This is a genomic window from Nonomuraea sp. NPDC050547, from assembly GCF_044457345.1.
In the GTDB taxonomy this organism is placed as follows: Bacteria; Actinomycetota; Actinomycetes; order Streptosporangiales; family Streptosporangiaceae; genus Nonomuraea.
Map to the genome: position 1 here is coordinate 225,542 of NZ_JBITGW010000018.1, position 55,012 is coordinate 280,553.

Sequence of the window (55,012 nt, forward strand, 5' to 3'; positions counted from 1 at the left end):
GACCGCGAAGACGCCGTACGTGGCCAGCAGGGGCACGAGGGAGGCGTCGGCGCTCTTGGGGAAGACCTGGACGGAGAAATATGCGGCCAAGGCGGCGTAGGCGTACCAGTCGTACCACTCCACCACGTTGCCGATGCTGGCGGCCATGAGCTGGCGGACACGGCTTCTGGGGATGCCAAGCGGCGACTCAGTCGCAGGTGAGGTTGCCACCAGGGGCTCCTTTGCTTACAGGTCAGGTGGTGCCCTACTGTGCAAGTGGACGACCGAAATAGTCAAACATCCAGAGATTTATTTACAAACCCGACACAGAAACGGTTCTCCATGGACGTTCTCGACCGGCGCCTGATCGCGGCCCTGCAGGTCAGCCCGCGCGCGTCCTGGGGTGAGATCGGCCGGGTGGTCGGTGAGCATGAGCGCACGGTCGCGCGCCGGCTCCAGCGCGTCATCAACGAGGGCATGGTCCGCGTCACCGCGATCTACGACGATCTGCGCACCGGCCACGGCCGTCCGGTCCATCTGCACGTCCAGGTACGGCCCGGCGCCTCGGCCAAGGTGGCGGCGGCGCTGAGCGAGCGCCGCGACACCCGCTCGGTCTACTCCCTCACCGGCGAGGCGGATCTCGGCTGCGAACTGGTCGCCCCGAGCAGGGAGATGCTGCACGACATCGTCTCCTCCGAGGTCACCGAGATCAGCGGCGTCCTGCAGACGCGCACCCAGGTCGTCCTGCACACGTTCACGACCGTGGCCGAGTGGCACGCGCCGTTCCTCACCCCCGAGGAGGTCGCCGAGCTGCGCCCCGTCTACAGCGCGGGGCCGCTGCCCGACCAGGATGGGCTCTCGCCGCTGGAGGAGGAGATCGCCGAGTTGCTGGTCGCCGACGGCCGGGCGGCGTTCACCGCGATCGCCGAGCGGCTGGACGTGTCGCTGCCGACCGCGCGCCGGCGGGCCACCTCCCTGCTCGACCGCAGGCTCCTGCTCATGCGCGCCGAGATCGAGCCGGCGCTGCTCGGCCTGGAGGTCGAGGCGCAGATCTGGCTGAAGGTCCGCCCGCACGGGCTGGACCAGGTCGGCCTGACGCTGGCCGCGCACCCGGACGTGCGCTACTGCGCCGCCACCTCGGGCACCCACTCGGTCATCGTCCAGGTGGTCGCGGCGCACGAGGCCGACCTTTACCGTTTTCTCACGAACGTCGTCGGCCCGATCGACGACGTCACCGACGTCAACGTCACGCTGATCACCCGCGCCCACAAGCGCGGGCACCTCCGCAAGTCCGGTCTGCTCACATTGGAGAGAACATGACGCCCGCTGAGAAGGAAGTAGCCGACCTGTGCGTGGAGCTCATCCGCGTCGACAGCAGCAACTACGGTGACGGCAGCGGTCCCGGCGAGCGGGCCGCCGCCGAAGTGGTCATGGCCAGGCTGGACGAGGTCGGCATCGAGTCCACCTACATCGAGAGCGAGCCGGGCCGCGGCAACGTCGTCACCCGCGTGGAGGGCAGCGACTCCAGCCTGCCCGCGCTGCTGGTCCACGGGCACCTGGACGTCGTGCCGGCCAATGCCGCCGACTGGTCGGTCGACCCGTTCGCCGGCGAGGTGCGCGACGGCTACATCTGGGGCCGTGGCGCGGTGGACATGAAGGACATGGACGCCATGATGCTGGCCGTACTGCGGCAGATGAAGCGCGAGGTCAGGAAGCCCAAGCGTGACATCGTCTTCGCGTGGGTGGCCGACGAGGAGGCCGGCGGCGTCTACGGCGCCAAGCACCTGACCGCCCACCACCCCGAGCTGTTCGAGGGCGTCACCGAGTCGATCAGCGAGGTCGGCGGCTACTCGCTTGAGGTGGACCCGTCGCTGCGGCTCTACCTGATCGAGACGGCCCAGAAGGGCCTGGCCTGGATGAAGCTGATCGCCGACGGCACCGCCGGGCACGGCTCCATGCTCAACTCCGACAACGCCGTCACCGAGGTGGCCAAGGCCGTCGCCAGGATCGGCGCCCACGAGTGGCCGATCACGCTGACGCCGACCGTGCGGACGTTCCTCACCGAGGTGGCCGACGCCTTCCAGATCCCGTTCGACCCGGCGAACCCGCAGAACGTGCTGGACAAGATCGGGCCGCTGGTCCGCTTCGTCGGCGCGACGCTGAGCCACACCTCCAACCCGACCCAGCTCGGCGCCGGCTACAAGTCGAACGTGATCCCCGGCCAGGCCACCGCCGTGGTCGACGGGCGCTTCCTGCCCGGCCACGAGGAGGACTTCTTCAAGACCGTCGACTCGCTGATCGGGGAGAAGGTACGCCGCGAGTTCGTGCATCACGACATCGCGCTGGAAACCACGTTCGACGGGGCGCTGGTCGAGTCGATGATCGCGGCGCTCAAGGCCGAGGACCCGACGGCGCGGGCGGTGCCGTACTGCATGTCGGGCGGGACCGACAACAAGACCTTCTTCGCCGACCTGAACATCCGGGGCTTCGGGTTCGTGCCGCTGCGGCTGCCGAAGGACATGGACTTCGCCGCGATGTTCCACGGCGTGGACGAGCGGGTGCCGGTCGAGGCCCTGCAGTTCGGTGTGAGGGTGCTCGACAGGCTGCTCCTAAACTACTGAGGTGAGCAACGACGCCTACACCCTGGCACAGGACGCCGCCGCCGCGCTGAAGGGCGCGGCGGGCGTCGACACCTTCGACGTGGCCCTCGTGATGGGCTCCGGCTGGGTTCCCGCCGCCGACGCGCTCGGACAGACCGTCACCGAGGTGGCCTTCACCGACCTGCCCGGTTTCGCGCCACCCGCGGTGGCCGGGCACGGCGGCAAGATCCGGGTCGTCCGCACCGACGCGGGACGCCACGCGCTGGTCCTGCTCGGTCGCACGCACCTGTACGAGGGCCGCCCGGTCGACAAGGTGGTCCACGGCATCCGCACGGCCGCCGCGGCCGGGGTGAGGGCGGTCGTGCTCACCAACGCCGCCGGCGGCCTGCGCCCCGAGACGCAGAACGTCGGCGACCCGGTCCTGATCAGCGACCACATCAACATGACCGGCGCCAACCCGCTGACCGGCACGACCTTCCTCGACCTGACCGAGGTCTACAGCAAGCGGCTGCGCGCGCTGGTGCGCGAGATCGACCCGGCCATCGCCGAGGGCGTCTACGTCGCCTTCCGCGGCCCGACCTACGAGACGCCCGCCGAGATCCGCATGCTGCGCACGCTGGGCGGCGATCTGATCGGCATGTCCACCGTCCTGGAGGCGATCACCGCCCGCGAGGCGGGGCTTGAGGTGCTCGGCGTCTCCCTCGTCACCAACCCCGGGGCGGGCCTGGCCGGCGAGCCGCTCAACCACGAAGAGGTGCTCCAGGTCGGCAAGGCCACCGCCGCGCGCATGGGCGGCCTGCTGGCCAAGGTGGTCGACCGGGTATGAGCGACCTGCTGAGGCAGGCCCGCGCGTGGCTGGCCCAGGACCCCGACCCCGACACCCGAGCCGAGCTCTCCGACCTCATCGAGCGCGCCGACCTCGGCACGCTGACGTCCCGCTTCGGCGCCAAGCTCGAGTTCGGTACGGCCGGCCTGCGCGGCGAACTGGGCGCGGGCCCCAACCGCATGAACCGGGTCACGGTCATGCGCGCGGCCGCCGGCCTGGCCGCGGTGCTGGGCCCCGGCAAACACGTGGTCATCGGCTACGACGCCCGCTACAAGTCCGACGTGTTCGCCCGTGACACCGCCGCGGTGCTGACCGGCGCGGGCATCCACGCCTCGCTGCTGCCCCGGCCGCTGCCGACGCCGGTGCTGGCCTTCGCCGTACGCCACCTGGGCGCCGACGCCGGGGTCACGGTGACGGCCAGCCACAACCCGCCCAGGGACAACGGCTACAAGGTCTATTGGAACGACGGCTCCCAGATCGTGCCGCCCGTCGACGGGCAGATCTCCGCGGCGATCGACGCGGTGGGCCGGGTGGACGGGCTGCCGCTGGGCGCGCCGTACGAGGAGAGGGGGCTCGACGCGGCCCCCGGCACCTTCACCGAGCTGGGCGAGGACCTGCTCGACGACTACGTCGAGGCGGTGACCGCGCTGCCGCTGGGCACGGCGCGCACGCTGAAGGTGGCCTACACGCCGCTGCACGGCGTGGGCGCGGGCACGCTGACCGGTGCGTTCCTGGCGGCGGGGTTCGCCAGCCCGATGGCGGTCGAGCAGCAGCGCAACCCCGACCCGGCCTTCCCGACCGTCGCCTTCCCCAACCCGGAGGAGCCGGGGGCGATGGACCTGGCGCTGGCGCTGGCCGGCAAGATCGGCGCGGACCTCGTGCTGGCCAACGACCCCGACGCGGACCGGTGCGCGGTGGGCCTGCCGGTGGGCGACGGCTCGTGGCGGATGCTGACCGGTGACGAGGTGGGCACGCTGCTCGGCGAGTACGTGATCGCCAACACCACCGGCGACCGGCTGGTGGCGACCACGATCGTGTCCTCCACGCTGCTCGGCAAGATCGCCGCGGCGCACGGGGTGCGCTACGCCGAGACGCTGACCGGCTTCAAGTGGATCATGCGGGCCGGAGAGGGCCTGGTCTACGGCTACGAGGAGGCGCTGGGCTACAGCGTCGGCTCCCACGCCGGGCTGCCCGTCCACGACAAGGACGGGATCGGGGCGGCGCTGACCGTGGCCGCGATCGCGGCGGAGGCCAAGCGGGCCGGGCGTACGCTCCTGGACCTGCTGGACGACCAGGCCAGGCGCTACGGCCTGCACGCCACCTCGCAGCTGTCGGTGCGGGTGGAGGACGTGTCGCTGATCTCCGCCGCGATGGCGCGGTTGCGCGCCGAGCCCGCGAAGGAGCTCGGCGGGCGCGTGGTCGAGGGCATCGACGACCTGGCCAAGGGCGAGGGCGGGCTGCCGCCGACCGACGGGCTGCGCTATCGGCTGGCCGGCGGGGCGCGGGTCGTGGTGCGACCCTCCGGCACGGAACCCAAGCTCAAGTGCTACCTCGAAGTGGTGGTGCCGGTCGAGGTCGAGGTGGCGGCGGCCAGGACCAAGGCGGCCGCGGGGCTGGCCGCCCTGGCCGCCGACCTCAAGGTCACGCTGGGTCTTTGAGCCTGAACTGAAGCTCGATCTCCCACTTGTTCATGTCGGGCTGCTCGGCCGGGTTGGTGTGGTAGATCTCCAGGCGCGAACCCCAGTGCTCGCCGTCGGCCTCCCCGGTCATGTCGAAATCGAGGCCGGGGGTGGCACGCAGCTTCTCGATGACCGGGAGGAGCTGGTCGGGGTGGCCGATCTGGCGGACGCTCGCGTAGCGGCCGGCGGGCAGGGTGGCGGCGGCGAAGTCGCCCTCCCCCTCGACCGGCCCGGCCACCGGCACGCCCGCCTCGACGTCCAGTTCGCCCTCCATGTCGATGACGTGGAAGCGGAAGAACGGCGCGCCCTCCATGGCCACGCCCTTCGCGGCCAGCCAGCCGTAGATCTCCGGAATGCGGTCGCCGACCACTCCGAACGTGGTCAGGGTGATGGTCTTGCGGACGGCCACGTAGTGCCGCTCGGGAAATTCGATGATGTCCATGCTCTTACTTACGGTCGGGACCCCCGAAACTCATCGGCAGGTCGTACAACGGGAACAAACGCGGATCCAGATACGTGGTCGTACCCCTGATCAGGCCGCCCGACGTCTCCAGGACCACGATCGCGAACGCCTCCCCGTTCAGGTACTGGCCGAACGTGGTCGGCCCCGCCCGTACCAGCCTGCTGCCCCGGCAGCCTTCCCCGCCCGAGGCGACCAGCACCTCGCGCATGGCCGCCCGGCCCGCCAGCCACCAGGCGAACGGCGGCATCGACTCGACGGCGTCCTCGTGGGTGAGGGCGACCAGCGTGTCCACGTCGAAACGTTCGAACGCGTCCACGTAGCGGGCCAGCAGGTCCTCGTCCACCTCCAGGCGTGGCTCGGCCGTGGCGGGCAGGGCCGTCCTGGCCCGCTGGAGAGCGCTGTTGACCGAGGCCACGCTGGTCTCCAGCAGGTTCGCCACCTCGGCGGCCGACCAGGTCAGCACGTCGCGCAGGATCAGGACCGCCCTCTGCCTGGGTGGGAGGTGCTGGAGCGCGGCCACGAAGGCCAGCCGTACCGACTCGCGGGAGACCGCCAGCTCGGCCGGGTCCATGAGCTGGTCGGGCATCGGGTAGACCCAGCGTTCGTAGGCGATCGGCTCGCCCAGTCCTTCGCCCGGCTCGGCGGCCGGGCCCAGGTCCATGGCGCGGGCCCGGCGCTGGGCGCTGCGGAGCATGTCGATGCAGACGTTGGTGGCGATGCCGTACAGCCAGGGGCGCAGCGCGCCGCGCTCGGGGTCGAACGTCTTCCACGCCCGGGTGAAGGTCTCCTGGACGGCGTCCTCCGCCTCGAAGCCGGAGCCGAGCATGCGGTAGCAGTACCCGGCCAGTTCCTTGCGGTGGCGCTCCAGCTCGACCACGTCAGCGAGTCACCTCGATCTGCAGCTCGGTGACCCATTCGTCGCGGTTTTCCGGGCAGTGGAGAGAGACCTCGCGCGACAGGCCGAGGGCGCGGTAGCCGTTGTCCTCGATCCAGTGGGCGAGAGCCTGCATGGTCGTGCCGACGTGATCCATCGAGCCGGTGTGGATGATCGCGGCGGCGGTCTCGATGCCGGCCAGGTTCAGGAAGCCGACGTCGGCGCCCTCGGAGACCCCCACCTCGACGGCGGCGTGGACCATCACGGTGCCGTCGTCCTCCGGGAGGTAGTAGGCGCAGCCCGGCCCGGTGATCTTGATATCCGCCTCGCAGAGCCGCTTCATCAGCTGGGCGTAGAGCGGCTGGATGACCGGGCCGATGTCCTCGCTGTCGTAGCTGGCCGCCCGGCCGCTGAGCTCGGCGATCCGCATGGGGGCGACCTTCTTGAGCACGACGTCGTCGGTGCGCATGTGCCCTTCCCTCTCTATCGTGCGGAGTCTCGCCTCCACCCCGCGCAACCTGGCCAGATCGGCGCTGATCTGCTCCTCCAGCTGGGCGCGGCGCAGCCGTACCATGCCGTGCAGTTCCTCCGTGCTCACCTTGTCGTCGAGGATCGCACCCACCTGCTCCAGCGTGAACCCGAGGTCCTTGATCGCGACGATCCGGTTGAGCCTGGACAGCTGGGCGGCCTGGTAGGAGCGGTAGCCGGTGGCCGGGTCCACGTGCGCGGGCCTGAGCAGCCCGATCGCGTCGTAGTGGCGCAACATGCGCACCGACACCAGCCCCAGCCTGGCGAAGTCTCCGATGCTGAACATGACGCCCCCAGATGTAGCCCCTCACACGGTGTCAGGGTCAACACTACGATGCCCGCATGCCCCGAACCTCCCTGTTCGTCGTGGTCCTGCTGCTCACGGGGTGCGGGGCCGCGCAGCCCGCCGCCCCCACGCGGACAGACGCCGCGCCGCCCACCGTCCCCACCCGGACGAGCGCCGCGCCGTCGTCGGCGCCGCCCTCCGCGCGCGTGCGGCAGACGTCAGCGCGGCCCGACGACATCGACGGCGACGGCTTCTCCGACCTGGCCTTCCAGGTCCGGATCGCCGACCGCGAGCGCCTGGTCATCCTGTACGGCTCCCGCCGCGGCCTCGACCCGGCGCGACGCACGGTGCTCAGCCGGTTCGTCCCGTGGATCATCGACGGCGGCCTCCACGCCGACCTCGACGGCGACGGCTTCGGCGACGTGCTCGCCTTCGGGGCGGCGGGCGGACTGGACGAGCCGCAGGCGCCCAGCGTGTTCTGGGGCGGCAAGTCCGGCATCGCCGCCGGCGCCGTCCCCACCCCGATCGCGAGGGCGATCGACGGCGGCGACACGCACCGCGCGGTCACCGGCGACTTCGACGGCGACGGCGCGGCCGACGTGGCGATGGCGGTGCTGGACGAGTCCCGGCCCGGACTGGCCCTGCTCTACGGGCCGTTCGACCGCGAGGGGACACCGGCCCGGCGGGTCGTCCGTTCCTCTCCGACCGGCGAGGAATTCTGGCGCATGACGGCCGACCGGATCGGCGCGTGGCCGGGCGGGCTGGTGACCTTCGAGGGCGACGACGGAGAGCAGCAGCCGGGCTGGCTGCTCGCCGGACGCCGGGGCGGGCCCGCCGAGCGGGCGCGCGAGCTCACCCCCGGCATGGCGGCGGCCTTCGGGGACTTCGACGGCGACGGGACCAGAGACCTGGCCGCCGGTGACGACGGCTCGCGCAACGACGAGCCGGGCGAGGAGACGGAGCCGCCCGAGGTGGACCGCACGCTGACCGTCTACTACGGCGACGGGCGCGAAGGCCGCTTCAAGGGTGCCAACGGCCAGGCGATCGCGACCGACCTGAACGGCGACGGCCACGACGACCTGGTCTTCGGCAGGGGGAAAAGCCACACGGACGCGCCGGAGGGCCTCTCGCCCCCGAACGTCCACTGGGGCGGTCCCGGCGGCCTCGGCCCCGGACGGCCTCTGCCCGGAGCGATCGGCACCCCGCTGGCCTCCGGCGACTACGACGGGGATCGCGACGGCGAGGTGGTCCTCATCGCCGAGGGCAAGATCCAGGTGACCGACGGCAGGCGCATCGTGGCATCCTTCGACGTCACCTGAGCCCTCAGGCCCAGCCGCCCTGCTTCCTGCGCGTACGGCGGAGCAGCACCAGAAAGAACGGCCCGCCCAGCAAAGCCGTCAGCACCCCGATCGGCAGTTCCGCCGGCGCCCCGGCGGTCCTGGCGATCAGGTCGGCCAGGACCAGTACGCAGCCTCCGGCCAGCGCGGAGGCGGGCAGAAGGACCCGGTGGCCGGGACCGGCGACCAGCCTGATCAGGTGCGGTACGACCAGGCCGACGAACGAGATGGCCCCGGCCGCGGCCACGGAGGCGCCGGTCAGGAGAGAGGCCAGGAAGATGACGGCCAGCCGTACGCGCTCGGTTTCGACGCCCAGGTGGCGGGCGCCGCGCTCGCCCAGCGCCAGCAGGTCCAGGGAACGCGACAGCAAGGGGGTCAGCGCGAGCCCGGCCACGACGAACGGGGTGACGGCGCCCACCAGCGACCAGGTGGCGCCGCCGAGGGTCCCGAGGTTCCAGAAGGTGATGGAGCGTAGTTGCTGGTCGTCGGCCAGGAAGGTGAAGATGCCCACGATGGCCCAGGCGATGGCGTTGATCGCGATGCCGGTCAGGACGAGGGTGACGACTTCGGTGCGGCCTTGGGTTCTGGCCATGCCGTACACGATGAAGGTGGTGAGGAGGCCGGTGGCGAACGCGCAGACGGCCACCGACCAGTCGCCGAACGTGCTGACGCCGAGGACGATGGCGCCGACCGCGCCGACCGCCGCGCCGGAGGAGACGCCGATGACGCCCGGTTCGGCGAGCGGGTTGCCGAAGACGCCCTGCATGCCCGCGCCCGCCACGGCCAGGGCGGCGCCGACGAGCACCGCGAGCACCACGCGCGGGAAGCGGATCTGCCACAGCACCTCGTGCTCCCCCGGCCCGGCCAGCGCCGCCAGCACCTCGCCGAAGGGCACGTGAACCGCGCCGATCCCCGCCGACGCGACACAAAGCGTGGCGAGCAGCACCGCGAGAGCGGGGATCAGCGCGAGCTTGAGCACCGCGCGGCCGGGACGGGACGCGGCGAACCGCGGTGCCTCAGATGCCCCGTCCCGGCGTGCGGCAACGGTTTCGCGGGAATGGTCCCGCTCGACCGAGGTGTCGGCCTCACGGGAATGGTCCCGCTCGACCGGAGTGTCGGCTTCGTGGGAATGGTCCCGCGACGCCGGGGTTACGGCTTCGCGGGAGCTGTGGGACGCCCGCGAGGCCGCGTTCGAGGTCGTCACCGCTGGTGGAAAGCGGTGACGAGCTTGGCGAGGGCCTGGCCGGTACGCGGGCCCATGCCGAGCAGTTCCAGATCGTCAAGGGCGACCACGCGCCCGTTCTTGGCCGCCGGAGTCTGCGCGACGCCCGGCAGCTTGAGCAGGCCCGCCTCGCCACCGACGGAGTCGAGCCCCATCTTCATGACGAGGATGACGTCGGGCGCCGCCTTCACCATGGACTCGGCGGTGATCGGCTTGAAGCCCTTCACCCCGGCCGCGGTCCCGGCGTCTTCGCCGCCCGCCGCGAGGATCATGGCGTCGGCCCGCGTCCCTGCGCCCCCGAGCTGGTAGGTCTTGGACTGGCCGCGCAGGTAGAGGAAGGCCACGCGCGGCTTCTCGGCTCCGGCCCGCACGCTCGCCTTGGCGGCGTCGATCTCGGCCTTGGTGGCGGCGGCGAGCGCGGCGCCCTTGCCGGGCTCACCCACGGCCTCGGCCACCTGCTCGATCTTGCCCGGCACCTCGTCGACCGAGGCGGCGCCGGTAGGCACCAGGACGATCCGCAACCCGGCCCCCTTCAGCTGTTCGATCACCGGCGGCGGGCCGGCGTCCTCGGTGCCGACGAGCACGGTGGGCTTGAGCGACAGGATGCCCTCGGCGGCCAGCGCCCGCTGGTAGCCGATCCGCGCCTTGCCCTTGGCCTCCGGCAGTCCCATCGCGGACAGGTCCACGCCGACGACCTTGTCGGTCAGGCCGAGCTTGAAGACGATCTCGGCGACGTCGCCGGTGAGCGGGACGATGCGCGCGGACGGCGCGGCGGCCGAGGTGGCGGGGGCGGCCGCGGAGCCTTGCGCGTTTCCGCAGCCCGCGAGCGCGATCACCGCCACTCCGATTAGTGCCCCAAGTCCGCGCTTCACGATTCTCCACTCCTCCGCTTAGGTAAGCCTTACCTAAGCAGATGGCCTCGGCGAGGTCAAGAATGACACTGGTTACCGATCGTTCGGTCGGCTAGGCTCCTACCAAACGTTCGGTAGGAGACATGGACACAGGACTTCGCATCAGAACCGCCGCGATGCGGCTCTTCGCCGGCCAGGGCTACTCGGCGACGAGCATCAGAGACCTCGCGCGGGCCGTCGACATGACCAACGCCGGCATCTACCACCACGTGGCCAGCAAGGAGGCCCTGCTCGCCGACCTCATGCGCCTGAGCCAGCTCGGGCTCATCGACGCGACCGACCGCCAGCTGGCGAGCCTGCGCGACCCCGCCGAGCGCCTGGCCGCGCTCATCACCTCGCTCACCGCCATCCACGCGCTCAACCCGATGACCACCCGCGTCATGGACGGCGAGCTGCGCTCGCTCACCGCCGGCTCCAGCGCCCGCGACGAGATCATCGCCCTGCGCGACCTCTACGAGCAGCGCTGGAAGACCGCGCTGGCCGACGGCGTCCAGCGGGGCGCCTTCCACGTCGCCGACCAGAAGCTGACCCGGCTGGCCCTGATGTCCATGTGCACCGGCACCAGCGAGTGGTACCGCCCCGACGGCGAGTCCACGCTTGAGCAGGTGTGCGCCGAGTTCGTGACGATCGGGCTGGCCGCGGTCCGTTCGCCCGCCCAGGTGACCATGCGGCTTGATCTCACCCTGCTGCCCGAATACCCATGGGAGCCCCATGACGATCCCCGCGCTGCTCCGGCGGGCCGCACGACTCCATAAGGACCGCCCGTTCCTGATCTTTGCCGACCGCACGCTCGGGTTCGCCGAGGTCGACGAGCGCACCGACCAGCTCGCGGGCGCCCTGGCCGGCCATGGCGTACGGCCCGGCGACCGCGTGGCCATCATGCAGGACAACGTCCCCGACTGGCCCCTCGGGTGGCTGGCCGTCCTGAAGGCCGGAGCGATCTCGGTCCCGGTCAACGCCCGCTACCGCTCGGCCGATCTGGCCCACGTGCTGCGCGACTCCGGCGCCGTGATGGCGCTGGCCTCGCCGGACTACGCCCCGTTCATCCGCGAGGCCGGGGTGCCGGTGCTGGAGGAGCGCACCGGCAAGGCGCCGGACGTGTCCATCGATCCTTGGGACATCGCCACCTTCTCCTACACCTCGGGCACCACCGGCTTCCCGAAGGCGTGCATGCTGCCCCACGACTACTGGACGCGTACCGCGGAGGTCATGGCCGACCTGGTCGGGTTCCGGGAGGACGACGTGGTCATGGTGGCCCAGCCGTTCTCGTACATGGATCCGCAGTGGATGGCGCTGATGTGCCTGGTGGGCGGGGTGCCGCTCGTGGTGCTGCCGCGCTTCTCCGCCTCCGGGTTCTGGCCGGCCGCCCGCCGCCACGGCGCCACCGTCACGTACGTGCTGGGCACGATGCCGACGCTGCTGTTCAAGCAGCCGCCGCACGAGCTCGACCGGGACAACCGGATGCGGCTGGTGATGTGCTCCGGCATCCCGGCCAAGCTGCACGCCGCGCTGGAGGAGCGCTGGGACGCGCCCTGGCGGGAGCTGTACGGCTCCACCGAGAGCGGCTCCGACCTGCTCGTCCAGCCGGACGACGACCGTACCGTCGGCACCGGCGCCATGGGCTACGCGCCGCCGGGCAAGGAGGTCAAGGTCCTGGCCGAGGACGGGCAGCCGGGCGAGATCGTGGTGCGCGGCACGCCGATGATGCGCGGCTACTGGAACCACCCCGACGCCACCGCGCACGTCTTCCGCGACGGCTGGTTCCACACCGGCGACCTGGGCTTCCGCGACGAGCACGGCTACATCCACCACGCCGGCCGGCTGAAGGACATGGTACGGCGGGGCGGCGAGAACATCTCCTGCGCCGAGGTCGAGACCGTCCTGGCCCAGCACCCGGCGGTCAGGGCCGCCGCGCTCGTCCCGGTCCCCGACGACCTGTGGGGCGAGCTGCCGAAGGCGTTCATCCACCTCAACGCCGGCCACGACCCGGACGACGCCACGGCCGCCGAGGTCATCGCCCACGCCCGCGAACGGCTGGCCAGGTTCAAGATCCCGGCCTTCGTCGAGTTCGTGACCGGCTTCTCCTACACGCCGTCCCAGCGCATCGAGAAGCGCCACCTGCTCCACCCCGAACGCGACCAGCGCGCCGGGGCCATCGCCATCGAGACCCCGAGGGAGACCACATGATCGACGTCAGCACGCGCGGCGAGGTGACGGTGATCACGCTGCGCCGGCCGGACAAGCTCAACGCGCTCACCTCCGGCATGCGGCTACGCCTGGCGGCGGCGGTACGCGAGCACGGCCACGGCGGCCGCGGCATCGTGGTGACCGGCGAGGGCCGGGCCTTCTGCGCCGGCGAGGACCTGCACGAGGCGGCGGGCAAGTCGCTGCTGGAGGAGGTCGAGACGTTCCACGACCTGACCAGGGCGGTGCTGGAGACGTCGGTGCCGGTCGTGGCCGCGGTCAACGGACTGGCCGTGGGCGGCGCAGCCGAGTGGACGCTGTGCTTCGACTCCCGCATCGGCTCACCGTCGGCCGGCTACTTCCTCCCGGAGAACGGCATCGGCCTGTCGATCTCCAACGCCTCCAGCCTGCTCCTGCGCCGCGTCGTGGGCGGCAGGGCGCTGCGGCTGGTGCTGGACTCGGCCCGGCTGGACGCGGACGAAGCCCTGGCCGCGGGGCTGCTGGACGAGATCGTGCCGCCGGAGTCGCTGGTGGAGGCGGCCGTCGGCCTGGTCGAGCGCTGGACGGAGCCGGGGACGGCGACAGCCGTACACCTGAGATTGCTGCGGCCCGCGCTCGATGACGTCGAGCGCGCCTTCGCGCGGGAGACGGAGGCGGCGCGGGAGGTGGAGGAGTCGGGGATCGCCAAGGACGGCATGCGGCGCTTCGCCACGCGCGCCCGCTGAGCGGTCAGGGGACGAGCAGGGCGGCCACCACCAGGGCGAGCGCGACGCCGACGACCGCGAGGGAGTCGGCCGCCCACGTGGTGGTCACCGGGCCCGCCTCCTCCTTGCGGCGGCGGGCCGCCTCGGCGCGCTCGGTGATCTGGTCGCCCACCCAGTCGGCGTGGGTCTTCCCGGCGAACGCCTCCTGCGCCGCCTGCTCGGCCTTGGTCACGGTCGGCTCGGTCCTGAGCCGGCCGCGCCTGGCCGGAGCCATGCCCCGGCCCTGGGCCTTGGCGCGTTCGCGGGCGGTCGCGGTCGGGGTCCAGAGCCGCACGGACTCCTCGCCCTCGGCCTGGGCGACGGTGATGGCGTGGGAGACCGTCACCTCGCCGACCGAGGCCCATGGCATCACGGTCGTGCGGAACGGGTTGCGGACGGTCAGCACCCGCTCCTGCAGCAGCGTGACCGGCCGCAGCGCGATGAGGTAGATGAGCGCGGTCAGCACGCCCAGCACCGCCCCGGCCACCATCGAGGACTTGCCGGAGTAGCGCAGGACCAGGTCGACGGCGTTGGCCGCGACGAACGCCACCCACACCCACCCGAGCACGTAGGCGAACTTGGAGCGGAAGGCCTGTTTCATGACTGCCACTTGAGCTGCGCGAACCCCGGTTTGATCACACCGTTGATGAGCGCGAGCCGCTCGTCGAAGGGGATGAACGCCGACTTCATCGCGTTCACCGTGAACCACTGCAGGTCATCCCAGCCGTAGCCGAACGCCTCGACCAGCTTGGCGAACTCCTCCGAGACGCTGGTGCGGCTCATGAGCCGGTTGTCGGTGTTGACCGTGACCCGGAAGTGGAGGCGGCGCAGCAGCCCGATCGGGTGGTCGGCGATGGAGGCGGCGGCGCCGGTCTGCAGGTTGGAGGTGGGGCACATCTCCAGCGGGATGCGCTTGTCACGCACGTACGCGGCGAGCCGGCCGAGCTTGGCCGAACCGTCGTCGGCCACGGTGATGTCGTCGATGATGCGCACGCCGTGACCGAGCCGGTCGGCGCCGCACCACTGGATCGCCTGCCAGATCGACGGCAGCCCGAACGCCTCGCCCGCGTGGATGGTGAAGTGCGCGTTCTCCCGCTGCAGGTACTCGAACGCGTCCAGGTGGCGGGTGGGCGGGTACCCGGCCTCCGCCCCGGCGATGTCGAAGCCGACCACGCCGACGTCGCGGTAGCGCACGGCCAGCTCCGCGATCTCCATCGAGCGGGCCTGGTGGCGCATGGCCGTCAGCAGCGTGCCGACCTTGATGCCGCGGCCCTCCGAGCCCTGGCGGAAGCCCTCCAGCACCGCCTCGACGACCTGGTCGAGGCTGAGCCCGGTGGTGGTGTGCTGCTCGGGGGCGTAGCGCACCTCGGCGTAGACGACGCCGTCGGCGGCCAGGTCTTCGGCGCACTCGGCGGCCACGCGGATCAGCGACTCGCGCGACTGCATGACGCCGACCGTGTGGTCGAAGGTCTCCAGGTAGCGTACGAGCGAGCCGGAGTCGGACGCTTCCTGGAACCATTCGCGCAGGTTCGCCGGGTCGTTGGTGGGCAGCCGGTCGTAGCCGGACTCGCGGGCCAGATCGACGATCGTCTCGGCCCGCAGACCGCCGTCGAGATGGTCATGGAGCAGGACTTTCGGCGCGCGCCTGATCTCGTCTGGGGTCGGCTGCTGGCTCATCTCGCCATCATAATGTGCCTTGATGGCCATCCTCATCGGACGAGAACACCCCACCGCGATTCTGCGCGGCGAGGTCGGACGCGCGCTCACCAGCCACGGCTCGCTGGTTTTGGTGACCGGCGAGGCCGGCGTCGGCAAGAGCACGCTGGTCGCCGAGGCGGCCGGGCACGCGGTGGCCGCCGGCGCCCAGGTGCTGAGCGCCGCCTGCTGGGAGGGCGAGGGCGCCCCTGGCTACTGGCCGTGGGTGCAGGTCGTGCGCAGGCTGGACCCCGCCGCCGACGTCTTCGAGTCCGCGCGCACCCCCTTCGAGCTGTACGACGCGGTGACCGCCCTGCTGGTCGCCCTCTCGCGCGAGCGGCCCGTGGTGATCGTGCTGGAGGACCTCCACTGGGCCGACGCCGCCTCCCTCAAACTCCTGGAGTTCGTGGTACGGCACGCCTGGTTCGAACGCATCCTGGTGATCGGCACCTACCGGGCGGGCGAGGCCGAGCTGCCACCGGAGCTGAAGGCGACCACGCTGGCCCTGTCCGGCCTCGGCCGCGAGGAGGTCGGCGAGCTGGTCGCCCAGACCACCGGCCTGCGGCCGGACGACGAGCTGGTGACCGAGATCCACCGGCGCACCGGCGGCAACCCGTTCTTCGTCGAGCAGGCCGCCCGGCTGTGGCAGGGCGGCAGCCCGCTGGACACGATCCCGGCCGAGGTGCGCGCGGCCGTCGAACGCCGCCTGTCTCGGCTGTCGGGCGAGGTGCATGAGACGCTGCGGGCAGCGGCGGTGCTGGGGCGGGAGTTCGCCGACGCGGTGCTGGAGGCGAGCGTGGGGCGGGGCGTGGCCGTACCGCTGGGGCAGGCGGTGGCGGCCAAGCTGGTCGCGCCCGCGGGAGAGGGGCGGCACGCGTTCGTGCACGATCTGGTGCGCGAGGCGCTTTACGCGGAGCTGGACGAGGCGGGCAGGCGGGCGGGGCATGCGGCGGCGCTCGACGCGCTCGGCTCCACAGGCGCCTACCCCGCTTCGCTGGCCCACCACGCGTACCTGGCCGCCGTGCCGGAGGCGCCCGCCCTTCTGCTGGCCGCCGCCCAGGACGCCGAGGCGCGGCTGGCCGACGAGGAGGCCGTGGGGCACTACCGGCGGGCGTTGGAGCTCGTGCCCGAGTGGGAGCGGGCCCGCCGTACCGGGATCGAGCTCGACCTCGGGCTGACGCTGCAGCGGATCGGCGAGCACGAGGAGGGCGGGCGATCGATCGAGGCGGCCATCGCGGCGGCCCGCAAGCTCGACGACCCCGGCCTGCTCGCGCACGCGGCGCTCAAGCTGTACCACCTCGGCTTCCCCGACTTCGTGCGCGAGGCGCACCGGCGGCTGGCGCGCGGTGAGGTCGCGTCCGCCGACGACGTGGGCGAGCGGCTGAGCGGCCTGGCCGCCGACCGGGCCAGGCACGCGGGTGACGACCAGGCGCTGGCGTTCACGTTGCTGGCCCGGCTGTCGGCGATCTGGCGGCCGGGGACGGCCGGGGAGCGGGTCTCGCTCGCGGAGGAACTGGCCGACGTCGCCACCAGGGCGAACGACACCCAGCACCTGCTCCACGCCCTGTCCTGGCGGGCCGGCGCGCTGCTCGAACGGGGCGACCCCGCCCACACCGCCGCCGACCAGGACTTCCTCCGGCAGGCCGAGCGCTCGGGACTACCGCTGTTCGAGCACGAGGCCATGGTGATCAGGACCAGGCACGCGCTGCTCCAAGGCCGTTTCGACGAGGCCAGGGCGCTGTCGGAGACCGCCCGCGAACTCGGCGAGCAGCCCTACGTCAGCGGCTCCGAACTGCGCTGGACCCAGTTGCTGTCGGCCGCCCTGCTCCAGGGCCGCTTCGAGGAGGCCGACGCGCTGCTGGCCGAGATGCGCGCCGCCCACAGCCCCAACCTGCCCATCTTCGAGGGCGTCACGGCCGCCGAGCGCGGCGACGCCCGCGGCGCGCTGAACCACCTGACCCGGCTCATGGCCGGCGGCGAGGACCTGCTGACCTGGATGGCGCCGCTCTGGCTCCGCTTCCAGGCGCAGGCGGCGGCGCTGTCCAAGGACCCCGAACTCTGCCAGAACGCCCGCGAGGCCATCGCCCCCCACCTCGGGCAGTGGGCGGTGACCTCGACGATCGTCGTGGACGGTCCGTTCGAGCACTGGGCGGCGGTGCTCGACGCGGCCCAGTGCCGCTGGCGCGCGGCCGCCGACGGCTTCACCGCCGCCTACCGCGCGGCCGACCGGCTGGGCGCCCGCCCGTGGTCGCTGCTGTCCCGCGCACGCCTGGCCGAGGTCCTCCTCGCCGCCGGCGAGGACCCGGGACCGCTGCTCGCCGACGTCGCCCGCGAGGCCGAAGAACTGGAGATGCGGGTACGGCTGCCGCAGCGCGCGGCCGGCGTCTTCCGGCTGGACGGCGACGTGTGGACGCTGACCTTCGCCGGGCGCACCGTCCATCTACCCGACGCCAAGGGCCTGCGCGACCTGAGGACCCTGATGGGCAGTCCGGGCACCGACATCTCCGCCGTGGAGCTGCTGAACCCGGCGGGCGGGGCCGAGGCGGTGGCCGCGCGGCGCATGGGCGGCGACGCGGTCCTCGACGACGAGGCCAAGGCCCAGTACCGGCGGCGGCTGGAGCTCCTGGACGACGAGATCGACCGGGCGGCCGTGCGGGGGAACGACCAGCAGGTCGCCGCCCTCGACGCCGAACGGCAGGCGCTGCTGTCCGAACTCCGCAGGGCGGCGGGGCTGGGCGGACGCACGCGCCGGCTGGGCGACGAGGCGGAACGGGCCCGCAAGGCCGTCACCAACCGCATCCGCAACACGCTACGCCAGCTCGACGACCGCCACCCCGACCTGGCCGCCCACCTACGCGCCGGCATCTCCACCGGCGCCACCTGCCGCTACCAGCCCCCCGACCCCATCACCTGGACCTGGTAGCCCCCAACCCCCGGGCTCCCGGCATTCCGGTCCCTTGGAACGTCACGGGTTCGGCAACACGGGCACGGGACCCCACCGCCACGTGGCCCGACCCGACGCCGGGCCACGGTGTGGGATCCCCGTGAGGCCGTTCCGGAACCCCGGGTGTGGGTCAGGGGCGGAAGGCGGCGGCGTTTTCCTGGGCCCACTGGGCGAAGGTGCGGGCGGGGCGGCCGGTGACCTGTTCGACCGTGGGCAGGATCGTGGAACCGGCGGCCGGCGGGTGGGTGCCGAGCATGACCGCGAACTCGATCGTCTCCTCGTCCATCCCCCAAGCAGCCATGCGCTCCCGAAGCTGCGTCTCGGTCAGCGGTTCGAAGCGGAGGTCGTGCCCGCTGGCCTCGGCGAGCAGCCGTACCCGCTCCTCGGGGGTGGTGAGCTCGGGACCGGTGAGCTGGTACGTGCGGCCCTCGTGCCCGGCGGAGGTCAGGGCGGCCACGGCCACCGCGGCGATGTCGGCCTCATGCACCAGCGCGCCCGGCTGGTTGCCGAAGACCCGGACCACGCCCTCGGCACGCGCCTCCGCCTGCCAGTCGAAGGCGTTCGCCATGAACTCCACGCCCTGCAACTGCGTCCAGGGCAGCGAGCTCTCGCGCAGGGCCGCTTCGACGCTGCCCTCGTCCCAACTGCTCAGGACGGTGACGCGTTCGACCCCGGCCTTGGCGGCCAGCGCGACGATCTCCTCGCCGTTGGGCAGCAGGGGCAGGCCCTCACCGCCCACGGTGATGAGGTGCAGGGCGGTGACACCGTCGAACGCGGGCGCCAGCGACTCGATGACCTGGAGGTCTCCGGCGGCCACCTCGACGCCCGCGGGGAAGTTCGCGCGGGACGGGTCGCGGGTCAGCGCGCGTACGCGCTCGCCCCGCTCGACCAGCTGGGCGACGATGTGGCTGCCCACGCTCCCGGTGGCGCCGGTCACAAGAATGGTCATGGTGTCCTCCTGGTGAGCTGTTCCTTCTCACCCGGGAGGCGCTACATCGGATGTAGCGGGCGCTAGTCGCGGCGCGCCGCGTCGGGTGAGAAGGCGGGCAGGCAGACCGCCACGTACTCGGCGCCTTCGGGCCCGCAGCTGTAGCGGACCTTCTCCCCCGCCTCCGTCACGATCGACTGGCCCGCGTGCACCTCGGTGGTGCCCTCCGCGTGCTCGACGAGGACGGTGCCGCGCAGGACCACGGTGTACTCCGTGAACTCGGGCGTCTGGGCGGGCTCGTCCCAGCCGGGCGGCGCCACCATGTGGGCGATCGAGATCGCCTCGTCGCCGCTGTTCACGCGGCCGACGTGCTCGTCGATGACCTTGCCGCCGGGCACCGGAATCCGGGTCGCCCCTTCGATCTTTCTGACCACGAGGGTCAGTGTGCCACGTCGATGACGAGCCGGTTCGGCCGGCGCTGCTCGGTGACGTCGAAAGCGGCGCGCCGGTCGAGCACGATGCCCACGCCCACGCGCCCCTCGAAGTCGCCGGTCTTGACCACGCTGCTGACGTTGCCGAGGTCGGCCTGGAAGATCGGGCCGCCGGTCCAGGTGGGCTTGCCCTTGGCCGTGTGCGCGTCGGCCGGGGTGAGGGTCACCTGCAGGTACGCGCCGCCCTCGACGTCGATCGGCTTGCCGGAGCCGTCCTCGACGAGTTCGTCCACCCAGGTGACCGTGTATCCGGGCATCTCCCCCTTGAAGTCGACGACCACGCGGTCGAAGTTCGGGTGGGTGGCGTAGCGGACGCCGTACACGATGACGGCCTCGCCGCCGGTGCGCTCGACGTCGATCTCCGCGGTGCCGGTGGGCGCGGGCTCCCGCGGGGAGGCGGGCGGCGCGCCGGTGGTGGGCGCGCGGGTCGGAGGACTGGCCGTGGCCGTGGTGCCGCCGGTGCGGGCCGTACCGCATCCACACAGTACGGCGAGGCACAGCAGGGCCGCGAGGCTGCGTGTGGGCCGCATACCCGGTGTATGCCCAGCGAAAGGGCCCCGCACCCGGCGGGGCCCTTCACGAACTGGGTCAGACCGTCTCGTACACCTTGGTCTCGTCGGCCTTGACCGCGGGCGCCGAGCGGAAGCGCAGGCCGGTCAGCGCGATGCCGAGCCCGACCACGCCCAGGATGAGCGAGACCACGATCCCGCCGCGCAGCGCCTCGATCGACAGGGTGCCGCCCGAGGTGAGCACGGCGGTGACCACGGCGAGCACGACCGCGCCGCCGACCTGGCCGGAGGTGTTGAGCAGGCCGGAGGCCAGCCCCTGCTCGTCGTCGTGGACGCCGTTCGTCGCCTGGATGTTGAGCGACGGGAACGACAGCGCGAACGCGATGCCGAGCAGGACCATGCCGGGCAGCACCATTCCGAGCACGCTGGGCGCGGTGGAGATGCCGACGAAGAAGAAGGCGTACCCGGCGGCGAGCGCGGCCGAGCCGATCGTGATCAGGCGGGCGGTGCCGAAGCGGTCGGCGAAGTCGCCCATCTTGGTGGAGGTCAGCGCGACCAGGATTCCGGCGGGCAGGAAGGCCAGCGCGGTCTCCATGGCCGACCACTTGAGCAGGTTCTGGAAGTACTGCATGGCGACGAACTGGAAGCCGACGTAGGAGCCGAACAGGATCACCAGTCCGAGGTTGGCCCTGACGATGGGGCCGGAGCGCAGGATGCCGAGCCGTACCAGCGGGTGCTTCATCCGCAGTTCGGCGAAGACGAACAGCCCGAGCAGCAGGGCGGCGACGGCGAGTGAGCCGAGGGTGCGCAGCGAGGTCCATCCTGCCTCGGGGGCCTGCACCACGGTGAAGACGAGCAGCAGCATGGAGGCGGTGATCAGCACGGCGCCGATCAGGTCGTGGCCGCCTTCGGCCCGCTCCTCCTTGACCTTGGGCAGCACCTTCAGCGCGGCGATCAGCGCGATGATCGCGACCGGCACCGGCATCAGGAACGTCCAGCGCCAGCCCAGCTGGGTCAGCACCCCGGACAACACGAGGCCGAGGGAGAAGCCGCTGGCGCCGGAGGCGGTGAACACGCTCAGCGCCTTGTTGCGCTTCGGCCCCTCGGGGAACGTCGTGGTGATGATCGACAACGCGGCGGGCGCGGTGAAAGCCGCGCTCACGCCCTTGACGAAGCGGGCGGCGATCAGCAGGGCGCCGTCGTCGACGATGCCGCCCAGGAGGGAGGCCACCGCGAAGACGCCCAAAGCGACCAGGAACACCCTGCGTCGCCCAAGCAGGTCAGCCGTCCTGCCGCCAAGGAGCAGAAGACCGCCGTATCCGAGCACGTATCCGCTGACAACCCATTGCAGAGAAGAAGTAGAGAGCCCCAGGTCGTGCTGGATGGCGGGCAGGGCCACGCCGACCATCGACACGTCAAGGGCGTCGAGGAAGATCACTGCGCAGAGCACGACGAGCGCGCCCCAACGGGAAGAGGAAGTGGACATGGGATGGAACATTACATGCAACTGCATCAAATGCAACAGCATTTAATTCCGTTGCATGAGATTTATCGGGATGGTAACCTCCGCGTCATGGACGAGGAGTTCGTGGTCGGGACCTGGCACTACGTCCTGGCCAAGCACGCGAAGACCATGTGCTCGCTGGAGCGCGAGCTCGGCGAGAAGCACGACCTGGGCGCCAGCGAGTTCGAGGTGCTCGACCGGATGATCCACCACGACGACAAGCTGCGCGTCCAGGCGCTCTGCGGCGAGGTCCACCTCAGCCAGAGCGCGCTCTCCCGCGTGATCGCCCGTCTGGAGAAGGCCGATCTGGTCACCAGGCTCGTCTGCGACGTCGACCGGCGGGGCGTCTTCGTGATGATCACGGAGGAGGGCCGCCGGCGGCACGCCGAGGCCCTGCCCACCCATCGCGCGGTGCTCCGGGACATCTTCGCCGACGCCCCGGACCCCGTTCCGACCCCTTAGGCGCCGCTCCCCCACGCGGTCCGCTCGGCGTAGGCGCGGAAGGTGCCCGGCTCACGGCCGAGCACCCGCCGTACGCCGTCGGACAGCGCCGCGCCCCGGCCGAGCCTGATGTGCTCGAAGAGGCTCTCCACCCCGGCCGCGTAGGCTTCGGAATATCCGCGCGCGACGAGCCGCCGCCGCGCCTCCTCGCCGTCCACAGACCTGAAGCCGATGGTACGGCCGGCCGCCCGCGCGATCTCCGCCACCGCCTCCCCCCAGGTGATCGCCTCGGGCCCGGACAGGTCGTAGATCTGCCCCGCGTGACCCGGCTCCGTCAATGCCACGGCGGCCACCTCGGCGACGTCGTCCAGGTCCACGAACGGCTCGCGCCCGTCCCCGGTGGACACGCTCACCTCACCCTCGGCCACCGGCTCGCTGAGCAGCGGTTCCTCGCTGAAGTTCTGGGCGAACCAGGTCGGGCGCAGGATCGTCCACTCCGCCCCGGACCCCCGGATCGCCTCCTCGCCGGCCAGCCCGCCGCCTTCGCCGAACTCGCCCCACACCCGCGCCGACAGCAGCACCAGCCGCTCGACGCCCTTGGCCACGGCCAGGTCGCCGAAGGCGCGCAGCCGTTCTGCCGCGTCGCCGGTCTGCGCGTCGACCAGGTAGGCCGCGCGTACGCCCGCGACGGCCGCGTCCCAGGTCGTCTCGTCGTGCCAGTCGAAGCGCCACTCTCCCGATCGGGAGGCCGTCCTGGGGCTGAGGCCCTGCTCACGCAGTCGCGCGACCACCCTGCGGCCGGTCTTGCCGGTGCCGCCCACTACCAAGATCTCTGCCATGCGTTCCAGTCAACCCTGCCAGCCTCGGACTCTGAATGGCTGGGAGTCCGGGAAAGATGTTCGAGCGTCTAGACTCGGCCATATGGAAGACGCGCTGTCGAGCCTGCTGCACGATGTCCGTCCCGCGGGGGCGCTGTTCGACCAGTCGTACGTGCGGGCCCCCTGGGCGCTGCGCTTCCTGGACTGGACGCCGCTCACACTGCTGACGATGCTCAGCGGCGAGGCCTGGGTGACACCCGAGGGCGGTTCGCCGGTCCGGCTGGGCACCCAGGACGTGGCGGTCGTGCGCGGCCCCGGCCCGTACACGGTGGCCGACCGCCCCGAGACCGCGCCCATGGCCGTCATCCACAACGCCGAGATGTGCACCACGCCCGAGGGCGGCGACGCCGCGGGCCTGGCGATGTGCGGCTACGCGGGCGACCTCGGCTCCACCGTCCTGCTCACCGGCACCTTCCAGGTGAAGGGCAGCGTGTCGCAGCGGGTGCTCGACGCCCTGCCCCGCGTGGCCCTCGTCCCCGCCGGCGACGGCCGGTGCGCGACCATGGACATGATCGTCGCCGAGATCAGCCGCGACAAACCGGGCCAGCAGGCCGTGCTCGACCGCCTGCTGGACCTGCTGCTCGTCTCCAGCCTGCGCGAGTGGTTCGACCGGCCGGACTCACAGGCCCCTTCCTGGTACGCCGCGCACTCCGACCAGCTGATCGGCCGGGCCCTGCGGGCCATCCACGAGGATCCGGCCCGGCCGTGGACCGTCGAGGGCCTGGCCCGCGTCTCCGGAGCCTCCCGCGCCACCTTCGCCCAGCGCTTCACCGAACTCGTCGGCCAGCCGCCCATGGCCTACCTCACCGAATGGCGCATCTGCCAGGCCGCCGACCTGCTCGCCAGCACCGACGACACCGTGGACGTGATCGCCCGCCAGGTCGGCTACTCCAACGCCTACGCGCTCAGCGTGGCCTTCAAGCGCACCCTGGGCATCCGCCCCAGCCAGCACCGCGTCAGCGCACGATGAACCCGCGCCAGATGACCAGCCCGCGGTGCGGGACCGGCCGCTCGCCGCTCCCGGCGCCCCGCTTGTCTTCTCAGACGAGCGTGCAGTTCTCGGCGCCGAGCTGGCTGTTCCACACGAACGTCCACCCGCACGAGTAGTCGCCCGCCGCGGGGCCGAAGCGAATCGTGACCGTCGTGCCGCTGTGCCCGTCGCACCCGCCCGCGTACACCTTGTAGTAGCCGCCGCCGGTCGCCGTCCGCTGCCCGTTGAAGCACACGGCGTCGCTGACGGCCGCCTGCGTCGGCACGGCGGACACCGAGCCGACGAGCGCCGCCGCGCTCAGGGCCGCGGCCAGGCTGGATGCTCTCATGGTGCTCCTTCCCATCGTGCGCCGAGAGGGTCAGAGCCACGGTAACGAGCGACGGGCGACGGAACCCAGAGGCATCCGTCACCCGTCGGTGTGCGATCGTCACACGATACGGTCGATGATCAGCGGCAGCTGCTCCCCGCCGGCCGCGCCCACCGCGTACCCGCCCTCCAGCGCCTCCAGGGCACGGGCGAAGCGGGCCGTCTCGTCGGCGTGCAGCGTCATCAGGGGCTGTCCCGCCCGCACCAGATCGCCCGGCTTGGCGTGCAGGGTGATCCCCGCGCCGAAGGAGACCGGATCCTCCTGCCGGGCCCGGCCCGCGCCCAGCCGCCAGGCCGCCAGGCCCACCGCGTACGCGTCCAGCCTCGTCAGGACACCGGACTCCGGCGCCTCCACCGTCATCGTCTCGGCCGCCTTCGGCAGGACCGCGTCCGGGTCGCCGCCCTGGGCGGAGACCATGCGGCGCCAGGCGTCCATGGCGGAGCCGTCCTTCAGCGCCTGCTCGGGGTCCTTGCCGGTGATCCCGGCGGCCTCCAGCATCTCGCGGGCCAGCCGTACCGTCAGCTCGACCACGTCGGACGGGCCGCCGCCCGCCAGGACCTCGACCGACTCCACGACCTCCAGGGCGTTGCCCACGGCCAGGCCCAGCGGGCGGTCCATGGCGGTCAGCAGGGCCACGGTACGGACGCCCGCGTCGGAGCCCAGCGCCACCATGGTCTCGGCGAGCTCCCTGGCACGCTCCACCGTCTTCATGAACGCGCCGGAGCCCACCTTCACGTCGAGGACCAGCGAGCCCGTCCCCTCGGCGATCTTCTTGGACATGATGGACGAGGCGATCAGCGGGATCGACTCGACCGTGCCGGTGACGTCGCGCAGGGCGTACAGCTTCTTGTCGGCGGGCGCGAGGCCGGTGCCGGCGGCGCAGATGACCGCGCCCGCGCCGCGCAGGACGGCCAGCATCTCCTCGTTGGACAGCGACGCCCGCCAGCCGGGGATCGACTCCAGCTTGTCGAGCGTCCCGCCGGTGTGGCCCAGGCCCCGCCCGGACAACTGCGGGACGTACGCGCCGCAGGCGGCCACCAGGGGCGCCAGCGGCAGCGTGATCTTGTCGCCGACGCCGCCGGTGGAGTGCTTGTCGGCGGTGGGCCGGTCGAGCATCGACCAGTCCATGCGCTCGCCAGAACGGATCATCGCCTGGGTCCACTCGGCGATCTCGCGGCGGTCCATGCCATTGAGCAGGATGGCCATGGCCAGCGCGGACATCTGCTCGTGGGCCACCTCGCCCCGGGTGTAGGCGTCGATCACCCAGTCGATCTGCGCGGTGGTCAGCTCGCCGCCGTCGCGCTTGGCGACGATGACCTCGATGGCGTCCATCAGGCTCCCTTGGTCAGGTCGTCGGGTCCGAAGGCGTACGGCAGGATCTCGGCCATACGCTTAGGGCCGTCGGGGGTTTCGACCAGGAGGTCGTCGCCGCCGAACTCGTACAGGAGCTGACGGCAGCGGCCGCACGGCATGAGCAGCTCGCCGTGGCCGTCGACGCAGGTGAAGCCCACGAGCCGGCCGCCGCCCGAGGCGTGCAGCGCGGAGACCAGGCCGCATTCCGCGCACAGGCCGAGGCCGTAGGAGGCGTTCTCGACGTTGCAGCCGGTCACGACGCGGCCGTCGTCCACGACGGCCGCCGCCCCGACCGGGAACTTGGAGTAGGGCGCGTAGGCGTTGCGCATCGCGGTCCGCGCCTCGTCGCGCAGACCGTCCCAGTCGATGTTCATCAGTGCTGTTCCCCCCGGCGGTACCGCACGCCGTCGGCCTTGGGCATGCGCAGGCGCTGCGAGGCGACCAGGAGCACGAGCAGGGTGAGGACGTGCGGGGTGATATAGACGAACTCGTTCGGCAGCTTGTCGATGACCATCCACATCCAGATGAGGACCACGGCGCCGGCTGCCGCGCCCGCCATGATCGTGTAGTCCTTGGCGGTACGGCCGGCCAGCTCGGCCGGCTGACCGGGCCGCGTCATCAGGCGGATCTTGTTGCCGAGATAGATGAGCAGCAGGATCGCGCCGAACAGGAAGAACGTGGTGATGGCGCCCTGGCTGCGCAGTTGCAGGCCGTCGGCATAGCCGAACAGCGACGCGCCGGCCGCGAGCCCGCCCGGCCGCCAGTTGCCGAAGATCATGGCCGCGAGGCCGATGAAGCCGCGTCCCTGCGTCTGGCCCTCGACGTATTTCGTGGTGACGAAGACCAGGAAGACGCCGCCGAGCCCGGCGAACGCGCCGGACATGACCACCGCGATGTACTTGAACCGGTAGACGTTGACGCCGAGCGACTCGGCCGCCCACGGGTTCTCGCCCACCGAGCGCAGGCGCAGGCCGAAGGCGGTGTGCCAGAGCACGTAGAAGGTCAGCGGGATCATCGCCACGGCCAGGATGACCAGGACGTCCACGTTGCGCGTGAGCCCACCGAGGATTCCCGCCAGGTCGGAGATGAGGAACCAGTGAGTGCGCTCCAGCATGCCGAACAGGTCGGGGCCGCTGGAGAGCAGCGGCAGGCTCCCATGCCAGGCTTCGCCCGACATCGCCGGTGAGGTGGTGATGCCCGCTCCGGCCTCCGCCGCCGGAGTCCCTTCCTTGTAGAGGACCTCCGACAGGAACCGGGTGATACCGGGACCGACCAGGTTGATGGCCACACCGCTGATGATGTGGTCGACGCCGAAGGTGACGGTGGCGATGGCGTGGATGAGACCGCCTACGGCCCCGGCCAGCAGACCGGCCACCAGGGCGGCCAGCGGCCCCCACTGATATCCGGCCCAGCCGGCGAACCACGTCCCGAGCACCATCATGCCTTCGAGGCCGATGTTGACCACGCCCGCGCGCTCGGCCCACAGGCCGCCGAGCCCGGCCAGGCCGATCGGCACGGACAGCATCAGCGCGGCCGCGAAGGTGCCGGAGGAGGTGATGTCGTTGTGTCCGGTGATCACCCGGACCACCGAAACGATGAGGATCAGCAGGGAGACGCCGATCAGCGCCAGGTGGTACTTGCGGACCCGCGTCATGCTGCCACCTCAACAGGCTTGTCGGTGCCCAGTTGGCGGGCGGCCCGCCGTTCCTCGGAGCGCAGGGCCATCCGGCTGGTGATCTCGTTGAAGACGACCACCAGAAGGACGATGACGCCCTGCATGATGACGATGACGCTGGGCGGCACGTTGGCGAACTGCAGCGGGCCCTGAGCCCTGTCCAGGAAAGCGAACAGGAGCGCCGCGATCGCGATGCCGGCCGGTTTGTTGCGCCCGAGCAGCGCCACCGCGATGCCCAGGAAGCCCAGGCCGGGAGTGAAGTTCGTGTTGTAGGCGTGCGTGGAGCCGAGGATCTCGGGCAGGCCGATGAGCCCGGCGATCGCCCCCGACAGCACCATGGCCGAGATGACCATCTTCTTGGGGTTGACGCCGGAGGCCAGGGCGGCGGAGGCGTTCAGGCCGCTGGCCTTGACGTCGAAGCCGAACCGGGTGCGCTCCAGCACGATCCACAGGCCGATGCCCAGCAGAATCGCCACGATGAGGAAGCCCCACAGTCCGCCGCCGCGGGGGGCCGGCAGCCCGAACATCTCGAAGACGAAGTTCAGGTTGGGGAACCACGCCGACTCCGGCAGCTGCGGCGTCGAAATGGTCAGCTGTCCGGTCGGCCGCGGACCGACGAACGGCCCGCGGACGAGGAAGGCCGCGAGGTTGATGGCGATGTAGTTGAGCATGATCGTGGAGATCACCTCGTTCACCCCGCGGCCGACCTTCATCACCGCCGGGATCAACGCGTAGAGGCCGCCGACGGCCGCCGCCACCACGATGATCACCGGGATCTGGATCCAGGCGGGCGCCACGAACGTCGAGCCCACGAAGGCCGCCACCACGGCGGCGATCCGGTACTGGCCCTCCACACCGATGTTGAAGAGGTTCATCCGGAAGCCGACGGCGACCGCGAGCCCCGCGATGAACAGCGGGACCGCGCGGTTGAGCATCGTCGTGATCGAGTTGACCACGGCTCGCGTCGTCTCGCCGAAGTCGAAGAACGCGGCGAAGGCGGCGGCCGGATTCGCGCCGGCCGCGAGGATCGCCACGCTGGAGATCGCGATGGCGAGCACGATGGCGACGACCGCGCCCGCCAAGGTCAGCAGCGCGCGATAGAGCCCTGCGGGCATCACATCTCCTCGGTGGCGGTGATGGCGCCGGTCATGTAGCCGCCGAGCCGCTCGGGCGTGACGTCGGACGGGTCGAGGCGGGCGACGAGCCGCCCTCGGTAGATCACGTTCAGCGTGTCGGACAGGCCGATGAGCTCGTCGAGGTCCGCGGAGATCAGCAGTACGGCGAGGCCGGCGGCACGGGCGTCGCGAAGGTGGTCCCAGATGGCCGCCTGGGCGCCCACGTCGACGCCTCTGGTGGGGTGCGCGGCGATGAGGAAGGCGGGCTCGCCGCTCATCTCGCGCCCGACGATGAGCTTCTGCTGGTTGCCGCCGGACAGCGCGAGCGCGAGGGTGTCGGCGCCCGGGGTGCGGACGTCGTACTCCTTGATGATGCGCTGGGTGTCGGCCTTGGACGCGCGGCGGTTGATCCAGATGCCGCTCTTGGCGGGTTTCTGCGTCTGGTGGCCGAGCACCCGGTTCTCCCAGAGGGAGGCTTCGAGCAGCAGGCCCTGGCGGTGGCGGTCCTCGGGGATGTAGCCGATGCCGGATTCGCGGCGCTTGAGCGTGGACCAGGCGCTGATGTCCTGGCCGGCCAGGGTGATCTCGCCGTGCGCCTGGCGGATGCCCATGATGGCCTCGATCAGCTCGGACTGGCCGTTGCCCTCCACGCCCGCGATGCCGAGGATCTCACCCTTGTGGATCTCGAAGGAGACGTCGTCGAGCAGGAGCCGTTTGCCCTCGGCCTTGAGCTTGTCGACATAGAGGCGGACGGAGGTGCCCTTGGGGACGGGACGGTAGCCGTCGGACTCCATCGACAGGCCGGCGACCTTCAGCGCGACGGTCTCCGTCACGGTGGACTCGCGGGTCTCGGGGGTGGGCAGCTCGCTGCCGACCATGAGTTCGGCGAGCTGGCGGGCGCTGCTGATCTCGCTGCGCGGCAGGCTGGCGACGGTGGTGCCGCGCCTGATCACCGTGATCGCGTCGGCGATGCCGAGCACCTCGTCGAGCTTGTGGGAGATGAAGATGACGGTGAGGCCGTCGGCCTTGAGCTCGCGCAGGTTGTCGAAGAGCTCCTCGACCTCCTGCGGCACGAGCACGGCCGTCGGCTCGTCGAGGATGAGGATGCGGGCGCCGCGGTAGAGGACCTTGAGGATCTCCACGCGCTGCCGGTCGCCGACGCCGAGGTCCTCGACCAGGCGGTCGGGGTCGACGCGCAGGCCGTGGGCCTCGGCCAGTTCCTTGATCCGCTTGCGGGCGCGCGCCACGTCGAGGCGTCCGGCCCGCTTCGGCTCGGCGCCGAGAACGATGTTCTCCAGCACGGTGAGGTTGTCGGCCAGCATGAAGTGCTGGTGGACCATGCCGATGCCGACGTTGATCGCGTCGCTGGGCGAGCGGAAGGTCACGTCTGTGCCGTTCACCCGGATCTGGCCCTCGTCCGGCTTCTGCATGCCGTAAAGGATCTTCATCAGGGTGGACTTGCCCGCTCCGTTCTCGCCGCAGATGGCGTGGACGGTGCCGGGCTGGATGGCGATCCGGATGTCGTGGTTGGCGACGACGCCCGGGAAACGTTTGGTGATGCCCTCCAGCTCGACGGCGGGTTGCGCCGGAGCGAGCGTGTCGGAACTCATTGGTCGCTCACCGCTCCTCATTCGCTACGCGGCCGGCTTCGTCCCTCAGCCGTCCACTTCGCTCACTGCGTCGGATTCGCGAGCTCATTGGTCGCTCACCGCTCCTCATTCGCTACGCGGCCGGCTTCGTCCCTCAGCCGTCCACTTCGCTCACTGCGTCGGATTCGCTCCGCACTCATGTGGGTCTCCAACGAGCCAAGGTGGATAGAACAAAGGCCCGGGGAGCGGACGGTGGGTCCGCTCCCCGGGCCCTCGAACGAGATTCTCCTACCCAGGTTACGGCTTGGACGGAACCTGGATTTCGCCGGAGACAATCTTCTCCCTGGCGGCGTCGATCTCGGTCTTGATGTCGTCGACCTCGCCACCGGTGGTGGCCAGGCCCACGCCGTCGACCTTCAGGTCGTAGGTGACGTTGCTGCCACCCTTGGCGCCGCCCTGGAAGGCCTTGATGAACTCGAACACGCCGACGTCGACGCGCTTGATCATCGAGGTCATGATGACCGACTGCAGGTCGGCCTCCTTGACCGTCAGACGCTGGTCGGAGTCGACGCCGATGGCCTTCTTCTTGGCGGCGGCGGCCGCCTGGAAGACGCCGAGGCCGGAGTCGCCGGAGGCGTGGTAAACGATCTCCGCGCCGTCCTGGAACATCTTTTCGGCCGCGACCTTGCCCTTGTCGGGGGCCTTGAAGCCGGAGAAGTCACCGTCGGGGGTGAGGTACTTGATGTCGATCTTCGCGTCCTTCTTGACCGACTTCACGCCGGCGACGAAGCCCGCCTCGAACTTCTTGATCAGGTCGTTCTCGACGCCGCCGACGAAGCCGACGTGGCCGCTCTTGGCCTTGGTCGCCGCGGCGACGCCCGCCAGGTAGGAGCCCTGCTCCTCGGCGAACAGCAGGCCGGTCACGTTCGGCGCGTTGGAGGCGGAGTCCACGACCGCGAACTGGATCTCGGGATACTCCGTCGCCGCCTTCTTGATGTCCTCGCCGTAGGCGAAGCCGACCCCGATGATCGGGTTGTAGCCGGCGTCGGCGAGCTGACGGAGCAGGTCACCGCGGTTGGAGCCGTCGCCCGCGGGGCTCAGCTCCTTGATCTCGGCCTTCAGATCCGTCTTCGCCTTCTCGAGGCCCGCGTAGGCGGCGTCGTTGAAGGACTTGTCGCCGCGACCGCCGACGTCGAAAGCGAGGCCGACCTTGAGCGCGCCCTCCTGGGGTGCTTCACTGGCCGCACCACTGCTCGGAGCGGTGCTCGCGGTGGTCCCCCCGCCGCTGCCGCCGCACGCCGCTGCCGCCATAAGCATGGCGCCGGCCAACGTGCCGATCGCCGTCTTGCCGAATCGCTTGCTGAGCAAGGCGACTCCCTTCCATTTCCCCGCCGTCAAACTTCATCGCAGGCGCGAAGAAATGCACGGCAACCCTGCTCGGAAGATAGTTGCTTGACCAGCGCATACCAAACCGTACAGAGGTCCGCAACCGCTCCGTTACCGACATCAGTCGCGTCTGTGACCTGGATCCAGGAAGTGAACCTTTGCCGAACTTTTGAGGTTGTCAAGATCTTGCCGTGACTCGTCAAGTGGCAGAGATTACGGTCGTAGGTCGTCACACTTCCCTGGAGCCACTCATGCTTCGCAGGACGGCGTTAGCCGTATCGCTGCTGCTCATCGCGTCGCTGACCGCGACACCCGCAGCCGCGGACACTCCCACGATCAAGATCGAGAACAACGCGACACAACCCGTCTTCTCGCGTGCCGACGCGATCACCCAGACCGTCTTCGTCGAGGTCGCCGGAACCGACAGCGACGCCGACGGCCAGGCCGACCGGGTCGCCGTCGACATCCTGCGGCCCAAGGAGACCGACCAGGGTCTCAAGGTGCCCGTGATCATGGAGGCCAGCCCCTACTACGCCGGCGGCAACGACGTCGCCAACCACCCCGTCGACGTCGACGAGAACGGCAACCCGCTGCCGAGCACGCTGCGCTCGCTGCTGACCGTGAAGGACGCCGGGCCGTTCGACGGCTACTACGACAACTTCTTCGTGCCCCGCGGGTACGCCATCGCGCTCGTCGAGAACATCGGCAGCGGCCGCGCCACCGGCTGCCCGACCACCGGCGACCCCGCCGAGACCGCCGGCCCGAAGGCCGCCATCGACTGGCTGAACGGCCGCGCCCGCGGCTTCGACGCCGCCGGCAACCCCGTCGCGGCCACCTGGTCCACCGGCAACGTCGGCATGATCGGCACCTCCTACAACGGCACCCTGCCCAACGCCGTGGCCACCACCGGCGTCCAGGGACTCAAGACGATCGTGCCGATCGCCGCGATCTCCTCCTGGTACGACTACTACCGCGCCAACGGCGGCGTCCTCGCGCCCGGCGGCTACCAGGGCGAAGACGCCGACGTGCTGGCCCGCTACGTCCTGACCAGGCAGAACGGCCAGGCCGTCTGCGGCGCCCTGATGGACCGCATCGAAGCAGAACAGGACCGGATCACCGGCGACTACAGCCCCTTCTGGGACGCCCGCAACTACCTCAACGACGTGCGCAAGGTGAAGGCCAGCGTCTTCGTCGCCCACGGGCTCAACGACTGGAACGTCAAGACCAAGCAGGCCGTCCAGTGGTGGGACGCGCTCGGCAAGCGCAACGTCCCCCGCAAGATCTGGCTGCACCAGGGCACCCACCGCGACCCGTTCAGCCTGCGCGCCAAGGAGTGGCTGCGCCAGCTGCACGGCTGGTTCGACCAATGGCTCTACAACATCGACAGCGGCATCATGCGTGAGCCGCAGGCCGACGTCGAGATCGCTCCCGGCCAGTGGGGTCAGCACGCCTCGTGGCCGGTGCCGGGCAGCGCGAACATCCCGCTGTGGCTGGGCTCGGGCGGGAAGCTCGGGCTGCTGCCCCGGCCGCTGTCGGCGCGCGAGTCGTTCGTGGACCAGAAGACGCGTACGGCGGAGCAGCTCGTCGAGACGGTCCCCGCGGCCGACCCCAACCGCCTGGCCTACGTGACCAAGGAACTCAAGACCGACGTCCGCGTCTCGGGCACGCCCAAGATCTCGCTGCGGGCCTCGTTCACCAAGGGCGCCTCGCCGTACCTGACCGCATTGCTGGTGGACTTCGGCACCGACTCCCGCCCGACCGGCGGGCTCGTGCCGACCGGAGAGACGTGGTGCTACGGGCAGGGCGTACCGGGTGACACCGGCTGCACCGCGATCCGTACGCACGCGGTGGCCGAGACGCCCTACAAGATCGTCTCCCGGGGCTGGCTGGACGCGCGCAACCGCAACCGGATGGACCGGACGGAGCCGCTGCGGCCGGGCAAGGAGTACACGTTCACGTGGGACTTCCAGCCGCAGGACTACGTGTTCAAGAAGGGCCACAAGCTGGGTGTGGTCGTCCTGTCGACGGACTACGACTACACGCTGCGATACCCGGCGGGCACGAACATCCGCGTCACCCCGGGCCTGTCCTCCCTCCGCCTCCCGATCGTCTTCGGCTCCCTGAACTAGCAACCCCCTGGGTTCCGCCCCAGAACCCTTCAACCGCCCAACAACCCCCTACCAACCCTGCGCACACCGCACCCCGGAACCCGAGTGGGCCCGGCGCCGGCGCACGGGCAACCCGCCCGGCGCCGGCCAGGGGACGGCCCTCGGCCTTGGCCAAGGAGCCGCCCCGAGGCGCTGGCCTCAGGGCCGGCCCTGGGGCGCTGACCAAGATGGTGGGCCGGTGCGGGTCAAGGAGGCGGCCGTTGCGGTGCTCGGCCTGAGCGCCCGGTGACCGTGAAAAGGACCGCCGCCCGCCGATGTCGGCGGGCGGCGGTCATCTCGGCGAAGCCGTAAAAGACAAGCAGGAATGTCAGGCGAGAGCCGACGTGATAGGGAGGATGGGGGCGCCCTCCCAGAGGGCGGTGAGCGCGGTGGTGGCCATGAAGCGCACGCCGGTGGGGATGGCGCTTTCGTCCACGTCGAAGGTGCCCTGGTGGATGTCGTAGGTGACGCCGTTCTCCGGTGAGCGGGTGCCGAGGCGGGCGAAGGCGCCGGGGATCGACTCCAGGTACCAGGCGAAGTCCTCGCCGCCGAGCGACTGCTGGGTCGGGACGACGCTGGCGCTGCCGAGGGCGCGTTCCGCGGCCTCGGCCAGCATCTCGACGCTGACCTCGTCGTTGACCACGGGCGGGACGCCGCGGGTGTACTCCATCGTGGCCTCGACGCCGTAGGCGCCGGCGACCGACTCCAGGAGCGCCTTGATCAGGTCGGGGGCGGCGTGCCAGGCGTTCTCGTCGAGGCAGCGCACGGTGCCTTCGGCCACCCCGTCGTCGGGGATGGCGTTGGCCGCGGAACCGGCCTCGACCCTGCCCCAGACCAGGCTCAGCGAGGAGCGCGGATCGACGCGGCGGGAGAGCGCGGCGGGCAGTTCGGTGAGGATCTTGGCCAGCGCGAACACCAGGTCTGCGGTCAGGTGCGGGCGCGCGGTGTGGCCGCCGGGGCCGGAGACGCGGATGAGCAGCCGGTCGCAGGCGCTGGTGATCGGGCCCGCTTTGAGTCCGATCTGGCCGACGTCGACGCGCGGGTCGCAGTGCAGGCCGAAGATGCGGTCGACGCCGCTGATGCCGCCGTGCGCCATGACCTCCAGCGCGCCGCCGGGCAGTTCCTCGGCGGGCTGGAAGATCAGCCGGACCCGGCCGGGCAGCAGACCGGCCGCGGCCTGCTGGGCCAGGAAGAGCGAGGTGCCGAGCAGGATCGTGGTGTGCACGTCGTGGCCGCACGCGTGGCAGGCGCCGGGCACGGTCGAGCGGTAGGACGTGTCCTTCTCGTCCTGCAGCGGGAGGGCGTCGATGTCGGCGCGCAGGGCGATGGTCGGACCGTCGCCGCTGCCTACGTCGCAGATCAGGCCGGTGCCACGCGGCAGAACCGACGGAACCAGGCCGACGGCGCTGAGCCGCTCGGCGATCCGCTGAGTCGTGCGGTATTCGGCGAAGGCGAGTTCAGGATGCATGTGCAGGTCGCGGCGGAACGCCACGAGGTCCTTTTCCGTCTCCGCCAGGAACGCGTCGAGTTCCCCCCGCAGCTCACGTCCCCGCATCGTTCACCGTCCCGTCGAAAAGCGGCGTGCGAGCGCCTCTACCCAGCTTCGCACAGCCGATTGCGCTGTTCTTCGTCATTTCTTGCACTGCGGTTGCAGCCGCGTCGCTTGGTGATCTACACCCGATCGGGACGATCATCCGCGGTCTGGGGGTCAGCGGTAGCCGTGCACCCGATGGCGATGCTTCGACTTTATCGCTCCGGGTGACCCTCTCGTGGACAACTACACCAAAAGTTGGCCGGCGGCATGCCCGTAACCGCAGGTCACCACGCTGTGTGACCGGCGGCCTCACCCCGGAAATAGTCACAAGGGATCATTAGATGGTGACCCGTTGTCGCTACTTCCAAACTTGTGCGCGGTTTCGAATCCTGTCACCTTCCGGCTTGGTCATGACACGGCCGCGATGGCTGCTTTTGCGATAAATAGGTGTTTCACTCGCAATATGATCACTAATATCCCGTTCGGGGAGAAGCATGCACAGTTGAGCATCTTCGAGCCGAGTGAGGGGACCCTGGTGGTCGTGCCCTCGCTCTCCCTTCCACAGGATGAGCTGCGCCGTATCACCGGCGCGAGGTGCTACGAGGAAAGGCTCCTGTTCCTCCTGCTGACGCTCCGCAGGCCCGGGGTCAAGGTGGTCTACGTCTCCTCCGCCCCCGTGGATCCGGACATCGTCTCCTACTACTTCGGCTTCTTACCCGACCCGGATGACGCCGCCAGGCGACTGACGATGATCAGCCTGGACGACACCCGCTCCCAGCCGCTCACCAGAACGCTGCTGGCCCGGCCGGAGGCGCTGCGCCGGATACGCAAGGCGATCGACGGCGACGCCTGGATGGTCCCGTTCGTGATGAGCGACCTGGAGGAACGGCTGGCGTCGTCGCTCAACGTGCCCATCTACGGCCCGGCCATGTCGCTGGCCTACTACGGCTCCAAGAGCGGCGCCCGCGAGGTCGGCACGGAGGCCGCGGTGCCCATGGCGCGCGGCTTCGGCGACCTGCACCACCAGGGCGAGATCGAGGACGCGGTCTTCTCGCTGCCCGGCGAGCGCGTCATCGTCAAGCTGAACGACGGCTACTCCGGGCTCGGGAACGCGATCGTCACCAAGAGCGACTGGTCACGGACACGCTTCTCCGCCGACGGCGAGACGTGGGAGACCTTCTCCGCCAAGATCTCCGAGCGCGGGGCGGTGGTGGAGGAATTCATCGAGCACCGGCCGCTGTTCTTCCCCAGCGCGCTGGCCAGGATCACGCCCGGCGGGCACCACGACGTCGTGGCCACCCACGACCAGGTGCTCGGCGGCGCGAACGCCGACGTCTACCAGGGCTGCACGTTCCCGGCCCGCTCCGAGTACCGGCACGAGGTGGGCGAGTCGGCCGCCAGGATCGCCGCGATCCTCGCCGAGCGCGGCGTGGTGGGACTGTTCGGGATGGACTTCTTCGCGCTGAAGGCCGACTCCGGGTACGCGGCCCTGCTGTGCGAGATCAACCTGCGGATCGGCGGGACCACGCACCCGTTCGGCGCGGCGCTGCTGACCACCGGCGCCACCTACGATCCGGCCACCGGGCTGCTGATGGACGGCACGCAGCCGAAGTACTACACGGCCACGGACAACTGCTCGGCGGCGTGCCTGCGCGGGCGCACGCCGGGCGAGGTGGTGCGCATGGTGGAGGAGCGCGGGCTCGGGTTCGACGCGGCCCGCCGTACCGGGAACGTGCTGCATCTGCTCGGGGCGATCCCCGAGCACGGCAAGCTGGGCTTCACCTCGATCGGCGACTCGCGCGACGAGGCCGACGAGCTCCACCGGGCCACGCGGCTCGCCCTCTGCGGCGGCTAGCGGGGCTTCGGCCGGCGGCTGCTCTTGAGACCCTTCCATCCGATGATTCCCACGGTCACGGCCAGCACGAGGTTGACGGCGATCAAGATGCCGTGGACCACGTAAAAGCTGGTTTTGTGCCCGTCTGCCAGGTTAAACCCAAGGTTGATCCACTCGAAGATCATGAACGCGCCCAGCGCGACCAGGAATCCGGCGATCTTTCGCGACATAACCACTTCTCTAGTATCAGGGGCGGATCATCGGGGGATGTGACCGCACATGGGCAACGACTCGAAGCTACGCTGAGACCGCCATGTGGACGAAACTGGTGCCGGCCACGGCACTCCTCGCGACGGTCACTCTGACCGCATACGCGGGCGCGCCTGCCGGTGCGGCCGCGACTTCCGGCAGCCCGATCGGCGGCGACCGGCTCGGCAGCCGCGGGCTCGTCGTGCCGGACGGCGTCAAGGCCCCGCCCAAGACCAAGGCCACGTCGTTCCTGATCGCGGAGGCGGAGACCGGGCAGGTGCTGGCGGCCAAGAACCCCCACGGCCGCTTCCTGCCCGCCAGCACGCTCAAGACGCTGACCGCGCTCACGCTCATCCCCAAACTTGAGGCGGGCAAGACGGTCAAGCCGAGCTCCAACGCCGTCAACCAGGAGGGTTCCGCGGTCGGTCTGTCCACCAAGCCGATCTACAAGGTGCACGACCTGTTCCGCGCGCTGATGATGTCCTCCGGCAACGACGCCGCGATGGCCCTGGCCGAGGCCAACGGCGGCCTGGCCAAGACCATGCGGGACATGAACGCCGAGGCCAAGCGCCTGCAGGCCAACGACACGGTGGCCAAGACGCCGAGCGGCCTGGACAAGCCCGGCCAGAGCAGTTCGGCCTACGACCTGGCCCTGATCGCCCGAGCCGGCCTCGCCAACCCCGATTTCAGGCGATATATCAGCACTAAGACCGCCAAATTCCCCGCGCCGAAGAAGTTCTACGAGATCAGCAACCACAACAAGCTGCTCTGGCGCTACAAGGGCATGGTCGGCGTCAAGAACGGCTGGACGTCCAAGGCCCTCGGCAGCTTCGTCGGGGCCGCCAGCCGCGACGGCCGCACGATCATCGTGACGATCATGCGGCACGAGGGCTACTTCTGGGAGGAAGTGGAGAAGCTGCTCGACTGGGGCTTCGCCGCCCGCGGCAAGGTCACGCCCGTCGGCCAGCTGGTGGACCCGCTGCCCGCCCAGCCCGATCCCGTCCAGCAGCAGGCCACGGCCTCCCAGCCGCCGGCCGCCGCCCCGCTGCTCGACTCGGCCGCGGCCAAGCAGACCGACACGAGCCGGACCGTCGGCATGGCCGTGATCGGCGGCGGGCTGTTCTTCGGGCTGGCGTGGCTGGGCTTCGGCATCTTCCGCAGGCGGAGCAGGGCCAGGTCCTAGCGCGTGCTCCTCATGCCTGCCCGCCGTTGCCGTTCGACGGCAGCGGGGTGGGCGAGGGCGGCGGGGCGAAGCCGGTGGTGGCGGTCCAGGCCGCGACGTACAGGACCAGCCGGGCGGAGAAGTTGATCCAGATCAGCAGCCCGACCAGCACCGCGAACGTGCCGTACACCGGGTTGCTCAGCGTGTGGCTCAGCAGCAGCGTGGCCAGCTGCTTGAGCAGCCCGAAGCCGATCGCGCCCAGCAGCGCGCCCTGGGCGATCGCCTTGAACGGCCTGGTCGGGCGCGCCACCCAGCCCAGGAAGATCACGAACAGCAGCCAGTCGGCGGCCACGCTGGCCAGCAGCCCGACCAGCCACACCGAACCCGTCGCCGCCGGATCGTCGTGCTGGAAGCCCAGCCACGCGGTGACCTTGCTGGTCGCCGAGGAGGTGAGTACGGCCACGCCGGCCGACACCAGCATGGTCACGCCGATCAGCAGCAGCGAGCTCAGGTCGCGCAGCTTGCCGAGGAAGAAGTTCAGCGGCGCGGCCGTGGTCATCGACATCTCCCGCAGCGCCCCGCGCAGCGCGTCGATGGCGCCGAGCCCGGCATACAGCAGGCCCAGCAGGCCGATGATCCCGGCGGTGGCCTTGGACTGGGCGATGTCCTCCAGGTTCAGCGCGGGGGCCAGTCCGGGCAACTGTTCGGCGATCACCTGCTTGAGCGCCAGTTCCAACTCGGGACTGACCGACAGGACGTAGCCGAACACCGCGTAGGCCAGCGCCATCAGCGGGAAGAACGACAGGAACGCGAAGTACGTGACCGCTCCGGCCAGCCGGTCGCCGAACTGCAGCTGGTAACGCTGGACCGTCCTGATCAGATGGTCGGCCCCCGGCCGCCGTATCCTCCAGTGGTCCACGATCCGCATCGCGCGCTCGCGCCAGGTCGCGGCCTTCTCGATCAGGTTCGCCATCGCTCGGGAAACTCCAGCGCGTTCCGGTGGTCCTCCAAGGCGACTGCCCCGGTGACGGTCGTTGTACCGGCCGCGGACCCGGCGATCAAGTGTGGCACCGCCCCGAGCCGCCCGGGGAGCAGGCCACGCCGGGCTCAGGCGGGGATCAGCGCTCCCGCGCGCTTCACCACCCGGCCGGCGACCAGGACGGTCTCGACCGCGCTGGTGTCGGCGTTGAGCACGATCGCGCCGATGGGGTCGCGGGTCCCGGCCATGCCCGGGGTGTCGGTGCGCAGCAGGACGACGTCGGCCTGCTTGCCCGGAGTCAGCGAACCGACGCTGTCGGCGAGCCCCACCGTGCGCGCACCGCCCATCGTCGCCATCCGCAGCACGTCGCGGGTGGTGAAGGCCATGTTGCCCAGGCCGCGTTCCATCGCGAAGGCCGCGCGCATCAGGCTGAACATGTCGCCCGGCCCGCAGCTCACCGTGTCGGCGCTGAGCGAGACCGGTACTCCGGCCGCGGCCGCCCGGCCGGTGATCGGGTAGCCGATGCCCAGCGTCAGCTCGTCGATCGGCGAGATCGAGACGCTCCCGCCGGTGTCGGCGATGAGCTTCAGGTCGTCGCCGGCGTAGTCGACGCCGTGGATGTAGGTGGTGGGACGCTCCAGCAGGCCGTTGCCGTGCAGGAACGCCAGGGCTCGCCGGGCGCTGTCGGCGCCCTGGCTCCCGGCGTGGACGGTCACCGGGAGGTCGAGGTCGCGGGCGAGCCGCCACTCCCACAGGGCGCGTTCCTCTCCGGCGATCTCCGGGCCGAGGGCGGCGATCGCCATGGTCAGCCGGCCTGGCGTGCGGAAGTGGGTGTCGCGCACGCGGCGCGCCTCGTCACCCGGGTCCTGGGGGTTGTAGCCGAGGACGGCTCTGATGCCCGATTCCTGGAGCGCGGCGACGAGGGCGTCGGCGTGCTCAGGGGTGTGCGCCACCTGTGTCCAGTCGAGCAGGGTGGTCACTCCGGCGTCGAGGCATTCGCGGGCCCCGGCCAGGTTGGCCGCGTGCACGTCGTCGGGGGTGAGCGAGGGGGCGAGTTCGCCGAGGACCGTGCGGAAGTAGCCCTGGATGTCGTCGTCGGCCACCACCGCGCGGTAGGCGGCCTGCCAGGTGTGGCGGTGGCTGTCCACGAAGCCCGGCAGCACCAGGCGGCCGGTGGCGTCGATGACCTCCGCGTCCTCGGCGCTCAGGTTCTGGCCGACCGCCGCGATGGTCTCCCCTTCGACGAGCACGTCCAGCTCGCCGAGGACGGTGGCGGCGGGGTCGGTGTCGATGACGGTCCCGTTCTTGATCAGGGTTCTCATGACCAAGAGCCTATCGAGAAAGCTTTTAGAAAAGCAATATGGCGAGAGGTATCCTCGATCGCGTGGAACACGACGAGGTCGACGCGCTGGCCGCCCGCTGGACGGCGGCGGGCATGGCGCCCTCCCTCATCGCGGGGCTCGAGCTCAGCAAGCGGGTGGCGCGGATCGACGTGCTGTTCGAGCAGGCGCTCAAGGGGGAGCTGGCCGCGCTTGGGCTCACCTACGCCGAGTTCGACGTGCTGGCCGCCCTTGCCCGTACGGCTCCGCCGTACCGGATGAAGCCCAGTGAGCTGGCCCGATCGCTGATGCTCACCTCGGGCGGGACCAGCAACGTGCTCCAGCGACTGACCACGGCCGGATACGTCGAGCGCTCCGCCGACGACGGCGACGGGCGCAGCCGGTGGGTGCAGCTCACCCCCGAGGGGCTGAAGGTCGCCATCGCGGCGCTGGACACGGCCGTGCGCGCCAACACCGACGTGCTGGCCGGGGTGCCGGAGCCCGTGGTCCGCCAGGCGGCCGACGCGCTGCGCGAGGTCCTGCTGATCATCGGCAGGCGGCGGGTGCGCTAGCCGGACCAGGTCCTGCGGTACGCGCGGGGCGAGACCTTGCGGCGGTCCACGAACCGCTCCCTGAGCAGGGCGGCGGAGCCGTAGCCGGTCCTTCTGGCGATCTCCTCGATCGGCAGGGTGGTCGTGACCAGCAGTTCCTCGGCCAGGTCGAGGCGCTGCGCCTGCAACCACGCGTGCGGCGAACCGCCCGTCGCCGCCTTGAACCGCCGCGCGAACGTCCTCCGGCTCATCAACGCCCTCGCCGCCAGCTCGTCGATCGACAACCGCCGGTCCAGGTGCCCGCGGGCCCAGCCGAGCACTCCGGCCAGGCGTTCGTCCTCGCCGTCGGCGGGGACCGGGGCGGACACGTACTGCGCCTGCCCGCCCTCCCGGTGCGGCGGCGTCACCATCTCCCTGGCGATCGCGTTGGCCCTGGCCGGGCCGTGCTCGCGCCGGATCAGATGGAGTCCCAGATCGATGCCCGCCGCGGCGCCCGCCCCCGTGAGCACCCGCCCCTCGTCCACATACAGTTCATCGGCCGTGATCCTGACCCCCGGATGCCGCGCGGCCAGTTCCTCCGCGAACCGCCAGTGCGTGGTGGCCCGCCGCCCGTCCAGCAGCCCGGCGGCGGCCAGCCCGAAGACACCGACGCAGTGGGCCGCCACGATCGCCCCACGCTCATGCGCCGCCCTGAAGGCGTCGGCCACCGCCTCCGGCGGCGGCGTACGGAAGGCGTCGCCCGGCAGCGACAGCACCAGATCGGCAGCGGCCAGCCGTTCCAGCCCATGCTCGACAGGCAGCCGCAACCCGAGATCGGTCCGCACGGGCCCCGGCCGCGCGCCACAGACCGCGAAGTCGAACCCGCCGAACAACTCGCCCACGACGCCCAGCCCGAGCGCCGTCACCCCGTCCGGCGCATAGGCCGCAACCGTCGTAAATCCCATAGATGGCATAAATACCGCTATAGGCGGCATATTGGCCACTTTTCCGCCCTCGACCATCCCGGCACGCTTGCTCCATGAACACCGAAGCACCCCGCGAACGCACCGCCGTCCACCACATCCTGCACGTCGGCTACACGACCTCGACCGGCCCCGGCGTCGCCGCCACCGTCTCCTACATCACCGACGGCGACCTGCACATCGTGTTCGACCCCGGCATGGTGGCCGACCCGTCCGCCATCACCAAGCCGCTCGCCGACCTCGGTCTCAGCCCCGCCGACATCACCGACGTCATCCTCAGCCACCACCACCCCGACAACATCATGAACGCCGGCCTGTTCCCCCACGCCCGCATCCACGACCACAAGGCCGTCTACCAGGGCCACACCTGGCACGACCGCGACCCCGACGGCCACGAACTGACCCCCTCCCTGAAGCTCCTGGCCACGCCCGGCCACAGCGCCGAGGACATCACCCTTCTCGCGGGTACGGCCGGCGGCGTCGTGGCCTTCGCCGGCGACCTGTGGTGGCGCCCCGACGGACCGGCCGAGGACCCGGTGGCGCCGGACCGGGAACAACTGCGCGCCAGCCGGGAACGAGTGCTGGCGGCGGCGGACACGATCGTCCCCGGACACGGAGGACCGTTCCCGTCCTCGCCGGATGTTGTGCGGTGAGGCTTGGGGAACTGGTTCAGTGGTGCGGGCTTCGGCGTGGCGGGGCCTCGGTGAACGAGTGTCCGCCCACGAACCGGCGGCCTGGACACATGATCGTCAGGAGGCCCGCCCTCACCAGACCTTCCATCGGCCGTGGTTGGGTGTTCAGATCGAGCATCATGTCGCCCAGGCGAGGTTCAGTTGGCTGGGCGACAGGCAGTCTCGGAGCAAGGGTGGATCTAGCCGCTCCTCAAGCTGGCAGCATGCGGCGCCCGAGCGGTCCAAAGAGCGGAGATAGGCAGGCAGGCCATGCCGTCACCGAAGCTGAGCGACTCCTGACCGCCGTAGAGGACGAACCCCGCCCGCATGCGATCCCCCAACCGCCGTTTGAGCAGGCGCAATCCGCTGAAGTCATCGCTTCGCACGGTCTCCGCCGCTTTGACTTCGACACCGACGATCTCGCCGGCATTGTTCTCGATGATGCCGTCGACCTCGTGCTGATCCCGATCCCGGTAGTGGAACAGTCGCGCCGCGGTCTCGGACCAGGTGAGTTGCTTGCCGATCTCGCTCAACACGAAGTTCTCGACCAGGCCGCCGACGGCCGCGTCCCCTGTGGCTCCGCCCATCAGATACGCGGCCAGGCCGGAGTCCACGAAGGTGACCTTGGGCGTGGCGACCACGCGCCCGGCCGCCCCCGCCGACCAGGCAGGGATGCGCCGGACGAGGTAGACGGTCTCCAGGATGCCCACGTAGCGGCGGATGGTGGGCGCGGACACGCCGAGCTCGTTGGCCAGCCGGTTGCCGCTGAGCAGGCCACCCGTCTGTCCCGCGAGCAGCGAGAGCAGCTTGCGCATGTCCCCGGCACGTTCGATGTCCGCCACCTGTTTCACATCGCGGGAGATGAGGTCCGCGGTGTACCCCTCGAAGAAGCGCGCCCGCCGGCGGGCCGCAGGCCTCTTGATCGCTTCCGGATAGCCGCCCCGGGTCGCCCTTTCCACGTAGTCCTTGCGCCGGAGCCCCACAGATTCGACCCGTAGGTCGCTTCCCAAAGCGAACGCGGCATCGACGAAGCCGTCCTCGTCGCCGTCGATCTCCCCTTGCGACAACGGCCAGAGTTCCACCGTCTCCGACCTGCCCGGCATAGAGTCCGGCAGGCTGCTCAGCGCGAGCAACCTGGCGGAACCCGTGAGAAGGAACCGCCCGACGCGCGGATCTCTGTCAACCACATGCTTGATCGCGAGCCAGAGATCGGGGACACGCTGCACCTCGTCGATGAGCATGAGGCCGTCATGGCGAACAAAACGCACAGGGTCATCCGCCGCGGCCGCTCGGTTGACCGGGTCGTCGAGGCTGTAGCGCCCGACATTCAATCTGCCGTGCCACTGGCTTTCCATCTGCCGTAAGGGTGGCTTTCTATCTGCCGCCCTGTGAGCCTTCGATCCGCAAGAGCTCGCCCCAGCAGACGCTCCGCGATGGATGGCACCTATGCGAGGTGACGCGAAGCCAGGACACGAGGAGCATTCCGCCTGACACTCACCATGGGAGTCCGGAACAAGCCGCCCCGCAAGCCAGCTACCACCTGCGGACCCAAGAGATGAGTCGTCCGGTCAGTCGCTGCCGAGGTTGGTCATACAACCCACCTGACCTGCCCGCACACCCGGTCCCGGACTCCGCCCAGCGCAAGGCGCAAGCGTCCAAGAGGACGCGCGAGCACGTTGTTGCCCGGGGCGGGATCCAAGTGGCTGACCACCTAGCCGGGCAACGGGTGGGCCTCAGGAAGGCGCGCGAGCGCAGCGAGCACCTTGTTGCCCGGGGCGGGGTCCAACTGGCTGACCACCGGGCCGGGCAACGGGTGGGCCCCAGGAAGGCTCGGTTTTCAGGGGGTGGGGAGGAAGCCGACGCGGTCTCGGACTTGGGCCATGGTCTGCTGGGCCACCTCGCGTGCCCTGCCTGCTCCGATGGCCAGCAGCCGGTCCAGTTCCGCCTCGTCGGACAGCAGCTTCTCCGTGCGTTCCCTGATCGGGGTGAAGGTCTCCACCACCGTCTCGGCCACTTCCTTCTTGAACGTGCCGTACCCCTGCCCGTCGAACCGGGCGACCAGCTCGGCGATCGACGTCCCCGTCAAAGCCGAGTGAATCCGCAAAAGGTTGGAAATGCCGGGCTTGTTCTCCTCGTCGAAGGCGATCTCGCTGCCCGTGTCCGTGACCGCTCGCATCACCTTCTTGCGAAGCGGCCCCGGCTGCTCCAGCACGTCCAGGATGCCCGCGGGGCTGGAGGACGACTTCGACATCTTCGCCGTCGGCTCCTGGAGGTCGGTGATCTTCTCGACCTCCTTGAGGATGTGCGGGGCCGGGAGCGTGAACGTGTCGCCGTAGCGGTGGTTGAAGCGCTGGGCCAGGTCGCGCGTCAACTCCAGGTGCTGCTTCTGGTCGGCGCCGACCGGAACGCTGTTGGCCTGGTACAGAAGGATGTCCGCGGCCTGCAGGATCGGGTACGTGAACAGGCCCACGCTGGCCGCGCTCTCGCCGAACTTCGCCGACTTGTCCTTGAACTGGGTCATCCGGGCCGCCTCGCCCATCCCGGTCAGGCAGTTGAGCACCCAGGCGAGCTCCGTGTGCTCGCGTACGTGCGACTGCACGAAGACGGTGCTGCGCTCAGGGTCGAGACCCGCGGCGAACAGCTGGGCCGCGGCCACCCGCGTACGGCGGCGCAGCGCGGCGGCCTCGGTCGGCACGGTGATGGCGTGCAGGTCCACCACGCAGTAGAAGGCATCGTGGGTCTCCTGCAACGTCACCCACTGGCGGACGGCGCCCAGGTAGTTGCCCAGGTGGAAGGAGTCCGCCGTGGGCTGGATGCCGGAGAGTACACGAGGTCTGGCCATAGCTGGCAATTGTGTCAGGTATCCCCACCCGCCTGCGACTCGATCAGGCCGGGTCGGCGTTTCACCCTGACCCGGGAGATTCTCCGGCCGTCCAGGTCGGTGACGGTGAACTCGAAGCCGGGGATCTCCACCTTCTCCCCCGCCGCCGGTACGTGACCGAGCATGGCCATGACGAAGCCGCCGAGCGTCTCGTACGGGCCGTCCGGCAGCCGGATGCCGGTCTGGGCGCCGAAGTCGTTGAGGTTGGTGAGGCCGTCGATCTCGATCTCACCGGCGGGCAGGATGACCGTGTCGTCTTCGATGTCGTACTCGTCCCTGATGTCGCCGATCAGCTCTTCGACCAGGTCTTCCAGGGTGACGATCCCGGCGGTGCCGCCGTACTCGTCCACGACGATGGCCAGGTGGTGTCCTTCGTCGCGCATCTCCGACAGCGTGCTCAGCACTCGTTTCGAGGAGGGCACCAGCTTGACCGGGCGGATGGGCACCAGCTCGCTGATGGGTTCGATCCGGCCGGTGAGGACGGGGTCGAGCAGGTCGCGTACGTGGACGAAGCCCAGGATCTCATCGTAGGACTCGCGGAAGACCGGGAAACGGGAGTGTGGCAGCGCCGCCACCAGGACGGCCGCCTCGGCCAGCGGCGTGTCGGCCTCCATGAACTCCACCTCGGTCCGCGGCAGCATCACCTCACGCAACTGCCGCTTGCCCGCGGCGAACACCTCGGCGATCAGGTTGCGTTCGTCGGTGGTCAGGTCGCTGTGGCCGACGACCATGTCCCGGAGTTCCTCGGTGGTCATCTGCTCGCGGTCGGCGTCGGGGTTGCCGCCGAGCAGCTTCATCACGCCGTCGGTCGACTTGGACAGCATCCAGATGATCGGCCGCGACAGGGTCGCGATCCAGTCCAGGAACGGCGCGACCACGAGCGACAGCCCCTCGGCCCGCTGCCTGGCCAGCCGTTTGGGCGCCAGTTCGCCGAGCACGAGCGAGACGTAGGAGATCGCCAGCGTCACCAGCACGAGGGCCAGCGCGGGCGCCACGGCCTCGGGCACGCCCCACTCCCGCAGCTTGGGCCCGAGGGCCGCGCCGAGCCGGTCGGCGCCGAACGCGGCCGACAGCATCGTGGCGACGGTGACGCCGATCTGGACGGCGGACAGGAAGCGGTTGGGATCGCGGGCGAGCTTGGCCACCCGCTCGCCACGCCGTCCCTTTTGGGCAAGTTTGCGAACCTGGCTCTCCCGCAGGGAGACCATCGCCATCTCGGCGGCCGCGAAGAAGCCGCCCACGAGAATGAAGAGCAGGACCAGGGCGACGTTGGCCGCGACGGTGTCAAACATGGTGGTTGGCAGCGTACTCGGCGACTTTCCCGCGTATGCTGAACGGCGAGCCGTACAAAATCCAACATATTTCACCAGGAGTGCACATGAGACTGTTGGTCACCGGAGGTGCCGGATATGTCGGCAGCGTCGTGGCGGCCCAGCTGGTCGAGGCGGGCCATGAGGTGACCGTGCTCGACGATCTCTCCACGGGACACCGGGACGCGGTTCCCGGTGGCGCCCGGTTCATCCAGGCGGACATCGCCGACGCCCATGACGCGCTGGAGAATCAGGAGGCGGTGCTGCACTTCGCGGCCAAGTCCCTGGTCGGCGAGTCGGTGGAGAAGCCCGAACTCTACTGGCGGCACAACCTCGGCGGCACGCTCGCCCTGCTGGAGGCCATGCACGCCCGGGACGTGCGCCGCATCGTGTTCTCCTCCACCGCCGCCACGTACGGCGAGCCGATCAACGACCAGATCCTGGAGACCGACCCGCCCCGCCCGACCAACCCCTATGGCGAGACCAAGCTGGCCGTCGACATGACCCTGACCGCCTTCGCCGCCCTGCGCGGCCTGGGCGCGGTGAGCCTGCGCTACTTCAACGTGGGCGGCGCCTACGGCACGCTGCGCGAACGCCACGCCGTCGAGACCCACCTGATCCCCAACGTGCTCAAGGTCGCCACCGGCGAGCGCGCGGAGATCCAGGTGTTCGGCACCGACTACGCCACCCCCGACGGCACCTGCGTACGCGACTACATCCACGTCTCCGACCTGGCCAGGGCGCACCTGCTGGCGCTGGAGGCGGCCACGGAGGGCGAGCACAAGATCTACAACCTCGGCAGCGGCACCGGCTTCTCGGTCAAGGAGGTCATCGACGTCTGCCGCGAGGTGACCGGCCACGCGATCCCGGAGAAGCTCGGCGCGCGCCGTCCGGGCGACCCCGCGGTCCTCGTGGCCTCCTCGGAGAAGATCCGCGCCGAACTGGGCTGGAAGGCGGAGCGGACGGACCTGCCGTCCATCGTCTCGGACGCCTGGAGTGCGCTTTCCCGCATATGAGCCATAGCCCTGCGGGATATGTGCTGTGATACCGAAATGTGAGGATGCTTTCACCTAGAGTGCTCTTCGTGGCACTCGTCGCAGGTGGCTGCACGCTGGCCGCGGCCGGGGTGGTGTTCGCGACGTCGCCACCGCCCCCGGCCCCCGCCCCGCCTCCCAAATGCCACCTGCACGAACAACTCACGCCGTGACGCGCAGCCGGGCCCGGTTGTCGGAGGGCCGCCGGTCGCCGAGGCGGCTGGACCACACGCCGGCGCTGGCGTTGACCGGCCGCCTGGGCGCCCTGAGCGTGAGCCGTACCCGCAGGCGCTCGTCGGGGCCGACGGCCCGCAGCCGGCACGCCACGAACCCCAGCTGGGCCCGGCAGCGCGCGCCGAGCGCCGACACCAGCCTGGCGCGGCCCGTCCTGAGATAGACGCGGGCGTCCCTGACCATGTGCGGGCCCCGGTTGCGCACCAGCGCGGTCATCGCGAACCTGCCGCCGCGCGCCCGGCCGGACAGGCGCAGGCTCAGGTCGGCGCCCTCGTCCACGTCGGTCGAAACAGTGGCGGCGTTGTCGCTCTCGTCGTCGTCGCGCACCTCGGAGGTGAGCGTGGCCGCCGCCTTCAGCGGGCCCCGCGCGTCCGGCCGGACGATGCCGGTGATCGTGACCCCGCCGGTGCCGCCCGCCCGGATGTCCATGGGCGAGGTGCACACCACCTCGGCCGCGCTCACGCCCCGTGCGCAGGTCGCCACGTCGACGCTGACGACCTCGACGCCCGCGGGCAGCGTCACCTTGAGCACGGGCAGCACGGCGTCACCGGGCCCGGCGTTGCCGACCTCTGCCCGGTAGATGATGGGTTGTCCCGGCTGGGCCACACCCGGCCGGGCGGTCAGCCGTACGGAAAGATCGGCGGCGCCCCATCCCGGCCCCGCGTGGGCGAGTCCCGGAACGCCCGCCAGCATGACTCCCATGAACCCGGCGAGCATTTTGCGCCGCATGTCCGACCCCCCGTGCAGTACGCCTCAATTGAACGTGCTGACCCGGGTGATCATCATCGCGACACGCGGTAGCCGTACCGAAAGCGAAAGGCGCGCGCCCGGACGGACGCGCGCCTTCGGTGGAGACGCTCAGATGAGGCCGAGGCCCTTGACGGCGTCGCGCTCCTCGGCGAGCTCGCGCACGGAGGCGTCGATGCGCTCGCGGGAGAAGGCGTCGATCTCCAGGCCCTGGATGATCTCCCACTCGCCGCCCGCGGCGCGGACCGGGAAGGAGGAGATGAGGCCCTCCGGCACGTCGTAGGAGCCGTCGGAGACGATCGCGGCGGAGGTCCAGCCGGTGCCGTTGACCCAGTCGTAGACGTGGTCGATCGCGGCGTTGGCGGCGCTCGCGGCGCTGGAGGCGCCACGGGCCTCGATGATCGCGGCGCCGCGCTTGGCGACGGTCGGGATGAAGGTGTCCTTCAGCCACTCGTGGTCGACCTGCTCGGCCGCGACCTTGCCGCCGACCTCGGCGTGGAAGAGGTCGGGGTACTGCGTGGCCGAGTGGTTGCCCCAGATGGTCATCTTCTTGATCTCGGTGACCGGGACCTGGAGCTTGGCGGCCAGCTGCGACAGCGCGCGGTTGTGGTCGAGGCGGGTCATCGCGGTGAAGCGCTCGGCCGGGACGTCCGGGGCGTTCTGCTGGGCGATGAGCGCGTTGGTGTTGGCCGGGTTGCCCACGACCAGGACCTTGATGTCGTCGGCCGCGTGGTCGTTGATCGCCTTGCCCTGCGGGCCGAAGATGCCGCCGTTGGCCTCGAGCAGGTCGCCGCGCTCCATGCCCGCCTTACGCGGCATGGCGCCGACCAGCAGGGCGACGTTGGCGCCGTTGAAGGCGACGTTGGGGTCGTCGGTGATCTCGATGCCCGACAGCAGCGGGAACGCGCAGTCGTCGAGCTCCATCGCGGTGCCCTCGGCCGCCTTCACCGCCTGCGGGATCTCCAGCAGGCTCAGCTTCACCGGAACGTCGGCGCCGAGCAGCTGCCCCGACGCGATGCGGAACAGCAGCGCGTAGCCGATCTGACCGGCGGCACCGGTGACGGTTACCTTGACGGGCGTGGCCATGGCCTTCCCCTAACTCGCAGGATGAATCATTGACTTTCGGATGTTACCCGGTCGTCATCCGCAGGGTTCCATCTCGGTCGGGTTCAGCTGCGGTTTGAAATCCACGTTTCCGAAATGCCTGCTCACGAGCTTCTTGATGGTGCCGTCGCGCTGAAGCTCGGCGATGACCCCCGAAACGGCCTTGCACGTCCTGGCGTCGCCGTTCTCCATGCCGACGGCGTAGCGCTGGCTGCTGAGCCGGGCGCCGAGCACGGCGAAGCGCATGCTCGCCTCCCGGTCGGCGAACCCCGCCAGCAGCAGATCCTCGCCGGGGACCGCGTCGACCTTGCCGCTCTTCAGCATGTCCATGCACTGGGCGTAGTGGTCGGCGGGTATGGGCGTCACCTCGACCCGCTCCTGCACGCTGCGCACGGACGGGCTGGGGGGCGCGCAGAGGTTCATGCCCTCGAGGTCGGCCAGCTTCTTGGCGGTGCCCGCCCGGACCAGCACGTCGTGGTGGGCGACGTAGTACGGGCCGGCGAACAGCACCTCCTCGTCGCGGTCGATGGAGTAGGTGGCGACCACGAGGTCCACCTTGCCGGTGTCCAGGGCGGTCGCCCGGTCGAAGCGGCCGACCTGCGCGTACTTCACGTCCTTGGCGCCCAGCGCCTTGGCGATCAGGCCGGCCAGGTCCACGTCGAAGCCCTGGAACGACCCGCCCTGGCCCAGGCTGATGCCCGGCAGGTCGCCCTTGACGCCGATGGTGAGCTTCCCGGTCTTGGCGATCTTGTCCATCACGGAGGTGAACGGGCCCGGCTGGGGCGGCGTGTTCCCGCCGTTCACCGACTCCGACGGCTGCGCGCCGAAGGCCACCGGCCAGTCGTTGAGCACCGCCAGCACCGCGGCGGCGGCCAGCACCACCAGCGCCACGACCACCGCGATCCAGCGCCCCGGGCCACGCCGCCGTACCTGCGGCTTCCTGGGCGGCACCATCTCCTGCATCGGGGGCCGGTCCGGCAGGCTCGTACGCACCGGCTCCGGTACGGCCGGCGGCGGCTGCGTGCCGTGGCCGGGCGGAGTATGGCCGGGCGGAGCGGGCGCCCCGGACTCGCCCTGCTCGGCGGGCTTGCGCGCGTCGGCCAGCGTGGTGCGTACCCGGGTGAACGGCGTGGTGTCGTCACTGGCCACCTCGGCGCCCCTGGACAGCACCGCGGTGGAGGCGCCGGCGGTCTCCGGCTGACCCAGCAGCCGCAGCAGCAACTGGTCGGCCGTGGGCCGCGCCTGCGAGTCCTTGGCCAACGCCGAGGCGACCACCCCGCGCAGCGGCTCGGGCATCGCGCTGACGTCGACCTCGTGGTTGAGGATGCGGTTGAGCACCACCGCGATCGAGCTGCCCTCGAAGACGGTGACGCCGGTGGCGGCGAAGGCGATCGTCGCGCCCCAGGAGAACACGTCGGTGTAGGGGCCGACGTCGTCGCCGGCGATCTGCTCCGGCGCCATGTAGGCGGGCGTGCCGATGGCGCGGCTGGTGATCGTGCCGGTGGAGTCGATGATGCGGGCGATGCCGAAGTCGACCACCCTGGGGCCGTCGGCGGCGATCAGCACGTTGTCCGGCTTGAAGTCGCGGTGCACGATCGAGGCGTGGTGGATCGCGGTCAGCGCGGTGGCGGTGCCGATGGCCAGCCGGTCGAGGGCGGTGCCGCGCATCGGGCCGTCGTTCTCGATGACCTCGCGCAGCGGCAGGCCGTCGATGTACTCGCTGGCGATGTAGGGCGTGTTGCCGTCGAGGTCGGCTTCCAGGACGCGGGCCGTACAAAAGGAGGCGACCCTTTCGGCCGCCTTGAGTTCCCGCGCGAAACGGGATCTGGCGATGGTGTCACCGCTGAACTTGATGTGCAGGAGCTTGATCGCCGCCCGCTCACCCTGCTCGTTGACACCCAGGTAGACGATGCCCTGCCCGCCCTCGCCCACGCGTCCGGTCAGCTGGAACGAGCCCAGCTGATCGGGATCGCCGGCGACGAGCGGCGCGATCTGCGGCATTGACCATCCCCACGTGTATACAAATCCCAACGAGGCAAACTTTACGACGCTCATGAAGCTCTCAGGGAACCGTTAACCGTTCGTGACGTCGCGAACGGCCTTCTCCACGGCCGACTGGAATGACATTCTGTCGCCATGCATGACATCGTCCTCTTCGGCGCCACCGGTTACACCGGAAAGCTCATCGCCCGCTATCTGGCCGGGATCGCGGGCCTCGGCTGGGCGGTCGCCGGCCGTGACCGGGACAGGCTGGAGGCGCTCGGCCACGGCGTGCCCGTCCTGGTCGCCGACGTGGACGACGCCGCCTCGATCGCCGCGCTGGCCCGCCAGTCGCGCGTGGTCATCACCACCGTCGGCCCCTACCTCCGCTACGGCGAGCCGCTCGTCGCGGCCTGCGCGGAGGCCGGGACCCACTACGTCGACCTGACCGGCGAGCCGGAGTTCGTGGACCGCATGTACCTGCGCCACCACGAGCGGGCCGCGGCCTCGGGGGCGAAGATCGTGCACGCCTGCGGTTTCGACTCCATCCCCTACGACCTCGGCGTCCTCTACACGGTCGGCCGGCTGCCGGAAGGCGTGCCGCTCAAGGTCAGCGCGTTCCTGCGGGGCGGCGGGCGGCCCTCGGGCGGGACGTTCCACTCGGCGGTGACCTCGATGTCGCGGGCGCGGCAGATGGCCGAGACGGGCCTGCGCCGCCGCGCCGCGGAGCCCCGTCCAAGCGGGCGTTCCGTGGACGCGCTGCCCGGCCTGCCGAGGTTCGTGGGCGGGTACGCCCTGCCGATGCCCACCATCGACCCGCAGATCGTGGGCCGCTCCGCCTGGGCGCTCGACCGCTACGGCCCGGACTTCACCTACCGCCAGTACATGACCGTGCGCCGCCTGCCCGGCGCGCTGGCCCTGGCCGGTGGCGCGACGGCCCTCGGGATGCTCGCCCAGCTCGGCCCCACGCGGGAATGGCTCCTGAACCGCCTCAAGCCGGGCGAGGGCCCCACTCCGGAGGAGCGGGCCAAGAGCTGGTTCAAGCTGACGTTCCTCGGCGAAGGCGGCGGTGCCCGCGTGGTCACGGAGGTCGCCGGACGCGATCCGGGGTACGGCGGGACCGCCGTGATGATCGCCGAGGCCGCGCTGTGCCTGGCCTTCGACGACACACCCCAGGTGGCGGGCCAGGTGACGACGGCCGCGGCGATGGGCGGCCCGCTCATCGAACGGCTGAGCCGCACGAAAGCGCTCACCTTCTCGGTGCGCTCCTAACAGCCCGGCTCCCCGAACATCTCGTTCCGCCGGCTGAGCACCGCGTCTTCTTCCTCGCTCGCGGCCACCTGCGCGCTGCCCCACCAGGCCGACACGTCGAGGATCACCGGAGCCGCCGCCTCCAGGCAGGAGGTGTATTCGACGAGAACGCCGACCTGGACGCTGCCGCCCGCGGGCACGACCCGTGGCAGCGCGGCGCCGACGATCCTGACGTGCTCCGCCCGCACACCCGCTCCGGTCAGGGTGATCGGGTAGGGGGCTTCGTTGGTGAAGGTATGGGTCATGGCGTCGATACGCCCGTGGACCCGGCCCAGTTCGTCGCGGACGAGCATGCCTCTCGCCGTGCTGCCCTCGTGGTAGGTGATCCTCGGGGTCAGCCCCCAGCCGAGGGCGAGAAGGAGCGTCAGGGCGATGCCGATCATGACCGGCCGTCGAGCGCGCACGGCCGCCGCCGACGGGTTGAGACGGTCCCACACCTCATTCGGAATCACGCCGGTATTCTGCTAGTTTTCCGGCCATGACGAAAGTCCACCATTGCTGATACTTACAGCCATTGGTGTTTTAGCCGTCATCGCTGGATTGGCACTCAGCGCGCGATCCCTTCCCCCCGTCACCCTGGATCGTTTCGCCAGGCGCCACCGGCTGACGATCACGCCCTACAACGGCGACGACACCATCGCCTACCTGCGCGCGGTCCGCTCGTGGCGGGGCGCGGGACTGGCCGCGGGCGGCGCCCTTTCCCTCTTCTTCCTGGGAAACGTGAATTTCCCCTTCTTGCTGTACGGGTGGCTCGCCGGCGTGCTCGTCTCCGAAATTCAGCTCGCCGCCACCCGGCCGCGATTCTTCGGAGAACGGCTCCGCCTCACGCCGCGGGCGCTCACCATCGGCTGGCGGTTGTCCGCGCTCCTGTGCTGGGGCGTCCTGGCGGTGCTCGTGGTCAGGTCGTTCTTCCGGGAGATGGAGATGCCCGATCGGATCTGGGTGGCGATTCCGGCTTTCGTGCTGCTGGCCGTACATCTGGTGCTGAGAGACCTGCACCGGCGCGCGGTGCCCGCTGGGACCAGCGACCTGGTCGGCGCCGAGTTCGCCGCCCGGAAGAGCTCGGCCAGGACGCTGATGGCCTTCGGGATCGCGGCGGCGCTCTGGCCCGCCTTCGGCTTCATCTCCGCCGAGCTGCCGATGCCCGTGCGGCCGGTGACGCTCGCCCCGGTCGCGGTCCCGGACCCGGTCCGGTTCGCCAGGATCGTGGGTGAACCCGTCAGATGGGTGCTCTCTCCGGAGACCAACCGGGAAGCGACGTTCGGCGAGGCCGACCCGCGCGGACCCCTCGCGCTCAGCGGTGACGGCCACCACCTGATCTACCGTCAGCTCGGCACGGGCAAGCTCGTCCACCGCGACCTGCGCAGGACCGACGTCCGCGAGATCGCCGGCACCGGCGAGATCCTGCTCTCCCACGACGGCGCCTACGCCACGGTCGGCACCACGCTCGTCCACACGCCCACCGGATCGGCCACGCCCCTGCCCGGAGTGGCCCGCGTGATCGG

General features: G+C 70.6%; 51 protein-coding genes and 1 pseudogene (2 of these 52 cut by a window edge). 20 read left to right on the forward strand and 32 right to left on the reverse strand.

Annotated elements, in window-relative coordinates; translation table 11 throughout:
* Positions 1–210: the 5' portion of an MFS transporter gene (locus ACIBHY_RS38900; RefSeq protein ID WP_397252230.1), read on the reverse strand. The gene continues 1,095 nt to the left of window position 1, outside the view; the window shows 210 of its 1,305 coding nt (coding positions 1–210); it begins with the start codon at positions 208–210; its stop codon lies off the left edge, out of view.
* A 111-nt stretch (positions 211–321) separates the two neighbouring features.
* Between ACIBHY_RS38900 and ACIBHY_RS38905 the strand changes: the two genes are divergently transcribed.
* The 4 genes from ACIBHY_RS38905 to ACIBHY_RS38920 are packed head-to-tail and all read left to right on the forward strand — an operon-like array spanning position 322 to position 5,063.
* Positions 322–1,299 carry an Lrp/AsnC family transcriptional regulator gene (locus tag ACIBHY_RS38905; protein ID WP_397252231.1) on the forward strand — a complete coding sequence of 326 codons (978 nt, stop codon included), beginning with the start codon at positions 322–324 and terminating at the stop codon, positions 1,297–1,299.
* Positions 1,296–2,600 carry a M20/M25/M40 family metallo-hydrolase gene (locus tag ACIBHY_RS38910; protein ID WP_397252232.1) on the forward strand — a complete coding sequence of 435 codons (1,305 nt, stop codon included), beginning with the start codon at positions 1,296–1,298 and terminating at the stop codon, positions 2,598–2,600. The genes ACIBHY_RS38905 and ACIBHY_RS38910 overlap by 4 nt, the downstream gene beginning before the upstream one ends.
* A gap of 1 nt (position 2,601) precedes the next feature.
* Positions 2,602–3,405, forward strand: a complete 804-nt coding sequence (locus ACIBHY_RS38915; protein WP_397252233.1) for a purine-nucleoside phosphorylase — start codon at positions 2,602–2,604, stop codon at positions 3,403–3,405.
* Positions 3,402–5,063 (forward strand): phospho-sugar mutase, encoded by a 1,662-nt coding sequence (locus ACIBHY_RS38920; RefSeq protein WP_397252234.1) that lies wholly within the window; start codon positions 3,402–3,404, stop codon positions 5,061–5,063. Before ACIBHY_RS38915 ends, ACIBHY_RS38920 begins: the two co-directional genes overlap by 4 nt.
* On the opposite strand, the gene ACIBHY_RS38925 is transcribed toward ACIBHY_RS38920, so the two are convergent.
* The 3 genes from ACIBHY_RS38925 to ACIBHY_RS38935 are packed head-to-tail and all read right to left on the reverse strand — an operon-like array spanning position 5,047 to position 7,235.
* A complete protein-coding gene (locus ACIBHY_RS38925) occupies positions 5,047–5,526 on the reverse strand; it encodes a GyrI-like domain-containing protein (protein WP_397309311.1) in 480 nt (159 codons plus the stop codon). The two genes, ACIBHY_RS38920 and ACIBHY_RS38925, sit on opposite strands and share 17 nt — an antisense overlap.
* Positions 5,527–5,530: 4 nt before the next feature.
* Positions 5,531–6,424, reverse strand: coding sequence for an RNA polymerase subunit sigma-70 (locus tag ACIBHY_RS38930; protein ID WP_397252236.1), 894 nt, complete (start codon positions 6,422–6,424; stop codon positions 5,531–5,533).
* Position 6,425: 1 nt separating this feature from the next.
* Positions 6,426–7,235 (reverse strand): MerR family transcriptional regulator, encoded by an 810-nt coding sequence (locus ACIBHY_RS38935; RefSeq protein WP_397252237.1) that lies wholly within the window; start codon positions 7,233–7,235, stop codon positions 6,426–6,428.
* 56 nt (positions 7,236–7,291) lie between these two features.
* Between ACIBHY_RS38935 and ACIBHY_RS38940 the strand changes: the two genes are divergently transcribed.
* On the forward strand, positions 7,292–8,554 hold the full coding sequence (locus tag ACIBHY_RS38940) for an FG-GAP repeat domain-containing protein (RefSeq protein WP_397309312.1): 1,263 nt from the start codon (positions 7,292–7,294) through the stop codon (positions 8,552–8,554).
* Positions 8,555–8,558: 4 nt separating this feature from the next.
* On the opposite strand, the gene ACIBHY_RS38945 is transcribed toward ACIBHY_RS38940, so the two are convergent.
* Entirely contained in the window at positions 8,559–9,551 is a 993-nt protein-coding gene (locus ACIBHY_RS38945; RefSeq protein WP_397252239.1) for a FecCD family ABC transporter permease, read from the reverse strand.
* 221 nt (positions 9,552–9,772) lie between these two features.
* On the reverse strand, positions 9,773–10,666 hold the full coding sequence (locus tag ACIBHY_RS38950) for a hemin ABC transporter substrate-binding protein (protein ID WP_397252240.1): 894 nt from the start codon (positions 10,664–10,666) through the stop codon (positions 9,773–9,775).
* Positions 10,667–10,788: 122 nt separating this feature from the next.
* On the opposite strand from ACIBHY_RS38950, the gene ACIBHY_RS38955 reads away from it, so the two are divergent.
* Genes ACIBHY_RS38955 through ACIBHY_RS38965 form a run of 3 tightly spaced genes read left to right on the forward strand, consistent with a single transcriptional unit; the run spans position 10,789 to position 13,614 of the window.
* The gene (locus ACIBHY_RS38955; RefSeq protein ID WP_397309313.1) at positions 10,789–11,460 is read left to right on the forward strand and encodes a TetR/AcrR family transcriptional regulator; all 672 of its coding nucleotides are present in this window, start codon (positions 10,789–10,791) and stop codon (positions 11,458–11,460) included.
* Positions 11,417–12,892 carry a class I adenylate-forming enzyme family protein gene (locus ACIBHY_RS38960; RefSeq protein WP_397309314.1) on the forward strand — a complete coding sequence of 492 codons (1,476 nt, stop codon included), beginning with the start codon at positions 11,417–11,419 and terminating at the stop codon, positions 12,890–12,892. The genes ACIBHY_RS38955 and ACIBHY_RS38960 overlap by 44 nt, the downstream gene beginning before the upstream one ends.
* Positions 12,889–13,614, forward strand: a complete 726-nt coding sequence (locus ACIBHY_RS38965) for an enoyl-CoA hydratase/isomerase family protein (protein WP_397252244.1) — start codon at positions 12,889–12,891, stop codon at positions 13,612–13,614. The genes ACIBHY_RS38960 and ACIBHY_RS38965 overlap by 4 nt, the downstream gene beginning before the upstream one ends.
* A gap of 4 nt (positions 13,615–13,618) precedes the next feature.
* Here ACIBHY_RS38965 and ACIBHY_RS38970 read toward each other — a convergent pair whose 3' ends face one another.
* Together ACIBHY_RS38970 and ACIBHY_RS38975 are read right to left on the reverse strand one after the other, a co-directional pair.
* Entirely contained in the window at positions 13,619–14,233 is a 615-nt protein-coding gene (locus ACIBHY_RS38970; RefSeq protein WP_397309315.1) for a PH domain-containing protein, read from the reverse strand.
* Complete coding sequence (locus ACIBHY_RS38975; RefSeq protein WP_397252246.1) at positions 14,230–15,309, reverse strand: adenosine deaminase; 1,080 nt, start codon at positions 15,307–15,309, stop codon at positions 14,230–14,232. The genes ACIBHY_RS38970 and ACIBHY_RS38975 overlap by 4 nt, the downstream gene beginning before the upstream one ends.
* A gap of 22 nt (positions 15,310–15,331) precedes the next feature.
* Between ACIBHY_RS38975 and ACIBHY_RS38980 the strand changes: the two genes are divergently transcribed.
* Positions 15,332–18,250: an ATP-binding protein gene (locus ACIBHY_RS38980; RefSeq protein WP_397309316.1), complete on the forward strand. Its 2,919-nt coding sequence runs from the start codon at positions 15,332–15,334 to the stop codon at positions 18,248–18,250.
* A 151-nt stretch (positions 18,251–18,401) separates the two neighbouring features.
* Here the strand turns inward: ACIBHY_RS38980 and ACIBHY_RS38985 are convergent, their stop codons facing one another.
* The 4 genes from ACIBHY_RS38985 to ACIBHY_RS39000 form a co-directional block, all read right to left on the reverse strand.
* Complete coding sequence (locus ACIBHY_RS38985) at positions 18,402–19,220, reverse strand: NAD(P)H-binding protein (protein ID WP_397309317.1); 819 nt, start codon at positions 19,218–19,220, stop codon at positions 18,402–18,404.
* A 62-nt stretch (positions 19,221–19,282) separates the two neighbouring features.
* On the reverse strand, positions 19,283–19,633 hold the full coding sequence (locus ACIBHY_RS38990; RefSeq protein WP_379610025.1) for a cupin domain-containing protein: 351 nt from the start codon (positions 19,631–19,633) through the stop codon (positions 19,283–19,285).
* Positions 19,634–19,638: 5 nt separating this feature from the next.
* Positions 19,639–20,220, reverse strand: coding sequence for a hypothetical protein (locus ACIBHY_RS38995; RefSeq protein ID WP_397309318.1), 582 nt, complete (start codon positions 20,218–20,220; stop codon positions 19,639–19,641).
* A 58-nt stretch (positions 20,221–20,278) separates the two neighbouring features.
* Positions 20,279–21,685, reverse strand: a complete 1,407-nt coding sequence (locus ACIBHY_RS39000) for an MFS transporter (protein ID WP_397252250.1) — start codon at positions 21,683–21,685, stop codon at positions 20,279–20,281.
* Between the two features lie 87 nt (positions 21,686–21,772).
* On the opposite strand from ACIBHY_RS39000, the gene ACIBHY_RS39005 reads away from it, so the two are divergent.
* A complete protein-coding gene (locus ACIBHY_RS39005) occupies positions 21,773–22,165 on the forward strand; it encodes a MarR family winged helix-turn-helix transcriptional regulator (RefSeq protein ID WP_397252251.1) in 393 nt (130 codons plus the stop codon).
* Here ACIBHY_RS39005 and ACIBHY_RS39010 read toward each other — a convergent pair.
* The gene (locus ACIBHY_RS39010) at positions 22,162–22,983 is read right to left on the reverse strand and encodes an NAD(P)H-binding protein (RefSeq protein ID WP_397252252.1); all 822 of its coding nucleotides are present in this window, start codon (positions 22,981–22,983) and stop codon (positions 22,162–22,164) included. The genes ACIBHY_RS39005 and ACIBHY_RS39010 overlap by 4 nt on opposite strands.
* A gap of 82 nt (positions 22,984–23,065) precedes the next feature.
* Here ACIBHY_RS39010 and ACIBHY_RS39015 point away from each other — a divergent pair, with 82 nt between their 5' ends.
* Positions 23,066–23,992 carry an AraC family transcriptional regulator gene (locus tag ACIBHY_RS39015; RefSeq protein WP_397309319.1) on the forward strand — a complete coding sequence of 309 codons (927 nt, stop codon included), beginning with the start codon at positions 23,066–23,068 and terminating at the stop codon, positions 23,990–23,992.
* A gap of 70 nt (positions 23,993–24,062) precedes the next feature.
* Here ACIBHY_RS39015 and ACIBHY_RS39020 read toward each other — a convergent pair whose 3' ends face one another.
* From ACIBHY_RS39020 to ACIBHY_RS39050, 7 genes are all read right to left on the reverse strand, one after another.
* Positions 24,063–24,341, reverse strand: a complete 279-nt coding sequence (locus ACIBHY_RS39020) for a hypothetical protein (RefSeq protein WP_397309320.1) — start codon at positions 24,339–24,341, stop codon at positions 24,063–24,065.
* A gap of 99 nt (positions 24,342–24,440) precedes the next feature.
* On the reverse strand, positions 24,441–25,712 hold the full coding sequence (locus tag ACIBHY_RS39025; protein WP_397252255.1) for a thymidine phosphorylase: 1,272 nt from the start codon (positions 25,710–25,712) through the stop codon (positions 24,441–24,443).
* Complete coding sequence (locus ACIBHY_RS39030; RefSeq protein WP_397252256.1) at positions 25,712–26,107, reverse strand: cytidine deaminase; 396 nt, start codon at positions 26,105–26,107, stop codon at positions 25,712–25,714. The genes ACIBHY_RS39025 and ACIBHY_RS39030 overlap by 1 nt, the downstream gene beginning before the upstream one ends.
* Positions 26,107–27,387, reverse strand: coding sequence for an ABC transporter permease (locus tag ACIBHY_RS39035; protein WP_397252257.1), 1,281 nt, complete (start codon positions 27,385–27,387; stop codon positions 26,107–26,109). The genes ACIBHY_RS39030 and ACIBHY_RS39035 overlap by 1 nt, the downstream gene beginning before the upstream one ends.
* Positions 27,384–28,523, reverse strand: coding sequence for an ABC transporter permease (locus ACIBHY_RS39040; protein WP_397309321.1), 1,140 nt, complete (start codon positions 28,521–28,523; stop codon positions 27,384–27,386). The genes ACIBHY_RS39035 and ACIBHY_RS39040 overlap by 4 nt, the downstream gene beginning before the upstream one ends.
* Positions 28,523–30,133: an ABC transporter ATP-binding protein gene (locus ACIBHY_RS39045; protein ID WP_397309322.1), complete on the reverse strand. Its 1,611-nt coding sequence runs from the start codon at positions 30,131–30,133 to the stop codon at positions 28,523–28,525. Before ACIBHY_RS39045 ends, ACIBHY_RS39040 begins: the two co-directional genes overlap by 1 nt.
* Positions 30,134–30,409: 276 nt before the next feature.
* Positions 30,410–31,480: a BMP family protein gene (locus ACIBHY_RS39050; RefSeq protein WP_184957892.1), complete on the reverse strand. Its 1,071-nt coding sequence runs from the start codon at positions 31,478–31,480 to the stop codon at positions 30,410–30,412.
* A 269-nt stretch (positions 31,481–31,749) separates the two neighbouring features.
* Here ACIBHY_RS39050 and ACIBHY_RS39055 point away from each other — a divergent pair, with 269 nt between their 5' ends.
* Entirely contained in the window at positions 31,750–33,627 is a 1,878-nt protein-coding gene (locus ACIBHY_RS39055; RefSeq protein ID WP_397252260.1) for a Xaa-Pro dipeptidyl-peptidase, read from the forward strand.
* Positions 33,628–33,973: 346 nt separating this feature from the next.
* Here the strand turns inward: ACIBHY_RS39055 and ACIBHY_RS39060 are convergent, their stop codons facing one another.
* Positions 33,974–35,200: a M20 family metallopeptidase gene (locus ACIBHY_RS39060; protein ID WP_397252261.1), complete on the reverse strand. Its 1,227-nt coding sequence runs from the start codon at positions 35,198–35,200 to the stop codon at positions 33,974–33,976.
* Positions 35,201–35,681: 481 nt separating this feature from the next.
* Between ACIBHY_RS39060 and ACIBHY_RS39065 the strand changes: the two genes are divergently transcribed.
* Complete coding sequence (locus ACIBHY_RS39065) at positions 35,682–37,034, forward strand: peptide ligase PGM1-related protein (RefSeq protein WP_397252262.1); 1,353 nt, start codon at positions 35,682–35,684, stop codon at positions 37,032–37,034.
* Here ACIBHY_RS39065 and ACIBHY_RS39070 read toward each other — a convergent pair.
* Positions 37,031–37,243, reverse strand: coding sequence for an SCO4848 family membrane protein (locus tag ACIBHY_RS39070; protein ID WP_397252263.1), 213 nt, complete (start codon positions 37,241–37,243; stop codon positions 37,031–37,033). The two genes, ACIBHY_RS39065 and ACIBHY_RS39070, sit on opposite strands and share 4 nt — an antisense overlap.
* Positions 37,244–37,326: 83 nt before the next feature.
* Here ACIBHY_RS39070 and ACIBHY_RS39075 point away from each other — a divergent pair, with 83 nt between their 5' ends.
* Positions 37,327–38,445: a D-alanyl-D-alanine carboxypeptidase family protein gene (locus tag ACIBHY_RS39075; protein WP_397252264.1), complete on the forward strand. Its 1,119-nt coding sequence runs from the start codon at positions 37,327–37,329 to the stop codon at positions 38,443–38,445.
* Positions 38,446–38,455: 10 nt separating this feature from the next.
* On the opposite strand, the gene ACIBHY_RS39080 is transcribed toward ACIBHY_RS39075, so the two are convergent.
* Together ACIBHY_RS39080 and ACIBHY_RS39085 are read right to left on the reverse strand one after the other, a co-directional pair.
* On the reverse strand, positions 38,456–39,397 hold the full coding sequence (locus tag ACIBHY_RS39080) for a YihY/virulence factor BrkB family protein (RefSeq protein ID WP_397256447.1): 942 nt from the start codon (positions 39,395–39,397) through the stop codon (positions 38,456–38,458).
* A gap of 134 nt (positions 39,398–39,531) precedes the next feature.
* On the reverse strand, positions 39,532–40,725 hold the full coding sequence (locus tag ACIBHY_RS39085; protein WP_397309323.1) for an amidohydrolase family protein: 1,194 nt from the start codon (positions 40,723–40,725) through the stop codon (positions 39,532–39,534).
* Between the two features lie 62 nt (positions 40,726–40,787).
* On the opposite strand from ACIBHY_RS39085, the gene ACIBHY_RS39090 reads away from it, so the two are divergent.
* Positions 40,788–41,294, forward strand: a complete 507-nt coding sequence (locus ACIBHY_RS39090) for a MarR family winged helix-turn-helix transcriptional regulator (protein ID WP_397256451.1) — start codon at positions 40,788–40,790, stop codon at positions 41,292–41,294.
* Here the strand turns inward: ACIBHY_RS39090 and ACIBHY_RS39095 are convergent.
* The gene (locus ACIBHY_RS39095; protein ID WP_397309324.1) at positions 41,291–42,217 is read right to left on the reverse strand and encodes a GlxA family transcriptional regulator; all 927 of its coding nucleotides are present in this window, start codon (positions 42,215–42,217) and stop codon (positions 41,291–41,293) included. The genes ACIBHY_RS39090 and ACIBHY_RS39095 overlap by 4 nt on opposite strands.
* A gap of 74 nt (positions 42,218–42,291) precedes the next feature.
* Between ACIBHY_RS39095 and ACIBHY_RS39100 the strand changes: the two genes are divergently transcribed.
* Positions 42,292–42,888 carry an MBL fold metallo-hydrolase gene (locus ACIBHY_RS39100; RefSeq protein ID WP_397309325.1) on the forward strand — a complete coding sequence of 199 codons (597 nt, stop codon included), beginning with the start codon at positions 42,292–42,294 and terminating at the stop codon, positions 42,886–42,888.
* Positions 42,889–43,313: 425 nt separating this feature from the next.
* Here the strand turns inward: ACIBHY_RS39100 and ACIBHY_RS39105 are convergent.
* The 3 genes and pseudogenes from ACIBHY_RS39105 to ACIBHY_RS39115 form a co-directional block, all read right to left on the reverse strand.
* Positions 43,314–44,261, reverse strand: a pseudogene (locus ACIBHY_RS39105) (ATP-binding protein); the annotation flags it as partial.
* Positions 44,262–44,743: 482 nt separating this feature from the next.
* On the reverse strand, positions 44,744–45,748 hold the full coding sequence (gene trpS / locus ACIBHY_RS39110) for a tryptophan--tRNA ligase (protein ID WP_397256456.1): 1,005 nt from the start codon (positions 45,746–45,748) through the stop codon (positions 44,744–44,746).
* Positions 45,749–45,762: 14 nt separating this feature from the next.
* Positions 45,763–47,079, reverse strand: coding sequence for a hemolysin family protein (locus ACIBHY_RS39115; RefSeq protein WP_397256458.1), 1,317 nt, complete (start codon positions 47,077–47,079; stop codon positions 45,763–45,765).
* 86 nt (positions 47,080–47,165) lie between these two features.
* On the opposite strand from ACIBHY_RS39115, the gene galE reads away from it, so the two are divergent.
* The gene (galE, locus tag ACIBHY_RS39120) at positions 47,166–48,113 is read left to right on the forward strand and encodes a UDP-glucose 4-epimerase GalE (RefSeq protein ID WP_397256460.1); all 948 of its coding nucleotides are present in this window, start codon (positions 47,166–47,168) and stop codon (positions 48,111–48,113) included.
* Between the two features lie 68 nt (positions 48,114–48,181).
* Positions 48,182–48,304 carry a hypothetical protein gene (locus tag ACIBHY_RS39125; protein WP_397256462.1) on the forward strand — a complete coding sequence of 41 codons (123 nt, stop codon included), beginning with the start codon at positions 48,182–48,184 and terminating at the stop codon, positions 48,302–48,304.
* On the opposite strand, the gene ACIBHY_RS39130 is transcribed toward ACIBHY_RS39125, so the two are convergent.
* The 3 genes from ACIBHY_RS39130 to ACIBHY_RS39140 all read right to left on the reverse strand — a co-directional run bounded on the left by ACIBHY_RS39130 (position 48,294) and on the right by ACIBHY_RS39140 (position 52,217).
* Positions 48,294–49,094, reverse strand: coding sequence for a hypothetical protein (locus tag ACIBHY_RS39130; RefSeq protein ID WP_397256464.1), 801 nt, complete (start codon positions 49,092–49,094; stop codon positions 48,294–48,296). The genes ACIBHY_RS39125 and ACIBHY_RS39130 overlap by 11 nt on opposite strands.
* 129 nt (positions 49,095–49,223) lie before the next feature.
* A complete protein-coding gene (locus tag ACIBHY_RS39135; RefSeq protein ID WP_397256466.1) occupies positions 49,224–50,198 on the reverse strand; it encodes a malate dehydrogenase in 975 nt (324 codons plus the stop codon).
* A 54-nt stretch (positions 50,199–50,252) separates the two neighbouring features.
* A complete protein-coding gene (locus ACIBHY_RS39140) occupies positions 50,253–52,217 on the reverse strand; it encodes a transporter substrate-binding domain-containing protein (RefSeq protein ID WP_397309326.1) in 1,965 nt (654 codons plus the stop codon).
* 135 nt (positions 52,218–52,352) lie between these two features.
* Between ACIBHY_RS39140 and ACIBHY_RS39145 the strand changes: the two genes are divergently transcribed.
* Positions 52,353–53,468 (forward strand): saccharopine dehydrogenase family protein, encoded by a 1,116-nt coding sequence (locus ACIBHY_RS39145; protein WP_397309327.1) that lies wholly within the window; start codon positions 52,353–52,355, stop codon positions 53,466–53,468.
* On the opposite strand, the gene ACIBHY_RS39150 is transcribed toward ACIBHY_RS39145, so the two are convergent.
* Positions 53,465–53,959 (reverse strand): hypothetical protein, encoded by a 495-nt coding sequence (locus ACIBHY_RS39150; RefSeq protein WP_397309328.1) that lies wholly within the window; start codon positions 53,957–53,959, stop codon positions 53,465–53,467. The two genes, ACIBHY_RS39145 and ACIBHY_RS39150, sit on opposite strands and share 4 nt — an antisense overlap.
* Positions 53,960–54,047: 88 nt before the next feature.
* Between ACIBHY_RS39150 and ACIBHY_RS39155 the strand changes: the two genes are divergently transcribed.
* A protein-coding gene (locus tag ACIBHY_RS39155) for a hypothetical protein (protein ID WP_397309329.1) crosses the window boundary here: on the forward strand, positions 54,048–55,012 show its 5' portion. It continues 424 nt past the right edge of the window; the window shows 965 of its 1,389 coding nt (coding positions 1–965); the start codon lies at positions 54,048–54,050; the stop codon falls past the right edge of the window.

What these genes read in the sequence shown, in the direction of transcription:
- ACIBHY_RS38905 (WP_397252231.1), top strand. Translation starts at nt 322, where the DNA reads ATGGACGTTCTCGACCGGCGCCTGATCGCGGCCCTGCAGGTCAGCCCG.
- ACIBHY_RS38910 (WP_397252232.1), top strand. Translation starts at nt 1,296, where the DNA reads ATGACGCCCGCTGAGAAGGAAGTAGCCGACCTGTGCGTGGAGCTCATC.
- ACIBHY_RS38920 (WP_397252234.1), top strand. Translation starts at nt 3,402, where the DNA reads ATGAGCGACCTGCTGAGGCAGGCCCGCGCGTGGCTGGCCCAGGACCCC.
- ACIBHY_RS38925 (WP_397309311.1), bottom strand. Translation starts at nt 5,526, where the DNA reads ATGGACATCATCGAATTTCCCGAGCGGCACTACGTGGCCGTCCGCAAG.
- ACIBHY_RS38935 (WP_397252237.1), bottom strand. Translation starts at nt 7,235, where the DNA reads ATGTTCAGCATCGGAGACTTCGCCAGGCTGGGGCTGGTGTCGGTGCGC.
- ACIBHY_RS38940 (WP_397309312.1), top strand. Translation starts at nt 7,292, where the DNA reads ATGCCCCGAACCTCCCTGTTCGTCGTGGTCCTGCTGCTCACGGGGTGC.
- ACIBHY_RS38955 (WP_397309313.1), top strand. Translation starts at nt 10,789, where the DNA reads ATGGACACAGGACTTCGCATCAGAACCGCCGCGATGCGGCTCTTCGCC.
- ACIBHY_RS38960 (WP_397309314.1), top strand. Translation starts at nt 11,417, where the DNA reads ATGACGATCCCCGCGCTGCTCCGGCGGGCCGCACGACTCCATAAGGAC.
- ACIBHY_RS38965 (WP_397252244.1), top strand. Translation starts at nt 12,889, where the DNA reads ATGATCGACGTCAGCACGCGCGGCGAGGTGACGGTGATCACGCTGCGC.
- ACIBHY_RS38970 (WP_397309315.1), bottom strand. Translation starts at nt 14,233, where the DNA reads ATGAAACAGGCCTTCCGCTCCAAGTTCGCCTACGTGCTCGGGTGGGTG.
- ACIBHY_RS38975 (WP_397252246.1), bottom strand. Translation starts at nt 15,309, where the DNA reads ATGAGCCAGCAGCCGACCCCAGACGAGATCAGGCGCGCGCCGAAAGTC.
- ACIBHY_RS38980 (WP_397309316.1), top strand. Translation starts at nt 15,332, where the DNA reads ATGGCCATCCTCATCGGACGAGAACACCCCACCGCGATTCTGCGCGGC.
- ACIBHY_RS38985 (WP_397309317.1), bottom strand. Translation starts at nt 19,220, where the DNA reads ATGACCATTCTTGTGACCGGCGCCACCGGGAGCGTGGGCAGCCACATC.
- ACIBHY_RS38995 (WP_397309318.1), bottom strand. Translation starts at nt 20,220, where the DNA reads ATGCGGCCCACACGCAGCCTCGCGGCCCTGCTGTGCCTCGCCGTACTG.
- ACIBHY_RS39000 (WP_397252250.1), bottom strand. Translation starts at nt 21,685, where the DNA reads ATGTCCACTTCCTCTTCCCGTTGGGGCGCGCTCGTCGTGCTCTGCGCA.
- ACIBHY_RS39005 (WP_397252251.1), top strand. Translation starts at nt 21,773, where the DNA reads ATGGACGAGGAGTTCGTGGTCGGGACCTGGCACTACGTCCTGGCCAAG.
- ACIBHY_RS39010 (WP_397252252.1), bottom strand. Translation starts at nt 22,983, where the DNA reads ATGGCAGAGATCTTGGTAGTGGGCGGCACCGGCAAGACCGGCCGCAGG.
- ACIBHY_RS39015 (WP_397309319.1), top strand. Translation starts at nt 23,066, where the DNA reads ATGGAAGACGCGCTGTCGAGCCTGCTGCACGATGTCCGTCCCGCGGGG.
- ACIBHY_RS39020 (WP_397309320.1), bottom strand. Translation starts at nt 24,341, where the DNA reads ATGAGAGCATCCAGCCTGGCCGCGGCCCTGAGCGCGGCGGCGCTCGTC.
- ACIBHY_RS39025 (WP_397252255.1), bottom strand. Translation starts at nt 25,712, where the DNA reads ATGGACGCCATCGAGGTCATCGTCGCCAAGCGCGACGGCGGCGAGCTG.
- ACIBHY_RS39030 (WP_397252256.1), bottom strand. Translation starts at nt 26,107, where the DNA reads ATGAACATCGACTGGGACGGTCTGCGCGACGAGGCGCGGACCGCGATG.
- ACIBHY_RS39035 (WP_397252257.1), bottom strand. Translation starts at nt 27,387, where the DNA reads ATGACGCGGGTCCGCAAGTACCACCTGGCGCTGATCGGCGTCTCCCTG.
- ACIBHY_RS39040 (WP_397309321.1), bottom strand. Translation starts at nt 28,523, where the DNA reads ATGCCCGCAGGGCTCTATCGCGCGCTGCTGACCTTGGCGGGCGCGGTC.
- ACIBHY_RS39045 (WP_397309322.1), bottom strand. Translation starts at nt 30,133, where the DNA reads ATGAGTTCCGACACGCTCGCTCCGGCGCAACCCGCCGTCGAGCTGGAG.
- ACIBHY_RS39055 (WP_397252260.1), top strand. Translation starts at nt 31,750, where the DNA reads ATGCTTCGCAGGACGGCGTTAGCCGTATCGCTGCTGCTCATCGCGTCG.
- ACIBHY_RS39060 (WP_397252261.1), bottom strand. Translation starts at nt 35,200, where the DNA reads ATGCGGGGACGTGAGCTGCGGGGGGAACTCGACGCGTTCCTGGCGGAG.
- ACIBHY_RS39070 (WP_397252263.1), bottom strand. Translation starts at nt 37,243, where the DNA reads ATGTCGCGAAAGATCGCCGGATTCCTGGTCGCGCTGGGCGCGTTCATG.
- ACIBHY_RS39075 (WP_397252264.1), top strand. Translation starts at nt 37,327, where the DNA reads ATGTGGACGAAACTGGTGCCGGCCACGGCACTCCTCGCGACGGTCACT.
- ACIBHY_RS39080 (WP_397256447.1), bottom strand. Translation starts at nt 39,397, where the DNA reads ATGGCGAACCTGATCGAGAAGGCCGCGACCTGGCGCGAGCGCGCGATG.
- ACIBHY_RS39085 (WP_397309323.1), bottom strand. Translation starts at nt 40,725, where the DNA reads ATGAGAACCCTGATCAAGAACGGGACCGTCATCGACACCGACCCCGCC.
- ACIBHY_RS39095 (WP_397309324.1), bottom strand. Translation starts at nt 42,217, where the DNA reads ATGGGATTTACGACGGTTGCGGCCTATGCGCCGGACGGGGTGACGGCG.
- ACIBHY_RS39100 (WP_397309325.1), top strand. Translation starts at nt 42,292, where the DNA reads ATGAACACCGAAGCACCCCGCGAACGCACCGCCGTCCACCACATCCTG.
- trpS (WP_397256456.1), bottom strand. Translation starts at nt 45,748, where the DNA reads ATGGCCAGACCTCGTGTACTCTCCGGCATCCAGCCCACGGCGGACTCC.
- ACIBHY_RS39115 (WP_397256458.1), bottom strand. Translation starts at nt 47,079, where the DNA reads ATGTTTGACACCGTCGCGGCCAACGTCGCCCTGGTCCTGCTCTTCATT.
- galE (WP_397256460.1), top strand. Translation starts at nt 47,166, where the DNA reads ATGAGACTGTTGGTCACCGGAGGTGCCGGATATGTCGGCAGCGTCGTG.
- ACIBHY_RS39130 (WP_397256464.1), bottom strand. Translation starts at nt 49,094, where the DNA reads ATGCGGCGCAAAATGCTCGCCGGGTTCATGGGAGTCATGCTGGCGGGC.
- ACIBHY_RS39135 (WP_397256466.1), bottom strand. Translation starts at nt 50,198, where the DNA reads ATGGCCACGCCCGTCAAGGTAACCGTCACCGGTGCCGCCGGTCAGATC.
- ACIBHY_RS39140 (WP_397309326.1), bottom strand. Translation starts at nt 52,217, where the DNA reads ATGCCGCAGATCGCGCCGCTCGTCGCCGGCGATCCCGATCAGCTGGGC.
- ACIBHY_RS39145 (WP_397309327.1), top strand. Translation starts at nt 52,353, where the DNA reads ATGCATGACATCGTCCTCTTCGGCGCCACCGGTTACACCGGAAAGCTC.